Origin of the sequence: Nocardia sp. BMG51109 (assembly GCF_000526215.1) — a bacterium.
GTDB lineage: Bacteria > Actinomycetota > Actinomycetes > Mycobacteriales > Mycobacteriaceae > Nocardia.
The window spans coordinates 4,534,378-4,591,866 of the sequence record NZ_JAFQ01000004.1 but is presented as its reverse complement, the minus strand read 5'-3'; the positions used below and the strand labels follow the sequence as shown (position 1 = coordinate 4,591,866).

Here is a 57,489-nt window from a genome sequence, read left to right as displayed (position 1 = left end):
GTGTCACCCCACCCGTGTCACCTCGGGCTCGCCATCCCGTACCCCGGGCACAACGGCGACCGACAGGCCAGGTAACGGAGGCCGACGGCCGACGACTCCCGGCCGGGCCGGGACGCCGACGTGCACGAGTCGGGTTTCAGAGGCGGCGGATGCGGGCCAGCCAGGCGGCGGTGTCGACGGCGCCGTCGGCAGTGGTGGTGAGGCCGTGCTTCGCCACCTCCTCGGCGGTCAGCTCGGTGACCCGGCCGTGGTAGCGGTCGGGCCGCAGCTCCTCCAATTCCCATCCCGCGCCGAAGGATTCGCGGATCAGGGTGTCGCTGATGCGCGGGCCGAAGCCGGGTTCGACGGTCGACAGCGCGAGCACGTGGACGAATCCGCCCGGTGTGCACAGGGCGTGCAGGGCCCGCACGTAATCGGCGCGCGTCGCGGGGTCGTCGCCGAAGATGTGGAACAGCGCGCTGTCGACGATCGTGTCGAAGACACCCAGTTCCGCGGCGACCTCCGGCTCCCGGCCCGCGCGCACGGCGTCGAAGACCCGGAACCGCGCCGCGGGCACGCCCTTGCCGGCGGCGTTGCGCTGGGCGTAGGCGACCGCGCTGGGCGACAGGTCGACGCCGAGCACGTCGTAGCCGAGGCGGGTGAGCAGGATCGTGTGCTCGCCCGCGCCGGTGCCCGGATCGAGCACCCGGCCGGTGATGCGTCCCTCCTGCTCGAGCGCCACGATCGCCGGTTGCGGCTCGCCGATCACCCAGGGGGCGGTGTCGTCGTCGTACACCGAATTCCAGAACTCTGCTGTCTGCGTCATGCCCGCAGCCTCTACCCTCAACCACACTCGAGGTCAAGCCCCGCCGCCGGACAATTCCGGGACCTGGTCACGAACCATGTTCGGCCAGCCAGCGTTTCGCCCGGGCCGCCGAGGCGCGCGACAGCCACGCATCCTGCACCACCTCGGTCAGCTCGTCCAGCCCGAGTTCCCCGATCCTGCTGCCGCGCAACAGGACCGACAGATGGCCGTCGAAATGCGGCGTGCTGAAGAACGGCGAATCCGGATCCTGCACCAGGGCAAGCTTGTCCGACTCCGACGGCACCCAGAACACGATCACATCGGCGTAGCGCTCCCCGGTTCCCGGATCGAACGCGTCCGGGCGCGGTGTCCGGAAGAACACGAACGACTTGCGCCCCACCTGGTAGATCGCATTACCCTGCGGGCCGTACTCGACGGTGACGTGCGGCATGGCCCCGGCCAGCTCGTGCACGTCGTCCACCCGCGCGCGCCGTACCATCGCCGGACCTCAATCGGCCAGTCCGGCAAGCAGTTTGCGGGTGCGCACCGCGTCCTCGCCGTCGGCGAACACGGCGCCGTAGAACTCCGTGGCCCCGGCTGCGAAGACCTCCCGGACGCGGGCGGCCACGTACTCCTCGGAGCCGATGACGGCCAGATCCGCCGGCCCGTCGGCGCCCTCGCGATCCATCATCGCGCGGTAGGACGGCAGCTGGCCGTAGGCGCCGAAGATCGAGGCGGCCGTCTCCCGCGCACCGTCGACGTCGTTGGTGACCAGCACCGGCAGCGCACACACCACCCGCGGCGCCGGCCGCCCCGCCTCGGTCGCGGCGGCGGTGATGGTCGGCGCGATGTGGTCGCGAATCGTCGCCGGGCCGGTCATCCACAGCACCGTGCCGTCGGTCCGGCGACCGGCCAGCTTCAGCATCTGCGTCCCCATCGCCGCCACCAGCACCGGGATCCGGCCCTCGTTCGGCACGCTCAGGGCCAGATTGGCGCTGAGCGTCTCGCCCTGATACGAGACCGGCTCGCCCTCGAGCAGCGGCATCAGCACCGACAGGTACTCCTTCATGTGCCGGGCGGGCCGCCCGAAGTCGTATCCGAAGAGGTTCTCGATGACGACCTGGTGCGACAGGCCGATGCCCAGGTTCAGCCGCCCGGGACCGATCGCCAGCGCGGCGGTGCGGGCCTGCTGGGCCATCGTGCCCGGATGGCGCGGATAGGTGGGTACGACGGCGGTGCCCAGCTCGATGCCCGGCACCCGGCTGCCGAGGACGGCCAGCGCCGTCAGCGCGTCGACCCCGAAGATGTGCGACAGCCAGGCCGAGTCGAAACCCTCGTCGGCGGCCTGCCGCAGGTCGTCGGTCAACCGGGCGAACGCGTCCGGTCCGGTCGGTTCGTTCAGCAGGATGCCGATCCGCACGGTGAGCCTCCTCGGTGGATGAGCGTCGGGTTCGGTCATCCACACTATGCCCCGCTCGGCCGCGTTCCACGATGCCGCGGCCGAGGCCGGTCGACGGCGATCTTCGCAACGCTGCCGCGAATCGTCACCGCCGCGGGCGGGTGGCATGTCAAAATCCGGATGGTGCACGAGATATGGCGGCTCGATCAGGGACGTACCCGCTCGATCAGTCCGGAGAACCCGACGGGGGAACCGGGATCGGGCGGCCGCGCGACGACCGGTACCGGCGCGCACGCCGCCGGCGACCTGGGCATCGGCTGGAAGGTGTCACCGTCGATCCACCTACCGGCCGGCGACACGGCCACGCTGGCCGACGTGCCCGGGCCCGGCATCGTCCGCCACTTCTGGCTGACCACCGACCGCACCGTGCTGCCGCAGCTGACGCTGCGCATGTATTGGGACGCCGAGCCCGAGCCGGCGATCGACGTGCCGCTGGGCGCGTTCTTCTGCAACGGGTGGGACGAGCTGGCGCTGGTGAATTCCGAGATGGTGGTGGTGGCGCCCGCCGGCGGGCTGAACAGCTTCTGGCCCATGCCTTTTCGCTCCCGGGCCCGGATCACGCTGCACAACGGCAGCGACCGCGAGGTGCCGGTGTACTACCAGATGACCTACCTGGAGCAGGAGGTGCCGCGCTCGGCGGGCTATCTGCACGCCCGCTGGCGGCAGCGGAGTCCGCTGGGCAGCCCCGCGGTGCACACGCTCCTCGACGACGTTCCGGGGCCGGGCCGCTACGTCGGCACCTATCTGGCGATCGTGCCGAATGCTCCCGGCTGGTGGGGCGAGGGTGCGCTGAAGTTCTACCTGGACGGCGACACCGAATTCCCCACCATCTGCGGCACCGGCACCGAGGACTATTTCGGCGGCGCCTGGAATTTCGATCTCGCCGACAATTACCACACCTATTCCACCCCGTATCTCGGTTTCGTGCAGGCACTGCCCGCCGAGCACATCTACCGGCCCGAGCAGCGATTCGGGATGTACCGCTGGCACGTGCGCGATCCGATCTGTTTCGACCGCAGCCTGCGCGTCACCGTTCAGGCGCTGGGCTGGCGCGACAACGGCCGCTATCTCCCGCTCGAGGACGCCGAAATAGCCACCACCGCGCTCTGGTACCAGCATCGCTCGGTCACCGGCCGCCGCCATACGGCAACATCGGGGTGAAATCGGCCCATTTCGGGCACTGCGGAGTGCACAGTAGAGCTATGCGTGCGCTGGTGATCGATGAACCCGGGCGATTTTCGGTGGCGACCGTGCCCGATCCGGCGCCGGGCCCGGACGAGGTGATCGTGCGGGTGGACGCGGTCGGCATCTGCGGCACCGACCTGCACATCGTCGCCGGGGAATTCCCGCCCACGCCCTATCCGATCGTTCCCGGGCACGAATTCGCCGGGGAGGTGGTCGAATCGGGCCGGGCGTCCGACGGTGTGCGAGTGGGCGGCAGCGTGCGAGTGGGCGACGGTGTGCGAGTGGGTGACACCGTGGCCGTCGATCCGTCGCTGTTCTGCGGGCACTGTCACTACTGCGCGATCGGCCGCGGCAACCTGTGCGAGAACTGGGGCGCGATCGGCGATACGGTCGACGGCGCGATGGCCGAATACGTGAAGGTGCCGGTCGCCAACTGCCACCGGCTGCCCGGGCATGTGACGGCCGTGCACGGGGCGCTGGTGGAGCCGCTGTCATGCGCGGTGCACGGCTTCGACGTGCTGCCCCGGCGGCTGGGCTCGAACTACCTGATCTACGGCGCCGGCACGATGGGATTGCTGATGGTGCAGCTGGCCACCGCGGCGGGGGCGGCGTCGGTATCGGTGGTCGACCTCGACACCACCCGGCTGGAGGCGGCACGCACGCTGGGCGCCGACGCGGCCGTCGCCGATGCCGACGACCTCGACCGCCCGGAGGGCTGGGAGATCGTGATCGACTGCACCGGCGCGGTGGCGGCCATCGAGGACGGGCTCGCGCGGGTCCGGCGGGGCGGCACCTTCCAGCAGTTCGGGGTCGCGCCCGCCGAGGCACGCGCGTCGATCTCGCCGTTCCGCGTCTACAACGACGAGATCACCATCGTGGGATCGATGGCGGTGCTGCACAGCTTCGGGCGGGCCGTCGACCTGCTGGGCGAGGGTGTGATCGACGCCGACACCATGATCACGCACGATTTTCCGCTGACGGAGTTCGACGAGGCGCTGCGGACCTTCCGATCCGGGGCGGGGCGCAAGATCCAGATCCGGCCGCAGTCGAAGGAGCGTCGCTGATGTTGGTAGCCGGGGTCGACAGTTCGACCCAGTCCTGCAAGGTCGTGGTGTGCACGGCCGATACCGGAAAGATTCTGCGGCACAGCCGGATTCCGCATCCCGACGGCACCGAGGTGGCGGCCGGCGAGTGGTGGCGCGCGCTGCGGTCGGCCGCCGACGGGCTGCTCGACGGGGTGTCGGCGATCGCGGTGGCGGGGCAGCAGCACGGGCTGGTGGGATTGGACGAGGCCGGCGTTCCGGTGCGTCCGGCCCTGCTGTGGAACGACACCCGTTCGGCGGGGGCCGCCGCCGATCTGGTGGACGAGCTGGGCGGGCCGCGGAAGTGGGCCGACGCGGTGGGGCTCGTGCCGCTGGCCGCGCATACGGTCGCCAAGCTGCGCTGGCTGGCCGATCACGAGCCGGAGCACGCGGATCGGGTTGCGCGCGTGCTGCTTCCGCACGACTATCTGACCTGGCGGCTGCGCGGCGGCACATCCGACGTCGAACCGGTCACCGATCGCGGCGACGCCTCCGGCACCGGCTACTGGTCACCGAGTACCGGGGAGTACCGCACAGACCTTGTCGCCCTGGCCTTCCGGGACCGCTCGCCGGAGTTGCCCCGCGTGCTCGGGCCGGCCGAGGCGGCCGGGGTGACCGCCGACGGGATGCTGGTGGCAGCCGGGACCGGTGACAATGCCGCCGCCGCACTGGGTTCGGGCATCGGCGACGGCGATGTCGTGGTGTCGCTGGGCACGAGCGGCACGGTGTTCACCCGTGCCTCGCACCCGGCATCCGACGCCACCGGGGCGATCAACGGATACGCCGACGCCACCGGGGCCTTCCTTCCCCTGGTGTGCACCCTGAACGCCGCCCAGGTGCTCGATCGCACGGCCGCCCTGCTGGGCAGCACGATCGGTGATCTGGAAACCCTTGCACGGCAATCCGATCCGGGGGCGGCCGGCCTGACGCTGCTGCCGTATCTGGCCGGCGAGCGCACCCCGAACCTCCCCGGCGCCACCGGCTCCCTGCACGGCCTCACCCTGGACAACATGGCCCCGCGGCACGTGGCGCGCGCCGGTATCGAGGGCATGCTGTGCAACCTCGCCGACGCACTCGACCGCCTGCGCGCCGACGACATCCGGCCGCGGCGCATCCTGCTCATCGGCGGTGCGGCGGCGAACCGCCTGGTCGCCGAGGTCGCCGCGCAGATTTTCGAGGTCACCGTCGCCGTCCCCGAACCACAGGAGTACGTCGCCCTGGGTGCCGCGCGACAGGCCGCCTGGGCCCTGTCGGGTGCGGCCGAGCCTCCGGCATGGACCACCCCGCCGGCACCGGAATTCCCTGCGCCACCGGACAATCCGGGCCCCGAGATCCGGGCCCGCTACGCACGGTACCGGCGACATACCCACGAAATCTGAGCGAGACCCCGGCTCCCGATCCGAATTCCGTTGTGCCGTCATACCGTTCGACCGGCAGGGCCCGGCATGACCCACTCCTCACGGCGCAACGCCGTCGTACGAATCCACGATGTGTCTCAGCGACAAATCGAACGGCAGCCCCATCGATCGCGCACCGTCGTCCGACCACGCGACAGGCCAGCTACCGATAATTCTTTCGACCGACGGGTCGACCGATATCAATGCTTCCCGTGCCACCGAACCATACCGGCGTGTAGCTTCGGCAAGCAGTTCATTGACGCTCACTGTGATACCGCGCAGGTTCACCGTACATCTGGGTCCGATGCTGTCACGGTCCACGTCGTGCAGCATGACCATCGATTCAACGGCAGCAATGACTCCAATTACCAGCAACTCGTGCGCCACTCCCACCGGTACGACCGGCACACGTCCGCCACGACAGTCACGAAATATGTTGCTGGCAAATCCGGAAGCCGCACGGTTAGCGCTTCCGGGTCGGACCACCACGGTCGGCAGTCGTGCCACACGAGCGTCGATGATATTCATACGCGACGCGTCCTCTATCAGCAGTTCGCACATCGCCTTCGTGGTGCCGTAGGTCGTCAGTGGATCACGAACGGCCTCGGCACCGACGGAGCGCCGCAGGGCCGCGACACTACTCGAAAATACGAATCGCCTACCGGCTGGCCGCTCTCGAAATATATTCAAGACTCCTCGTAGAGCCGATACATTGCAATCGTAAGCCGCATCCCACCTGTGCTCCGACTCCGCGCTCATCATCGATGCAAGATAGAATACCGAAGTGACGTCATCGGTCAGCAATGACGAGATCGCAACCGCGTCACGAACGTCGCCGAGCACAACTCGAACCCCATCCGGTACCGGATCGCTCGGTCGAACCAGATCGAATATCAACACCTCGTCGATCGCGCGCCTCCTGCCGCCTTCGAAGAGATATCCGCGTCGAACCAGACTGGTGGCCAGATTAAGGCCGAGGAATCCTGAACCTCCGATGATCAGAACCTTCATTTCTGCACTCCCTGATCATCGGATCGTACAGATCTCGCTCTCTCGACCCACGACTCTACGCTGGCTACCAGGTCTCGGCACTGCTCGTCGGTGACGGCCAGAGAAAGAGTCACCATACCTTGCGGAGAAATATAATACCCCGCACGCAGCAGCTCGAAGAACAACCAACGTATCCATCGGTCATCACGCGAGTGAAAACAGAACATCGAACCTGTTCCGGTCACATCGATCGGCAGCTCCGAACGCCGCAATATTCCGGATATTTCTTCCCGCATGAGATCGCCACGACTGTTGTTTGCCGTCAGGTCGTCAGGGTCGAGACAATCCCTGAGTACGGCAACGACGGCCGACATTGTCAACACGTTGTTATTGAACGTACCCGAATGCTGCAGAGAGTCCGATCCATTGCCGTAGTGCGCCATCAAATCCCCGCGCCCCCCGAATGCACCGAACGGTAACCCGCCGGCAATATACTTGCCCAGAGTTGTCAGATCCGGTGTCACTCCGTACCGTTGCTGCAACCCGCCCGGATACAGACGCGATGTCATAACCTCGTCGAATATCAGCACCGTGTCGTATCGGTCGCACTCCGCACGCAACTGCCGCAAGAACTCTGTTTCGGCCGGCCGACATCCTCCAGCTCCTTGCATCGGCTCGACGAGCACGCATCCGACGCACCCGTCACTCAGAATCTCCCGGACGCTGTCGATATCGTTGTATTCGCCGACCCTGAATCTGTATCGTGCGTTGACGCCCACGTGTTGTCGCCCGTCGCCCATGCCGTTGGAGAAATTGAGCAGCGAACCATGAAAGCCCCTTCGAAAAACCACCACAGCATCGCGCCGCGTATGGTGAAGCGACACGCCTATGGCGTGAAGATTCGCCTCGGTTCCCGACGTCGTGAACCGAACGGATGCCATTGTCGGGAACCAACGACAAACCAACTGCGCCGCCTCGATCTCCACGGCGTGGGCAGCCCCGATGGTCCAACCGCCGTCGAGGGAACTTCTGACAGCTTCTTTGACGGCCCGCGGATCGTGACCCAGCAGTCCCGCGGTGTAATCGCCACAGAAATCGATCAGATAGTTGCCGTCGACATCCTCTAGTCTGCTGCCGCTGGCCTTTGCCACGCGGAACGGAAACGGCTCCACGGCGATTACCGAGCGAGTCGTTCCACCTGGTATAACCTGTTCGGCTTCGCTCTGGAGATGCGCACTTCGCGGCCTGGATTCGACATAGTCGGCGATTACCGAGTCCAGTACGTCGTCCAGCATATGGTAAGAATTCACAGCGGTTCCTCGAAGGTACGATCGATAGTTTCGATCAGCGTGTTCAAATGCAATACTGTTCGAGCGAAGGGTGAGCTGCAATCAATAACATGGTCTATACATGATATTGTAGAGTATATCGACTCGACCTCTTCCTGAACGGTCGGCCAACGGCTCGCACGATGGGGGTCTGCTGCAATTCTGGACTTGAGCACATGTCTGTCGCAATATAGGAACAGGGTGGCGACGCGACCCGGAAAAATATTTCGGAGCGATTCCACGCTGGAACAGTCACCGACCGTCAGCACATGGCATCTTCCACGGCGGAGGGAATCTTCGATCGCGGTGAGTCGTATTCCGAACACTGCACCGTAACTTGTGAACCTCAGCACACCGCTGTCCGGAATTTCATCCGCAGTGCAGAATATGAAGTCTCGGGTGTCCTCCACTGTTCCGCGGTGTTCGCGAGTCGTGTATTTCTGGGCTGTATCGTAACCAGCCTTCGTAACAAGGTGATCTTTGACCGTAGTTTTTCCGGCGCCCGACGGACCGAGAAGTAGAAGCAAATATGGACTGGCCACGTTGTTACCGTTCCGACGAACTACCGATGTGTAATGCTACGGATCTGGCCGCTTGCGCAAGCGCGCTCCGAGGATTCGACATCGCGAGACCACTGTTCAGTTCGTAAACTGAACATCCACCCACGGCGCCTCGGCGAAGGTCGTCCAGTCCTGTTGCGCTGTGTCCACCGACAACAGCGATACACCTACCCGCGCATTGCGATGTAACATAGTAAGGTACTTTCCCCCACCGTGTCTGGTCGTCGAGATACCCTTCTCCGGTAATTACGTAATCGCATGCGGCAAGGCGCTCGCTGAGTCCGAGCTGGGAATCGAAGTATTCGGGAGTGTGACTGAGATCCGCATCATGGAACGCATGCAACGCGGCGGCCAGACCTCCGCTGCCGGTGCCCATCGGAAGCCTGGCGACTTGAATCCCCAGGCGCTCTTCGATCAACCGGGAAAAACGCGCCAGACCAGCCTCCGCCGCTGCCACTTCGTATTCCACGAGCCCCTTTTGAGCGCCATACGTACTCGCTTGTCCACGAGGCCCGCACAAGTAGTCCTTGGTGTCGACCAGACAGGTTATCTTGACGTTACGCACTCGGTCGAATGTGAAGTCGGTAAGATGTGCAAGGTCACGCAGGCCCGGTTCGATAATTCTCTTGCCATCGGAGTAGAAGTTTGCGCCGAGAGCATCCAACATGCCGATTCCCATATCCATGATCGCCGAGTCACCCATCGTTACGATAATTTCCTGGGCACCATCGGCGATGAGGGTTCGAATCAGGTACCCCACGCCTGCACTGGAGGTCTGCCACGGATTTCTTCGTGACGAGGGTATCAACGAATATCCTACGATTTTCGCCGACTCGACAATCACGCTTTGCGCGTTGACCCAACAGACCTCGGCATGAACAGGCTCCCTCAACGGGCCGATCGTTCGGTAGGTCTTGATCGAGCCGCCGAAGTTGTGCGCAAAGGCATCGATCGTCCCTTCACCGCCGTCGGTCATCACTATCGGTTCGATTTGATCGTCAGGAAGATTATCTTGGAGAACCTCCGACAGAATATCGGTAGCATCCAGTGAAGTAATGGTGGACTTGTAGCTGCCGGGTGCGACCGCTATTCTCACGGCGACCCCCTCCCTGAATCTGGATACGGATCTGGTGCGCCATGTTATTACGGTGGGGTCGGGTGGACGTGTCCATGATTCTTGATATTGGATCTTATTATGTCGATGACATCTTGTTCGGTTCTCGCTTTTTCGTGGCGCACGAAGAAATTGCTGCAAATGCCTCCGCTTCGCGGACCACCGTAGACGAACGTCTTGCCACGCATTCGAATCGGTCTACGCAAAAAATGACGCCCGCTGAGCTCGAAGAACATCGTTGTGCGTGAGTAGTATTCTGCCGAAGAATCGATGGAATCGCTTCGTACGTTGACGAACTCATAGGCATTGCCGTTGTCCAGCATATCGGTCACTGAACGCACGTGGGAACGGACCCGGTAGTCGTCCGTCAATCCGAAGCCGACGACAGATGTGCCGAAAAGATTCTGTTCGAATCGCCAAACCCCGAAGTAGACCGTGTCATCTTCGGAATCCTCCAATGTATAACTGTAAGACCACAGGCCCGCAACGTGCAATCGTCCCCAGTACAACCGTAGCAAAAATTCTGAACTGCCCACAACGGAGCAGATCACGTTAACTACGAGCTTATATAAGCCAGCGCTCGTAATAAATATGAGGACGAAGTCGAAAACAGGTGACAATATGGTCGTCTTCGAAGCGAACTTCAAAGCCGCAAGCGCATAGGCCAACGTCAATCCGAGGGAGACGGAAGCCAGGCGCTGATGTCGCATAATCGCAAGCTTCACAGATGCGTATCCTGCCTGTACGCTTGTATTTTTCTATGCCCGCTTGCTGGCGAAGAGCTCTCGAGCTTGAGCAAGTTGTTCGGGATCGGCCGATAGCCTGAGCAGACGAAGGGCGACCTCGAGATCGCCGAACTCTTCGCTGGCTGCCAATTTCAGGAGTTCATCGAAGGTCAACTCGACCAGTTCGATCTTTTCACCCGCGTCCAGAGCCTGCTGCGTAGCAGAACATCCTCGCGCGATATAGGTGTAGATTGCCCAGTCGATCTTTGGGAGAAACTGGTAGGAATCCCATAGATGGAGCTCCCCGGGGATGAGTCCGGCCTCTTCCTGTAGTTCGCGCTGCGCCGCCGCGGCTGGACTTTCACCCGCCTCTACCCGCCCTCCGATCAGGCCGTATACGGTCTGCGCACCGGGTTGCTGCTGGCGGACTATCATGAGGCGACCACCTTCCGCCACCGGAAGGACATAGGCCGTATCGGGGCGGCGAAGCTTCTCGAACGTTGCCACAGATCCGTCGAAAAGAACTTGTTTCCACTGATATACGTCGAACAGCTTTCCCGTAAACACTTTTTTGGCATCGTCCGGAATAGGCTGACGCGATGAGGGGCGCGAGTCCACTTCGTAGTGAGTCATAGGTCTGCTAGGCTCCCCATTTCGATTTCAGAAGCTCCTGCAATGCCTGCCGCTGATCTTCGGACACAGAGACGGACACGGACAAATCGGGCGGCTTTGGCCATGCCGCATCTTCGAATGACGATCCCGCGAAATCCCGATAACTCGCATATCGGGGTATGACATGAAAGTGCACATGATTGTCGACCATCATCAAAAGAATGTAGTTGATCTTATCATGCTGGAAGGCAGATCTCAGTGCGCCCTCGAGATCACGAGTTGCCTGAGCAAGTTCGGCAAATGCCGATGCGCTTATTTGAGACATCGCACCGGCTTCGGATTTGTTTGCTAGAACCATACTTCCGAGGGTGACCTGTTCAGGACGCAGCAGCACAACCCAATTCTCGTACTCTCGCAAGAGCGTTTCGGGATAACCAAACTTCTGGATTGTCGCGTTCAAGCTAAACCCTTCCCCTAAAGTTGGCCAATATATTTGAATGATAGCATATACAATTCATTCGTGACCTCTATCGATATCGAGACACAGCGCACGGCGCTGGTCGCGGAGACTTCCCTGCTGGCCGACCTCTACCGAACCGAAGACCCGACGACCCCGATTCCGACCTGCCCCGACTGGACGCTGGCGAACCTCGTCGCCCATGTCGGGGGCGGGCACCGCTGGGCCGCGGCCATGATCACCGATCGGGCCACCGAGTTCCTCGAGTTCGCGAAGGTGCCGAACGTGCGCCGTCCGCGCGATGCCGAGGAGGCCGACCGGTGGCTGCGCGGCAGCGCCGACATTGTGGTGGAATCGGTCGACGCCACCGGCCCCGACGTTCCGGTCTGGACCCCGTTCGGGGACTTGCGGCCGGCCGAATGGTGGGTCCGGCGGCGGCTGCACGAGTCCACCGCGCACCGCGCCGACGCCCTGCTCGCCCTCGGCCGACCGGTGGCCCTGGCTCCCGAACTGGCCGCCGACGGCCTGTCGGAACTGCTCGGCCTCATCCGGATGGGGTCGCCCAGGTTCCAGACCCCGCTGGACGAGGGCACGACCGTGTCCCTGCACGCCACCGACACCGGCGACGACTGGTCGATCCGCCGGTCGGACGACGGAATCGACTGGGAGCCAACGGCTTCCACCGGATCGGTCACCGTCGAGGCACCGGCGGTCGAGCTGTTCCTCCTGCTGTTGCGGCGCATCCCGGCCGACCACCCCGGCCTCACCGTCTCCGGTGCCGACAAGGTCCTCGCCACCTGGCTGGAACGGACGGCGTTCTGATCCGTCGGCCCCATTGAGTCCGTCGGCCCATTGAGCCGCACCGCGTTTCAGCCGATGCCCACCTGGCGCCGCGGCTACGTCGCTACGCGCTCGGCCGGGTGCCGGTAGCGAGCTGTCAGCGCACCTTCAGGCCCGGCCAGCCGTAGCTGGTCGGGGCGTCGGCGAGGCCGGCGCTGGGCACGGGCTCGGCCGCACCCTTGACGCCGCCGACGGCCGCGTTCTCGGGCTGGGTGGCGGCCAGCTGGCGGCGCACCTCGTCCATATCCATCCACTGGATCTGCTGGACGATTTCCTCCAGCTCCCCGGCGGGCTGGAAGCCGGGATTCGAGTAGACCAGCAGCCCCTCCCGGAAACCGAGCAGCGTGGGCAGGCTGGTGATCTGCGCGGCGGCGGTGAGCGCCTGCTCGGCCTCGGTATCGACGGTGCCGTACACGATGTCCGGGTGGTGCGTCGACGACTCCTCGTAGATCGGCGCGAACCGGGTGCACCAGCCGCACCACGAGGCCCAGAAGTCCACCAGCACAATGGCACTGCGGGATATGGTCTGTTCGAAGTTCTGTTGCGTCAACACCTGCGTTGGCATGCGGTCCTCCCGGTGACGCGCGGATTCGCCGACATGGATCCGGATTCTTCCACGAACATCACCTCCGAGCCACCTTCCGGCCACCGAGTGCGCGATGCTCGTCGGCTATCGCCGATCCGGCTCCTGCTCCCGAGTATCGCGCGTTACTCCGGAAAACGCAGCCGCGCGATGTGCACCCCGCCCTGCCCCCAGCCGGCGTGCGTGATCCACAGGGCGCCGCCGTCGGCCACGATCTCGGCCGCATGCGCCCGGATGTGACCGACCTTGTCCTGCGGCCGGAAGTGCAGCGGATCGTCGCTGCGGAACACGTCGGTGCCGACGTAGCGCGGCCGCGGACCGATGAACAGGTACCAGGATCCGTTGTGCCGCACCACGAACGGCGATTCCGTGGGACCGGCGCCGGTGCCGGTGCTGGGATCGGTGTAGGCGATCGCCCGCTCGCTCCAGTGCACCAGGTCGTCGCTGGTCCGATAGGCGACCACGTGATTCCCGCCGTTCGGCTCGCTGGTCGCGCAGTAGTACATGATCCAGCGGCCGGACTCGCGCAGCACCATCGGATCGCGGGCGTCGTAGCCGTCGCGGAACAGCGGTCCGTCCGGGTGGCGGCGCCAGTGCGTCAGATCGGTGGAGACGGCGAGGTTCATGGCGGTGGCGGTGCGGTCCGGGCCGCCGCCGTCGTAGAACATGGCGTAGTGGTCGTCGGCGCGGACGACGTACGGCGCCCACAGGTGCGTCTCGCCGTAGCCGGGATCGGCGGTCAGCGCGGGCGGGCGCTTGGTCCACGGCCCGGCCGGCCGGTCGGCGGTGGCATGCGCGAACTCCCGCTCCTGCCACGGATCCGCCGGTTCGGGATGGGTGATCCCGAACAGATGCCAGCGGCCGGATTCGTCACGAATCACGGTGTGGTCGTTGATGTACCACGGGCACGCCTCCCCCGCGCTCGGGTCGTAGATGCGACGAAACCGGCCCGCGCTCACCTGCATGCCCGACACCGTGCCGCCTCCGGGCCACCGGCACACGACGACACGCCGTCTCACGGTGTCGCAGGCTCCCGGCTACTCGGGAAAATAGCTGGGGTCGGGCTCGCAGGTGAGGTCGGCGGCGGGCAGCGTGCCGTCGTCGAAGTAGGTGTTGACGATGTCGCTGACGCACGGGCTGAGGCCGACCCGGAAGGCGCCGTGGATGCGGGTGTTCGCCAGGGTGACCAGGCGCGAAGCGGTCAGGTCGCGATGCAGCGCAAGGCTTTGCGTGTAGGCGGTCCTGGTGTCGTGGATCGTGCCCAGGATCAGCGCCTGGTTCGCGTTGTTCATCTCGGTCGGCGGTTCGACCGGATCCGGCCAGTAGGCGCAGGCCGTGATGTTGTTGGCGAACGCGCCGAAGACCGGCTGGGCGGCCCGGATCGCCTCGATATTGCGGTAGTACCACGCCGGATCGCGGGGAGCCGCCTTGTCGCCGCACATGATCGCCGCCATGCCGGACGCCTCGGTGGGCACGGCCGCGGTGATCTTCGCCTTCAGCGTCTTCATATCGAACGGACGCCCGGACACCGCGTCATCGACGATCCGCAGGACGTCGGCGAGGTCGGCATCGAGCTTCGGGTTCGCCAGCAGCGACAGCATCATCATCGGCACCGTGTGCTCGTCGATGAGATAACCGTCGCTGAAGACCGGATGCCCGGCCGCCCGCCGCACCAGGTTCTCGACATACCCGCGCACCTGCGGGGGCGTAGCGCCGAAGTGGTGGTCGCCGTCGTGCCGGGCCGCCCAGATCGACCAGTCGTCCAGGGCGGCCTCGTTGGTCCCGCCCATGTCCTGGAACATGCCGAGCCAGTAGCGCTCGTCGTCGACGCCGCTGTCCAGCACGAACCGGTCGGCGTGCCGGCCGAACATCTGCAGGTAGACCCCGCCGAGGTAGGAACCGTAGGAGCCGCCGTAGTAATTGACCCGTTCGTCGCCGAACGCGCCGCGGATGACGTCCATGTCGCGGGCGATATTGCGGGTCGTCGTATGGCGGGCCTTGTCCGGATCGGGCGCAATGCAGGAGGCGGCCAGGGCGCCCGCCAGTGCCGTGTCGCGCGCATAGCCGAATACGTCGAAACCGGCCGAGAACAGCATGGTCGGCAACGGGATGGCGCAGTGCACCCGATCGGAGCGGCCGATACCGCGCGGGTCCATGCCGATCAGATCGTATTGGGCGCGCACGTCCGGGGTCAGCCGGTCGCGCACCGTCACCATCATGCTCAGCCCCGGACCGCCGGGGCCGCCGGGATTGGAGAGCATGATCCCGCGGCGGCGGGCCGGATCCGTGGCCGGGATGCGCGAGATCGCCACCGTGGTCGTGCGGCCGTCGGGGCGGCCGTAGTCGAGCGGGACGCGCACGCCCGCGCACTGCGCCCCCGCGCCGTCGAGTGCCGGATCGCCGCAGGGCTTCCAGTCCAGGGCCTGGTCGTAGAAGCGGGCCAGGGCGGCCGGCGGATCGCCCTCGGCGCTCGCCGGCGATACGGGGATCACCACCGCGGCCGCCAGCACCCCGACCGCGGCCATCCGCCGAAACCACCGCGCCCGCATGAGAAACCACCGTGCCCGCATGAGATCTCCCCTCGCCGTGCCCGAATCGCACCGAACGCCACACCGTCGCGAAGCCTTCCGCGGCAACCACATCGATCCCACGCCCGGCAACCGGTAGGCGACGTCAGCGTTTCCGATGAGGCGGTGCGTATCAGGCCCGAAATCACAGGTACCAGACGGAACCCCACTTTGACCAGGGACGGGCCGCGGCACACTCGGCAATTCCGCCGCGCATCACGAATTACGGCCGGCATCGATCCGGACACCCACCGCTTCGACCGGCACCCGAGTTCGACGGCCCGGCACGGCTCTGCCCGGCACATATTCGGGTGCGTCGCGAATGTCCGTTCCCTACCGTGGAACTCGATATCCGAGGAAAGGATCGAACGATGTTTCCCGTCGAGCTGCGCGGCACCCGGGCGCAGACGCTGATGTGGGCCCATGAGCACGAGGTCGAGCAGGCCGCGCTGCGCCAGCTGCGCACTATCGCGCAACTGGAATGGGTGCACGGCGTCCGCGTGATGCCCGATGTGCATCTCGGCAAGGGCGCCACCGTCGGCTCGGTCATCGCGATGCGCGACGCGGTCGCCCCGGCCGCGGTCGGGGTGGACATCGGCTGCGGCATGGAGGCGGTGCGCACCTCGCTGACCGCCGCCGAACTGCCCGACAGCCTCCGGTCGCTGCGGTCGCGGATCGAAGCGGCGGTGCCGGTGGGATTCTCCGCCCACGACGACGCGGTGAACGTCACCCGGCTGGAGGCGGAGGCGGCCGGGCCGCGCGGCTCGTCGCGCGGCGGCTGGGACCGGTTCTGGGGCGCGTTCGGCGATCTGGATTCGGGAGTACGGCCGCGAGAGTCCAAGGCGCACAAGCAGATGGGCACGCTGGGCGGCGGCAATCACTTCATCGAGGTGTGCCTGGACACCGAACAGCACGTGTGGATCCTGCTGCACTCCGGCAGCCGCAATATCGGCAAGGAGCTGGCCGAGCGGCACATGGCGGTGGCGCGGACACTGCCGCACAACCACGATCTGCCCGACCGCGATCTGGCCGTATTCCTCTCCGGCACACCGGAAATGGATGCCTACCGGCGCGACCTGACGTGGGCGCAGGAGTACGCGTCCCGCAACCGAGCGGTCATGCTCGCGCTGGTGTGCCGGGCGGTGCGCGACGAATTCGCCACGCTGCCGGTGCGATTCGAGCAGCCGATCTCCTGCCATCACAACTACGTGGCGGAGGAGACGATCGACGGCGTGCCGATGCTGGTGACCCGCAAGGGCGCGGTGCGGGCCGGCGACGGCGACCTGGCGCTGATCCCGGGCTCCATGGGCTCGCGGTCGTATGTGGTGCGCGGCAAGGGAAATCCCGCCTCGTTCCGGTCCGCTTCGCACGGTGCCGGCCGGCGGATGAGCCGCAACGCCGCCAAGAAGCAGTTCACGGTGGCGGATCTGGCGGCGCAGACCGAGGGCGTCGAATCCCGCAAGGACGCCGGGGTGATCGATGAGATCCCGGCCGCCTACAAGGACATCGACGAGGTCATCGCGGCCCAGCGGGACCTGGTGGACGTGGTCGCGACACTGCGCCAGGTGCTGTGCGTGAAGGGGTGAGGCCCTCCCGGTGTTCAGCGGTGTCGTGTTCAGCGGTGCCGCAGCGTCCCCACGATTCCCGCGCCCAGCAACATGAATCCGGAGATCAGCGCGAATCCGTAGGTCACCCAGGCGTGCAGCGCCACCTGCATCTCCTGGTCCACGAACGCCAGGTTGCTCATCAGCGCGAACGTCTCGTCCGGGAACAGCAGGTGCAGGATCCCCGGCAGGATGCCCCACACCAGGCCCGCCACGGTGGTGCCCAGCGGTGAGAACGCCGCCGCGCACACCACGAGCAACAACAGCACCGACCCGCCGACGATCTCGAGCGCCGCCGTCCACCGGTCGACGACCCTGCCGACGATCACCCAGTACCGGATGTCGGCGCCGCCCTTGGCCGCGAGGGCGATCCCGACCGGCGTCACGACCAGCCCGAACAGCACGCCACCCACGGTCCGGCCCGGCATCGCGCGATTCTGGAACTGCGACCCGGGCGGGGACCAATCCGCCGGTGACTCGAACTTGTTCGGCATCGTCAGTCCTCCCTGTTCCCGCGGCGCCCACGAGACCTCGATGTCCCTGCCGCACCTCATTGTCGTGCCTGCGCCGGAATTGTCGTGCCTGCGCCGGAAAAATGTCCGACCGCGCGGCAATCGTTCTCGGCCTGGTCGGCTGCCCGTCACCGGCGGTTAGCATCGGGTATGCGCTCGACCGATGCCACAGACGCGCCGCCGCTGCCCGGCGTCCGGCGCTCCTTCGTCACCGCCCGGGGCGTGCGGTTCCACGTCACCGAGGCGGGGCCGGCGACCGGGCGTCCGGTGCTGCTGCTGCACGGGTGGCCGCAGCATCACTACGCCTATCGTCACCTGCTGGCCGATCCGCCCGCGGGCCTGCGGCTCATCGCCCCGGACCTGCCCGGCTACGGCTGGTCCGGGCCGCCGCCGCACCGCTGGGCGAAGGAGGACATCGTCCAGGACCTGCTGGCGCTGCTCGACGAACTCGGGGTGGAGCGGGCACTGCTGGTCGGGCACGATTGGGGCGCCTTCGTCGGCTATCTGATGGTGCTGGCCGATCCCGGACGGTTCGACGGTTATCTGCCGCTGAACATGGCGCACGCATGGCAGACGCCGCGCGCGATAGCCCCGCACCTATGGCGGTTCCTGCTGTACCAGCCGCTGGTGGCCGCGCTCGGTATGCCGTTGCACCGCCGTACCCGTTTCGTCGACCAGATGTTCCGGCTGGGAGCCACCCACCGCGGTAAGTTCCCGCCCGAGGTGGTCCGCATCTACTCCGACCGTTTCCGCGATCCGGTCACCGCCCGCGCCGCCACCGATACCTATCGCACATTCCTGCTGCACGAGGTGGCGGCCCGGCGCCGTCCCGAACGCCGCCGCGCCACGGTCCCGATCCGCGCCCTCTTCGGCGTCGACGACGGGGCCGTCCACCCGTCGCTGGCCTCCGCGCAGACCGCGAACGCCGACGACTACACGGTCGAATACGTCTCCGGCTGCGGGCATTTCATCGCCGAGGAGCGCCCGGACCTGGTCCGCACCCGCCTGACCGAACTGGCCGCCGAAACGGCCGACTCCGGGCCCGAGCGGGAATAGACACATTCGATCGGGACCGCACCACCTGCTCCCGAGGGCACGTGCGGGGATGAGGCGGCGCCTCTCGCCGGCACCGCGCCCTTCGACGAGATCGACGCTGCGTGATGCCTCGCCGTGTGCCGAGACACGGCAGTACATCTCACCGGCACGGCACCTTTCGACGCGGCCGGTGCTGTGGTTCCCCCGGCCGTGCGCCGAGTCGCGGGCGCGCATCTCGCCGGTCCGGCGCCCGTTCGAGCGGTGGACACCGGAACCATCGCCGATCGGCTGCATACGTCCCGCTACGTCGCCGCCCGACCCGGGTTCGCGTGCCGGTCGCCGCCGGCCGTCGGCTCCTCGGGCCGCACCCCGCGCATGCCCGCCACGCCGGTGGGCAGGGTGCGGGAACGGGGACGGGGTGCGGGAATGCGCGGATCCTCGCCGGTGTCGGTGGCGTCGGGCACGATGGAGCGCGTGACTACGACCGATCTGCGGGAATCCGCCGAGGAACTGCTGCGGGAGCTGGCCGGGCCGCACGCGCGGCTGCGGGAGGACCAGTGGACGGCGATCGAGGCGCTGGTGGTGCAGCGCCGCCGCGCGCTGGTGGTGCAGCGCACCGGATGGGGCAAGTCGGCGGTGTACTTCATCGCCGCCAAGCTGCTGCGCCGCGCCGGGCACGGCCCGACGGTGATCGTGTCGCCGCTGCTGGCGCTGATGCGCAACCAGGTGGCGTCCGCGCAGCGCGCGGGAGTCGTTGCGGCGACCATCAATTCGGGCAACGTGACGGAATGGGACGAGATCCACGCGCGGGTCGCCGCGGGCGAGGTCGACGTGCTGCTGGTCAGCCCGGAGCGGCTGAACAATCCGGACTTCCGCGATTCGGTACTGCCGAAGCTGGCCGCCGACGCGGGCCTGGTGGTGATCGACGAGGCGCACTGCGTGTCCGACTGGGGCCACGACTTCCGGCCCGACTATCGCCGCATCCGCACGCTGATCGCCGACCTCGGCAGCGACGTGCCCGTCCTGGCCACCACCGCCACCGCCAACGACCGCGTGGTGACGGACGTCGCCACCCAGATCGGCACCGACACCCTCGTCCTGCGCGGCACCCTGGACCGCGAATCGCTGCACATGTCGGTGGTCCGCATCGACGACGCCGTGCGGCGCACCGCCTGGCTGGGCAGGCGTCTGCACGAGCTGCCCGGCGCCGGGATCATCTACACGCTCACGGTCGCCGCCGCACACGACGTGGCCGACCTGCTGGTGACGCAGGGCCACCGGGTCGCCGCCTACACCGGCCGCACCGATCCGGCCGAGCGCGAATCGCTCGAACGGGCCCTGCTGGACAACGAGGTCAAGGCACTGGTCGCCACGTCCGCGCTCGGAATGGGTTTCGACAAACCGGATCTGGGTTTCGTCGTGCATCTCGGCGCGCCCTCCTCGCCCATCGCCTACTACCAGCAGGTGGGTCGCGCGGGCCGCGCCACCGAGCGCGCCGAGGTGCTGCTGCTGCCCGGGCCGGAGGACCGCAGAATCTGGAGTTACTTTGCCTCCGTTGCCTTTCCGCGTGAACACGTGGTCCGCGCCGTGCTCGACGTGCTCGATCGGGAGCGGCCGCAGTCGACGGCGGCGCTGGAGCCGCTGGTGGAGCTGAACCGCTCGCGGCTGGAGATGGTGCTGAAGGTGCTCGACGTGGACGGCGCGGTCCAGCGGGTGCGCGGCGGCTGGATCGCGACCGGGGAGCCTTGGGTCTACGACACCGAGCGCTACGAGCGCCTGTCGGCCGCGCGGGAGTCCGAGCAGCAGGCGATGATCGACTACCAGTCGACCACCGGCTGCCGGATGAACTTCCTCCGCGGCCAGCTCGACGATCCCGAGCCGGCCGAAACCGGTTGCGGCCGTTGCGACAACTGCACGGGGGCGCACCCCGACACCACGGTCGATGCCGACGACATCACCGCCACCCGCCTGCGCCTGGACCGTCCCGGTATCGATCTGGCACCCCGCAAACAATGGCCGACGGGGATGGACAGACTCGGAATTCCGTTGTCCGGCAAGATCACCGACGGTCCGGGGACCGGCCGGGTGCTCGGCCGGCTCAGCGATCTGGCCTGGGGCAAGCGCCTGCGCGCCCTGCTCGACGGGCCGGACGAGCCGGTGCCCGACGAGATCGTCGAAGCCTGCATCACCGTACTGCGCGAATGGAACTGGGAGCAGCGGCCCACCGCGGTGCTGGCCCTGGAGTCGCCCACCCATCCCCGCCTGACGTCCGACCTGGCGGCCCGGCTCGCGCACATCGGCCGCCTGAACCATCTCGGCACCCTGCGCACCCGCCCCGACCGCTCGCCGGTCTCCGCCGCCAATTCCGCCCACCGCGTCGCCGCCCTGTTCGACTCCTGGGAGCCACCCGACCTCACCCCCGACGGCCCGATCCTGCTGGTGGACGCCCTCACCGACACCGGCTGGACCTTCACCCTCGCCGCCCGCACCCTCCGCCTGGCGGGAGCCCCCGCGGTTCTCCCCTTCGCCCTGGCGACGCCAGCCTGATCATCGCGCAGCTGCCGGTGACGCAGCGGTGCCCGGCCCAGGCGTTGAACCCAGCGTCTCGAGGTAACGGTCACGGTCGACCACGGACCGACAACCGATAGCTCAGTCGCGAACCGATAGCTCAAGTCGCGCTCGGCGCCGTCAGGCCACCGGATCGTGCCCTGTCACCGACGAAACATGTTGAGCGGGTGGTCGATCCGCCGGATGTTGCAGCGCCCGGTACTCGCCGGGCGTCATCCCCGTCGCCTGCTTGAAGGCACGATAGAAGTGCCGATCCGACGCGAAACCACACGCCGCGGCAATCGACTCGAGCGACCGGACACCGTCCACGCGGAGCAACGCCTGGGCGGTACCGATGCGCCGCCGCCGGACCATCGCACCGACACCACCCTCGACATCCTCGAACAGCCGATACAGGGTGCGCCGCGACACCGCGCATGCCTGCGCGATCTGCTCCGTGGTGAGATCCGGGTCGGTGTAATGACGCCGGACGAACGCCAGTGCCTGCTGCCGGGCCAGCGCCTGCGCCGATTGCTCGGTGGGCTGGGCCCCGCACGCCAGCAGGACCGCCGAGGCCATCAAGTCGACGGCGTGCTCGCCCAGCCTCGCCGCGGCCTCCGGATCGGTCTGCTGCACCTCCAGCAGATCCCGGAAGAACCGCTCGATCACACCGACCGCGCCGCTGCTGGGTATCCGAACATTGATCGGCAGCCGACCGATGGATATCCCGGTCCGCTCCACGATGCTGGGCAGCTGCACCTGCATGGACAGCAGCCCCCACGTGCTGCCGAAGTGTGCAGCGCACGGCTGGACGTTGTCGTAGAGGAGCAGCCCGCCCGGCTCGATCACGCTGTCTCGGCCGGCCCCCTCCAGGGTGCCACGGCCGGCGGTCGCAAAGAGCGCCATCAGGATCGGCTCGTCCGGCCGATCCACATGCCGCCGCGACCGGTACACGCGCTGGGGCGTGCCTTCGATCAACGAGCCGCCCACGGCACCGTAAGTGACGGCCCTGACCCGGCTGTGGAACCTCTCCATCTGCGGATTACTGACCGCCAGGGGAAAATAGGATTCGGAAAGCACACTTTCCCACTGCTCGAGCGCCTGCCCGGGCGCGAGTTCGGGTGTCGACCGTATGTCGATCACAGTGTTCGCCGGGATGCCACTCACGCGATAATTCTTGCACCGGGATCGCCGGACCGGATCCGAAATCCAGTCTCCTATCACAATTTCGGCACCACCACACTGACAAATCGTGTCTCGGCACCGACGGATCCGGCCGGATCGCACGTGCCCGGTACTCCCGCGTCACCGCCCTTCCGCTTCTCCGCGTACGCCCGCGGCCCCTCCCGCGCACCAACACAGCTCGCAACCGGCCTCACACCGCACCGCTCGAGGCCGACTGGCGGCACCGAGCGGCATGACCCACCACCGGCACCCCGGATAGAGCACTACCGTAACGGCGCGACCGAACGTCCGGAAATCGGCTACACCCGAACCGCCTGGTCCGCCAGAGGTGTTCTCAGCGACTTGCCACCTTCTCGATGTCGGTGGCGCCGTTCTTGCGGTAGGCCAGCACGTGATGCACCGCGCACGGACTGGCCGGGGGTCACAGCCGGGCCGGGAGCACCCGTGCGGGGCGGCGATCAACGCCGGCCGCTGCGCCGATTCGAGGGCCTCACTCCGACGAGACATGTCACGCGAGCGGTCGATCCGCCGAGTGTTGCAGCGCCCGGTACTCGCCGGGCGTCATTCCCGTCTGCTGCTTGAAGACACGATAGAAGTGCCGATCCGACGCGAAACCGGACACCGCGGCGATCGACTCGAGCGACAGAACACGGTCCGCGCGCAGCCAAGCCTGGGCGGCATCGATGCGGCACCGCCGGAGCGTCGCACCGACACCACCCTCGACATCCTCGAACAACCGATACAGGGTGCGCCGCGACACCGCACACGCGTGCGCGATCCGGTCCGTGGTGAGATCCGTTTCGGTGTAATGATTCCGGATGAACTCCAACACCTGCTGCCGGGCCAGCGCCTGCGCCGGTTGCCCGGCGAGTCGGGTACCGGACGTCAGCAGGATCGCGGAGGCCACCAGGTCGATAGCGTGCGCACCCAGCACCTCCGCGGCCGCCGGGTCGGTCTGCTGCACCGCCAGCAGCCCCCGGAAGAACCGCTCGATCACACCGACCGCACCGTTGACAGTGGGCAGCCGAGCATTGATGGGCAGCCGACCGATCGGCAACCCGGTCCGCTCCACAATGCTGGACAGCGGCGCCCCCGCCAAGGTCACTCCCCACGCGCTCCCGTGGTACGACGCCATCGGTTGTGAGCTGTCGTAGATGAACAGCGCACCCGGCTCGACCGCGCTGAGGCGACCCGACATGTCCAATTGGCAGGGACCGGCCGTCGGGAGGAACGCCACTATAGCCGGCTCGTCCGGCTGGTCGAGGTGCCGCCGCGAACGGTAGACACGGTGCGGAGTAGCTCTGACCGCCCCGACGTCCACGGAGTCATAGGTGGCGAACCGGGCCCGGCCGTGGAACCGCTCGGGCTGTGGATTACTGATCCCCATCGGAAGAAAGGATTCGGAGAGCGCACCCTCCCACTGCTCGAACGCCTGCCTGGGCTCGAGCTCGGGTGTAGACCGTATGTCGACGATCGTGTTCACTGGGTGCCACCCACGCGACGATTCTCGCACCGGGATCGCCGGACCGGAGCCGAAATCCAGCCTCCTATCACAACTTCCGCAGCACCACACTGACAAATCATGCCTCGGCACCGACGAATCGGGCCGCCGCACCACGCGCCCGGGATGCGCGCGTCACCGCCCGGTCCGCCAGAGGTGTTCTCAGCGACTTGCCACCTTCTCGATGCTCGTCGCTCCGCCCTCGACCCAGTCGGTGACGTGATGCAGCGCCGGTCAGAACGGTTGTGTCGCGCTGGTGCGGGCCACGACCGACTCGGACCGGTCTGCGGCGATGTGATGGCCCGCCGAGTCGGCGACGACCAGCAGGGCATCCAGCTTTTCGGCCGGCACCGTTGCCCCTGCTGCCATTGCTGATCGAGCCGCTCGAGTGTGAGCGGTGCGTATTCGGCGGCATCATGGGGTGTCGGACGTATCCATCGTCCGGGCGCGCTCGCCGGTACCGCAACGTTTCACCAATATGCTGCTGCTCCAACGCATCCAGGGACGAGATACCTTCGACGACCTTTGTGATGATGGCGGTCGCCGGTTCCATGGCAGGCAGAGTAGCGGCGACATTCATCGCGGCCGCAGGAACAGATGCGGCCGATGCCGGGCAGGAAGCGGGCGACGGTGGTGTAGTCGCGGCAGGCGTCGCCGTGCGTGGCAGCAAGGTAGGGCTCCTCGACGACGCGGACCTGCAACTCGATCGTGGCGACCAGCAGCACCGGCGAGACGACGGCGACCGGGTTCGGAGCGACCGGAGTGATTCCGGTGGCGACGGCGATCATCGCGGCGAAGACCGGGGTGCGCACCACCGCGAACACCCCGTGACGGACCACAGTGGTCGTTTCGCCGGCATCGACACCAATGCGCCAGGAATCGCCCATGGCTATTGTCGGACGGATGGCCGGGAAGTCCGGCTCGCCGGCGGTGGAGCTGACCGTCGGGGAGCACACGGTGCGTATCTCGAATCCGGATCGGGTGTATTTTCCCGAGACCGGGGCGACCAAGCTCGACCTGGTGCGGTACTACCTGAGCGTGGGCGACGGGATCGTCAACGCGTTGCGGGACAGGCCGTGCATGCTGCATCGGTTTCCGAAGGGGCTGCCGGGCGAGAAGGTTCATCAGAAGCGGCTGCCCGCGGGCGCGCCGGACTGGGTGCCGTCGGTGCGGGTGTACTTTCCGCGGTTCGGCCGCACCGCCGACGAGTTGTGCGTGGACAAGCTCGCCGACGTGATCTGGGCGGTGCAGATGTCGACGGTGGAGTTCCATCCGTGGAACTCGCGGCGGCTGGACACCGAGAAGCCCGACGAATGGCGCATCGACCTGGATCCCATGCCCGGCTGCCCGTGGTCGCGGGTGCAGCGGGTGGCCGCCGTGGTGCACGAGGTGCTCGACGAACTCGGCGCGGTCGGCTGGCCGAAGACGTCCGGCGGCAAGGGTTTACACGTCTACGTCCGGATCGCGCCGCGGTGGGGGTTCCAGGACGTGCGCCGTGCCGCGCTGGCCTTCGCCCGCGAGATCGAGCGGCGCGCCCCGGACGACGTGACCACCACGTGGTGGCGCCGCGACCGCGACCCGGCCATGCTTTTCGTCGACTACAACCAGAACGCCCGGGACCATACGATCGCCGCCGCCTACTCGGTGCGCGGCGTCCCGGCGGCCACCGTCTCCACCCCGGTGCGCTGGGACGAGATCCCGGAGATCGATCCGCGCGACTTCACCATGACCACCGTGCCGGACCGCTACGCGACGCTCGGCGACCTGCACGCCGGTATCGACGACGCCGTCTTCGAACTCGATCGGCTGCTGGAATGGGCCGACCGCGAGAACGTGGTGGTCGACCTGGACGAGGACACCCCCGCTGGTTAGCCCGGACGACTCGTCGGCCACCACATTCACCCGCGAAGGTCCGTCGACCACCCGCACGCGGGATTCGGTAACGGCGCCGAACACCAGCCGCGGCCGATCCGGGTGCATCGGGGTGCGATGCCGACCGTGCTCACTCGGGCATCGGGCCGACCGTGCCCCCTCGGGCCTCGGGCGGGGTACCGGGATCCGGACCGCACCGGCACGCCGGTACGGTCGCCACAGGAAGCCGACGTCCGCGCCGACCAGTGCGGGAACGTCACCGGAATGCGTTAAGGAGAGTCACCCATGCCCTCGGCCGCCGTCCCGATCGCCCTCGGCCCGAAGCCCACTCCCCTGCTGGAGCAGGCGATCACCGCGGGCGGGGGCGAGGTCGCGGAACTCGGCGACGCCCGGGCCCTGATCTGGGACGGCGGCACCGCGGGATTCCCGGAGCGGATCCCGGAGAACGTCGAATGGGTGCAGCTGTTCTCGGCCGGAGTCGAGGACTGGTTCGCCTCCGAGGTGTTCGCGCGGAATCCGGATGTCGTGTTCACCTCCGCCGCGGGCGCCTTCTCCCGCAGCGTCGCCGAACACGCGCTCATGCTGCTGCTGGCCGGTGTGCGCTACCTGCCCGAGCACCTGCGGGCCCGTGACTGGCGGCAGACCGAATTCTTCCCGCACGTCGGCACGCTGCGCGGCGCCACGGTGACGATCGCGGGAGCGGGCGGCATCGGACGAGAACTCATCACCCTGCTGCACCCGCTCGGGCCCCGGATCATCGCCGTCAACCGTTCCGGCACACCGGTTTCCGCCCCCGGTGTGGTGAAAACCGTTCCGGCGCACCGGATATCCGAGATCTGGCCGGAGACCGACCACGTGGTGGTCGCCGCACCGGCCACGCCCGACACCCGCCACCTGATCGGCAAATCCGAACTCGCCCAGTTGAAACCGACGTCCTGGGTGATCAACATCGCCCGCGGCTCCCTGATCGACACCGACGCCCTTGTCCAAGCCCTGCGGGACGGCACCCTCGGCGGCGCGGGCCTCGACGTCACCGACCCCGAACCCCTCCCCGACGGCCACCCGCTCTGGAACCTGCCGAACGCGATCATCACCCCGCACGACTCCAACCCACCCCACCTGCGCACCACCGCCTTCGCCGACCACGTCCGGGAGAATGTCGCCCGCTTCGTCTCCGGCCACGACCTCGTCGCCCGCGTCGACACCGCCGCCGGGTACTGAGCGGCCACCCGCCTCCGCCGGATCACCGGTCCAGGCTGGGGATCAGGAAACGTTGCAGCAGTTGGGATTCCGTTTCGGCGTCGGTGGGCCACAGCAGCAATGACAGCACCGTCCGGATGAACCAGGTGCCGGTGAGCGGGTCGTCGGGGCGGGTGCCGGTCACCTCGGAGACGATGCGGAGCAGAGCCGGCGACTCGGCGAAAGCCACCACCGAGCGGGAAGCGTGCTGCGCGGAGAGAAACGCGGTGAAGATGGGATCCGAGCGAACCTCGCGCAGCATGAGCGTGACCGCGACGTAGAGGCGGTCGGGATCGGTGAGATCGCCGATGGCGTGCCGGACGGTGTCGACGATGCGGTCGGCCGCGCGGGCGAGAACCGTTTCGCGCAGGTGAGTCACGCCGCCGGTGTGGCGGTAGACGGTGGCGCGGGAGCAGTGCGCGTGACGAGCGACGGTATCGACGTCGAGGCTGTCGAATCCGTGGTGCGCGATGAGGTCCGTGACCGCGGCGTAGATGTGGTCCGCCGCGGTGTCGTGGCGATCCGCGCGCAGCAGCCAATCCCTACCCATCGGCTCAGTATGAGACAGGTCGAGCATACGGGTACAGGTAATCGCCCAGCTCGTGGCGGGGGATTGAGACATCGGGCGCCGATATCACGGCCCGATGCGTTTCGACTTCGGTCGCACGCCTTGTCCGGCAGGTGCGCGTCGACGACCGTGGAACCGGGCACGGCGGCGGATCGTGAACGGAGGGCGCAGATGTCGACCACCGAGGTGATGGACCCACCGGCACGGGGATGGTCGTGGACGCAGCGGCGGACACTGATCGTGTCGTGCCTGGCCGTCACGCTGGTAGTCGCCTCGATGGCCGCCCTCTACACCGCGCTGGCGCAGATCTCGATCGCCACCGGCGCGACCCAGAGCCAGGCGACCTGGATCGTCGACGGCTACACCCTCGCGCTCGCCTGCCTGGTCCTGCCCGCCGGCGCCCTGGGCGATCGCTACGGCCGGCGGCTGCTCCTGATCGTCGGACTGCTCGTCTTCGCGGCCGCCTCGATGATTCCCCTGGCGACCACGGCGGTCACCTGGCTGATCGCCGCCCGCGTGCTCGCGGGAATCGGTGCCGCACTGGTGATGCCGTCCACCTTGTCGATGCTCACCGCCGCATTTCCGCCGGGCGCCTCGGGGCGGGCCGTCGGCCTCTGGGCCGGATCCGCCGGCTCCGGCGGCCTGCTCGGCCTCATCGGCTCCGGACTGCTGCTGCAGTGGTGGTCGTGGCAGTCGATCTTCGTCGGCATGGCGGCCGCCGCGATCGTGCTGGCCGCCACGGGATTCGCCCTCACCGAATCCCGCGGCGCCACCGCGAGCGGATCGGACCCGCTCGGTGCGCTCGCCGGGGTCTCCGCGATCGCGCTCCTGGTCTGGGCATTGATCGCGGTCTCCGACCGGGGGTGGGGTGATCCCTACGTCGTGGCCGGTCTGGCCGCCGCCGCGCTGGCCGCGGAGCTGTTCATCGTGGTCGAACTCCGTGTCCGGTACCCGCTACTGGATCTTCGACTGTTCGCGCGACGAGGCTTCGGCTGCGGCGCGGTGTCGATCACCGTCCAATTCCTGATCACCTTCGGGCTGTTCCTGATCGTCGTGCAGTATCTACAGCTGGTCCTCGGCTACAGCCCGCTGCACACGGCCGTCGCCATCCTGCCCATGGGCGGGGCCGTCGTCGGGCTCTCGCTGCTGTCGCCCCTGCTCACCACCCGTTACGGACTTCGGCTGCCCACCGCTGCCGGTCTGGCCGTCCTCGCGGCGGGCCTGCTGCTCACGAGTCGCCTGACGCTCGACGCCGGCTACCTCGATTGCCTGATGCCGCTGCTGGTCGTCGGCATCGGGCTCGGCCTCGCCTCGGCACCGGCCACCACCGCGATCATGAACGACACCGGCGCCGACATGCACAGCGTCGCCGCGGCGGTCAACGACGCCGCCCGGGAGATCGGCGCGGCCGTCGGCATCGCGGTGAGCGGCACGGTTCTGGCCACCGGCTACCGCGCGAGCATCACCCCCGCCCTCCCGCACCTGCCCGAACCCGTCCGCGCGCCGGTCTCCCATTCCCTCGCCGCCACAACGCAACTCACCGCCCAGGCCGGCCCGCAAGCGCAGCCGCTGCTCGACGTCGCCCGCACCGCATTCCTGCACGGCCTGCACGACACCGCCCTCACTCTCGCGGCCGTCAGCCTCATCGCCGCTGTCGCACTGGGTATCTGGGCCCCCGGGCGCCCCGCGGCCTCGCGGTAGGGCGCGGGCCGGTCATACTGCCGCGGGCCGCCGGAAGTGCGGGGCGGCTACCAGCTGTTCCAGTGGGTCAGCCGGTCGGCCGGGAGGCGTGTGGCGGGGCGGAAGTCGGTGCCCTGGGTGTAGGCGATCGGGAACAGGCCGCCCTGGCTGTACTTGTCGAACGGGATGCCGAGGAGTTCGGCGGCCTGCTTTTCGCCGTCGCCGACGAGATGCAGGGTCGTCCAGGCCGAGCCGAGTCCGCGGGAACGCAGCGCCAGCATGAAACTCCACACCGCCGGCAACAGCGAACCCCAGAAACCCGCGCTCGAACCCGGCGCGTTGTCCACGCGGCCCTCGAGGCACGGGATCAACAGGACCGGAACCTCGTGGAGGTGGTCGTTGAGGTACCTGGCCGAGTCGCGGACGCGGGGCTGCCGGAGGTCGCGCTCGTCCCCGAACGCGGATTTCGGCGCGTCGAGATACGGGGTGGCGTAGGTCCGGTAGATGTCGGCCAGCGCCTGCTTCCGCTCGGCGTCCTCGACGAAAACCCACTGCCACCCCTGGGCGTTCGAACCCGTCGGCGCTTGCAGCGCCAGCTCGAGGCACTCCATCAGCACCTCCCGCGGCACCGGCCGCTCGAGATCCAGCCGTTTACGCACCGAACGCGTGGTGGTCAGGACCTCATCGGCGGACAGGTTCAGCGCGTTCCCGACTGTCATTCCTTCTCCCCTCTCGACCCGCTGCCGCCGGGGCAGGGATCCGATTCTCCGGCTCGGTGTTTCGTGCTCGTCGACAGGCCGACGCTCCGGCCCGCCCTGGTGCGTGCCCGGACCGAACGGATGCACAACCGCCCCGAACGGCCCCTCGTCGATACTCCAACAACCCGTCGCGCACCTGTCGTCCGGGTCCGAAGCGGTCCCGGACGTGCACGAACGGCGGACGCTTCCACCCGCGTACACGTTCGGCGGCGTCAGCCTCGCGGGAGCGTCTGCATGATTCTGGTGAGGCGGGCTCCGGCGTCGCAGACCCGCTCGATCTTCGCGGTGAGGGCGTCGCCCTCGAACTCCTCGGCGCGGCCGCCCACGCTGATGGAGGCCACGACCGATCCGTCGCGGCCCAGGATCGGCGCGGCCAGCGCGGCGACCCCGGGGAGGTAGTCGGAGTTGCTCAGCGAGTAGCCGGCCTCCCGGATCTCGCCGAGGTGTTCGAGCAGGCTGTCCACGTCGGTGATGGTCCGGTCGGTGATCGCGGGCAGGCTGTCGGTAATCCACTTGCCCCGCAACGTTTCCGAGTGAGCGAGCATGACGGTCGGCCCCGCCGCGGCGTGGTAGGGCATCACGGAGCCGACGTTGATCCCGGCCACGACAAGGGAATTGCGGCCCTCGAGCAGATCGATGCAGACCGCGCCCTCCTCGGCGGGCACCATCAGATAAGCGGTGTTGCCGAAGGCGGTCGCTAGCTCGGACATGAAAGGCCGTGCCGCGGAACGGATATCGAGTTCCGCGAGAGCGGCGGAACCGACCTCGAACACGGGCATCGCGACGCGGTAGGCGCCCTCCTGGGTGCGGTCCACCCAGCCCGCCTGGATCAGCGTGGCCATCAGCCGGTAGACCGTCGTCTTGTTCATCCCGCTCGCCGAGGTGAGCTCGTTCAGCGTCCAGACGGGCCGATCCGCACCGAAGTTGCCGAGCAGCGCGCAGGCCTTGAGGACGGCGCCCACGACGTCACGGCTTGCCGGCGCTTCGGGCTCGAGAGGCACAGCCACTGGTACTCACTCGCTTTCGTTGATCGTGCGATCGGTGTCGCCACCATACGAACAGAATCCACCGACCGGGGGTTGACTTTGTGACCCGGGCCACCCTACCGTCATGTTCGAGATGTGAAACTCATTCCGCATAGCGAAACGGAGTGGACTGTGGAACGGAGTGGACTGTGAACAGCCCAACCTTGAAAGACCTCACGTCACGCGGTCTCGTCTACGCGCCCGGCGTGTGGGACGGACTGACCGCCCGCCTCGCCGAACAGGCCGGATTCAGCGCGCTGTGCGCCTCGGGATTCGCCGTGTCGGCGGCGCTCGGCCTGCCCGACGCCGAGCTGTACACGATGACCGAGAACCTGCAGGCGGTCCGCACGATCCGGGAGTCCTCCGGCCTGCCGCTGGTCGCGGATATCGACACCGGCTACGGCAATGCGGTCAACGCCGCGCGCACCGCCACGAAGTTCGTCGACGCGGGTGTCCAGGGGATGTTCATGGAGGACCAGGTCTCCCCCAAGTCCTGCCCCCTCTGCGTGGGCGATCCCGTCGACCTGATCAGCGTCGACGAAGCGACCGGCAAGATCCGGGCGGTGCGCGACTCGATCCCCGACCACGTCCTGCTGATCGCGCGCACCGACGCCCGGGGCGACGACGCGATCCGCCGCGCGCAGGCCTACGTCCGGGCCGGCGCGGACATGATCATGCCGGTCACCAAGACCTTCGAGACCGTCGAGCAATGGCGGCGCTGCCACGAGGAGGCCGGGGTTCCGCTGATGGCCACCCTCACCGCCTCGACGTGGACCGAACGCGATTTCACCCCCGAGATCCTCGAGCAGATCGGGGTGCGGCTCGCCCTGCTGCCGACCCAGGTGCTGATGGCGGTGGCCGGCGCCGCGCAGACCGCGCTGCGGCGGCTGGCCGCGGGCGAGGCCCCGGCGACGGTCAGCGCCGACGCGCTCGCGCACCACGAATTCGTCGACTTGATCGGCTTCCCCGATGTCGAGGCCATGCAGCGCAAATACCTACCCGCGGAACGGGATCGGTGACCGCGATGGGTTACACGATGGGTCACACGATGGTGGAGAAGATCCTGGGCCGCGCCTCGGATCGACCGGCAGTCCGCGCCGGAGAGAACCACGCGGTACGACCGGCGCGCATGATCGCCTACGACTTCCCCGGGTACACGGACGTGATGTTCCGGCAGATGCGGGAGGACTTCGGGATCACCCGATTGCAGGACCCGAGCCGGTATGTCGTATTCATCGATCACATGCTGACGAAGCGCAACGACAAGGAGACCGAGGTCCACCAGGTGACCCGGGACTGGTGCGAGTTCTACGGCATCGAGTTGCACGAGGGCCGCGGCATCGGCCATCAGCTGACAGCCGAACTGGGACTGGCGATTCCCGGCGAGTTCCTCGTCCACTTCGACGGCCACATCAGCGGCGTGGGGGCATTCGGCGCCCTGGGCTGGGGAATTCGCCGCGATCTCATCGAGGCCTGGGTCACCGGACAGCTTTTCGTCGACATCCCCGCGACCACACGCTTCGACCTCGTCGGCGAATTCCCGCCCGGCGTCGACAGCCGGGACCTCGTGCACACCATCATCGATATGGTCGGCGCCGACGGATGTGCGCATCAGGTCATGGAATTCGGCGGACCCGGCGCGCGGGCGATGGCGATCGATCATCGCCAGGGCCTGTGCGGGATGGCGATGTTCACCGGCGCCGTCTCGGCGCTGTTCGAACCCGACGAGATGTCCTTGGCCTACGCGCACCAGGTCGCTCGGCGCGACTTCGATCCGGTGCGCCCCGATGCCGACGCCACCTACGCGGCCCGCTACACGATCGATCTCGCGACCCTGACCCCGCGGGTGGTCCTGCCGGGCTCGGCCCGGGTCGCCAACACCAAGACCGCCCAGGAACTCGCGGGAACGCCGATCACGAAGGCGTTCATCGGCTCGTGCGCCAGCGGCCGCATCGAGGATCTGCGCGCCGCGGCACTGGTCCTCGACGGCCGCACCGTCGCCTCCGGTGTGGAACTGAACGTCGTACCGACCTCGCAGCAGGTGTACGAGCAGGCCGAGCAGGAGGGCATTCTCGACGTGCTCCGGGCCGCCGGCGCGACGATCAACGTCTCGAGCTGCGACTTCTGCTTCGGATACCAGAAGCCCCTGCAGGCAGGCGAGAACTGCATCTCCACCGGCGTCCTGAACATCTCGGGACGAATGGGCAGCCCGGACGCCAATATCTACATGGGATCGCCCTACACCGTCGCCGCGAGCGCCCTCGCCGGCACCATCCAGGAGTCGGTGCAATGAGCGCTTATCCACCACCGCCCGATGTCATCGAGGGCAAGGTCGCCTGGATCTTCGGCGACGATTTCGACATCGACCTCGTCGTCGGTGTCTCCAACATCAAGTCCTACGACGCCGATCACCTGCGGTCGGTGTGTATGACGGCCTACGACCCGTCCTTCGCCGACCGCGTCCGCCCCGGCGACATCATCGTCGGCGGACGGAACTTCGGCTACGGACATCCGCACTATCCCCCGATGGTCGCCCTGCGCAATGCGGGCATCTCGGCGATCGTCGCGGAATCGTTCTCGCCCGGTTTCTGGCGGGGCGAGACGTTCAACGGCATGCCGTTGATCACGATCCCCGGCGTCGCGGCCGCCGTGACGGTCGACGACGCCGTGGCACTCGACTGGCGCGCCGCCGCCCTGCGCCTGCCCGACGGGACCGAATTGGCCGGTACGCCACCGAATCCGCGGACGGTCCAGGTCATCGAGGCCGGTGGCTCGTATGAACTCCTGCTCGCCGAGCACGCACGCCAAGGACAAGCGATATGACCAACGTAGAGCATCGCGTCGGGGAGCCGCAGCGGACGTCCGGGCCCTCGGCGACGACGGCATCGGAGAAGACGGCGGCATCGGAGAAGCGGAATGCCATGGCGCGCCGGGCCGCCCTCGCCGGCGGGGTGGGCACCCTCATCGAGTATTACGACTTCGCCGTCTACGGGTTCCTCGCCGTCACCATCGCGCCGCTGTTCTTCCCGTCGGACAGTTCCGGCGCGTCGATCCTCGCGACGCTGGCCGTCTTCGGGGTCGCCTATGTCGCCCGGCCGCTCGGCGGGATCTTCTTCGGCCGCCTCGGCGACCGGCGCGGGCGCCGCTCCGCGCTCGTTCTCACGGTGGTCAGCATGGGGATCGCCTGCGGCCTCGTGGGTCTGCTGCCGACCCACTCGTCCGTCGGCGTGCTCGCTCCGGTTCTGCTGGTGATCATCCGTCTCGCCCAAGGCTTTTCGGCCGGCGGCGAAGTGGGTGGCGCGGCGACCTATATCGCCGAGTCGGCGCCGCACCGGCGGCGCGGGTTCTTCGGTTCCTTCACCCCGATCGGGTCGACCCTGGGCTTCGCCGTGGCCGCCGCGGTCGTCGGTCTGGTGGCACTGGCCACCACGGACGACCAGATGGAGTCGTGGGGGTGGCGGATCCCGTTCCTGCTCTCGCTCCCCCTCGCCGTGCTGTGCCTGCGCGTCCGGATGAAGCTGGAGGACACCCCCGAGTTCGCGGAGATGGCCGAGAAGGAGGAGGTCGCCAAGAGTCCGCTGCTGGACGTCGTCGCGCGGAATCCGCTGGCCGTGCTCCGGGTCGTCGGCGTGGCGATCGCGATGAACGGATCCGGCTATGTCGGGCTGACGTACTTCAGCGTCTACCTGATCAACGACCTGGGATTCTCGAAGGACGCCGTGTACTGGACGTCGGCGATCAGTATCGCGCTGGCCTGCGCGACCTTCCCGATCAGCGGCATGCTCACCGACAGGTGGGGCCGGAAACCGGTGCTCGTCGGCGGATACCTCGGCTATGTGGTCCTCGCCCTCCCGGCCTTCATGATCATGGGGGCGACGTCGAGCATTCTCGTCATCGGGATCGTCTACTTCGTCTACATGGTCCTCAACGGCGTGGTGCAGGTCCCCGCGTTCCCGCTGTTCACCGAGCTGTTCCCGCGCACGATCCGGTACACCGGGGTGTCCCTGGGATTCAATATCGGCACCATCGCCGCCGGCGGGACGGCGCCGTACGTCGCCGCGCAGCTGGTCGAATCCACCGGCAGCGCAATGTCTCCCGCGTATTGGGTGATGGGAGTCTGCGCCATCGGCCTGCTCACCGTCGCGACCATCCGCGAGACCGGACGGAAGGAACTCCCGGCGTGAGCACCGCAGCGATCCGCCCGCGCTTCGGCACGCTGGTGGAGGCCTGGGACGACCGGGTCCGGCACGATGCCGACGCACCGGCCCTCGTGTATTTCGATACGACGCTGTCCGTCCGCCGGACCGACGAGCTGGCGGACGCCCTCGCGGCCGCGCTGGCCGATCGCGGTGTGGCACAGGGCGACCGGGTGGGAATCCACCTGCAGAACATTCCGCAGTACGCGCTCGTCCTGCTCGCGCTGTGGAAACTCGGCGCCGTCGCGTTGCTGCTCAATCCCATGTATCGCGGGCGGGAACTCCGGACGCTGGTCGAGGACGCCGAGCCGGTCGGCATCGTCACCACCGACCGCGACGTGCGGCCGGTCCGGGAGAGCGTCGACGGCACGGCGGTCCGGTGGGTGCTCGGCACGGCGGAGTCGGATCTCCAGTCCCGCAACGATCCTCGGATCTTCGAGGGTACGGCGACCGCCCCCGCCGACACCGATCTCCTTGCCTTGGCCGGCACGTACGCCGGCAGGCGACCACCGCGGGTGCGGGTGCGCGGCGACGATCTGGCGTTTCTCGCCTATACGTCCGGCACCACCGGCCCGCCGAAGGGCGCGATGAATTCGCACGCCAATGTGCTGGCGGTGACGAGCGGTTTCGCCGGGATGGCGGGCATCGCGCCCGGAGACGTCGTCTTCGCGCTCGCCCCGCTGTTCCATATCACCGGCGCCGTCGTCATCGGCTCGCTCGCGCTGACCGAACGCACGTCGCTGGTGTTCACCGGACGGTTCCACGCCGACGTCGTCGTCGACGCGCTGCGTGAGCACGCCGTCACGTACACGATCGGTTCCATCACCGCCTTCAACGCCATGATGAACTCCGACCGCGCGTCCGCCGACCATTTCGCCACCATCAAGACGCTGTTCAGCGGGGGCGCGCCGGTCCCGCCGAGTACGGTCGCCCGGTTCCGGGAGCGGTTCGGGCACTACATCCACAACGCCTACGGCATGACCGAGACCTCGTCGGGCGTCATCGCGGTGCCGCCCGGAACGAGCGCGCCGATCGATCCGGACAGCGGCACCTTGTCCATCGGGATGCCGCTACCGGGTGTGGGCGTCGAGGTGGTCGACACCGAGGGGCGCCGGCTCCCGCCCGGGCAGCAGGGCGAACTCGTGGTCACCGGGCCGCACGTGGTCGGCGGATATTGGCGCAACCCGCAGGCTTCCGAGGAAACCATGCCCGCCGGCCGGCTGCACACCGGCGACAGCGCGCTCGTGGACGAACGGGGCTGGGTCTATCTCGTCGACCGGATCAAGGACCAGATCAACGTCTCCGGGTACAAGGTGTGGCCGCGCGAGGTCGAGGACGTCCTCTACGAGCATCCGGCCGTGTTCGAGGCCGCGGTGGTGGGCGTTCCCGACGAATATCGGGGTGAGTCCGTGGCCGCCTACGTCTCCCTCGAGGACGGCCACACCGCGCGTGCCGACGACCTGATCTCCTTCGCCCGGGACCGGCTCGCGCCCTACAAGCGGCCCAGGACCGTGGACATCATCGCCGAACTCCCGAAGACCCAGACCGGCAAGATCCGCCGGCGGGCGCTACGCGATCGGCACGGGGACGTCCGGGACTCGGGATGAGCCCGCCGCGGACCTTTCACCGGCGCTCGAAAAGCAGTGCGGCACAGAGGAAACCGACTGCGCTCAGGCCCAGGCACCAGAGCACGGCCGACAGGGCGCCGGAGCCGGTCGGGGTGGCGGTGAGCAGGCCGCGGATCGTGCCGACGATGGGGGTGGCGGGCTGGTGGTCGGCGAAGCCGCGCAGCCAGCCCGGCATGGTGGCGGTGGGGACGAAGGCGCTGCTGACGTACGGGATGAACATGATGGCGTAGGTGAAACCGCCCGCGGCCTCCGGATTCCGGGCCAGCAGGCCGAGCGCGATCGAGATCCAGGCGATGGCGTGCACGAAGAGGAGAACCAGCCCGGCGACGGCGGCCCACGCGAGAAATCCCGCGCGCGGGCGGAACCCGAGCGCGATCGCGACCGCGACGACGAGGACGATCACCCCCAGGTTCCGCAGCATGCCCTCGCCGACGTGCCCGGCCAGCAGCGCCTGCCGGAACGACGGCAGCGTCCGGAACCGCTCGACGGCGCCGCCCCGCACGTCCCAGGCCACCGCGGTCGCGGTGATCGAGGCGCCGAATCCGGTGCACAGCAGGATGATTCCCGGCACAACGTAGGCCACATAGGGCACGTCGACCTGAATCGCGCCGCCGAACACGTAGACGAACAGCAGCATGATCAGCACCGGCAGCAGGATGGAGATGAGCAGCGTATCCCGGCTGCGCACCGTCCGCCGCAGGCACCGCCGCACCATCACCCACGAATCCCCGCACCCCCGCGCCAGCACGGACGTCATCGGCGACCACCGGCAACCGGCGCCTCGGTCGGCTGCCGTCCGCCGCACTCGGCCGAGACGCCCGGCCGCCGAGCACCGTTCGTACACCTCACCGCCGCCCGGTTCCCGACCCGGGTGGGCAGGCGCACGCCGCGCCGCGCCGGCCTCGGCACGACCGATGCCTCGCCGAATCGGCACCCGCACCACACGGCCACCACATCGGATCCGACCCGGACCGTGCTCACCGCGCCGCGGCCTCGATGATATCCGCCGCGCGGGCCGTCGCGTCCGAGTTCGACTGCAATTGCGCCGCAAGGCCTTTCGCCTGGGCGACGACCTCGGGAAGCAGGATCCGGCGCAGTCCCTCGGTGAGCCGCTCGCGGTCGAGGCGCTGGAAGCTCACGTGCGCACCGACGCCCAGGCGTTCCACCTGCGCGCCCCACAGGGGCTGGTCGAACGACACCGAACACACCATGGTGGGCAGCCCGGCGCGCAACGTCTCGAAGGTGGTGCCGATGCCGCCGTGGTGCACCGCGGCCGCGCACAACGGGAACACCAGGTCGTGGGCGAGCGGGCCCACCACCCGGATGCGCGGGCCCGTCTCGGCGTCGGCGGCGTCGAGATCGCTCCACCCCGCGCTGACCAGCCCGCGCAGACCCAGCCGATCACACACCTCGCGCACCATCGCCAGCACGGCGTGGGTATCGCGAATCGGCATGCTGCCGAAGCCGAAGTACACCGGCGGGTCGCCCTGCCGCAGCCAGTCCATCAGCTCGGTGTCGTCGGCGCTCGACTCGCCGATCGCCTCCCGTGCCGATCGCTCCAGCGGCAGGAATCCGACGAACGGGCGCCGGGCACCCCACTGCTCGGGCAGCCCGGGAACCAGCGCGGGATCGTAGATCTGCAGCTCGGGCACGCCGTCGCGCGCCAATTCGGCGGCGGTGCTCGCGAACGAGCGCGGCAGGCCCAGATCCCGCCGCAGCCGATTCAGGTAGCGCATGAACACGACGCGGCGCAGGTTCTCCCCCACCGCCCACGTCGCCCGGTTCACCGCGGCCGGCGCACGCCACTGCGGGGGCAGCGACCCGGGAAACGCATAGGCCGCATTGGACCGGCTCGGAAATCCGTGCATCGACACCATCGGCACCCGCATGGCCTCGGACACCGCGTGCGCCCGGTCCTCGGTCAGCATGGTCGCCACGATCACGTCGGCGTCGGCGCAGACCTCGACCACCTCGTGGTTCATCCGGTCGGCGTAGTCGGCCATCTGCTTGCCGACCAGCTGCATGAGCCGGAAACTGCTGCCCGCGGCCAGCGCGCGCTGCCCCTCCTCCGAGGAGTACAGCTGCTGCACGTCCGGCCCGCAGGCCTGTGCCGTGAGCCCGGCCCGGGTGGCGAACCCGACGAGATTCGGCGGGGCACCCAGCCGCACCTGATGACCGCGCCGCCGCAGCTCGAGGCCCAGGGCCACCGCGGGCTGCACATCGCCCCGCGTCCCGGTCAACGGAATCGCCACTCTCATGCCACATCCTTTCCGGCCACGGCCGAATCCGCCGTGCGCTCGCTCACCGAGTTCCCTCCGCATCGCCCGCACCGCCCGTAGGGTGAGGGCGTGCACGTCGCGATGTTCACCGATTTTCACCCCGCCACGGTCGGCGGGATCCAGACTTCGGTGAATTCGCAGTGTCGCGCCCTGCGGCGGCTCGGCCACCGCGTCACCCTGTTCACCGTGCCCGGGCCGCCCGCCGTGCACCCGGACGTCGTGCCCCCGGACGCCGTGGAACTGGCCGGGCTGCGGTCGGTGCGCGTGAACGGCTATCCGATGGTCATACCGTCCAAGACCAACGAACGGTTCATCGATGCCGTCTTCGCGGCGCGCGGCCCGGTCGACGTGGTGCACGGGCACACCACCTACGGCGTCGGCATCCTGGGCGTGCAGGCCGCCCGCCGCCACGGGCTGCCGCTGGTGCAGACCGTACACAGCCGCGACGACGCCTTCATCGAGAACACCTCGCCCGCGCCGTACCCGACCGCGCTCGCCCTGCGCGGGCTGCACGGGCTGTTCCTGCGCAATCCGATACCGATGCCGCGCGCCGAGGAGTCCCGCGCCGCCCGCCATGCCTGGAGCACCGTCATCGCGCACGCCGCCGCGGCCGACACGGTGATGGTCCCGTCCCGGCACTTCGCCCGCCGCCTGCGCGCCCACGGGCTGGGCAATCCGATCCACGTGGTGTCCAACGGCATCGACGACGAACTGCTCGAAAACATCGGCCCGCCAACGGTTCCGGTGCCCAGCGCGGAAGGCGACGAACCGCTGCGGACGCTCTGGTGCGGCCGGTTGTCGGCGGAGAAACGACCGCTGGCGGCCGTCGACGCGGTCGTCCGCACCACGGGCTGCACGCTCGACATCTACGGCGGCGGTGACGAGTTCGACCGGGCGCGAGCCGCCGCGGCCTGGGCCGGCGACCGGATCCGCCTGCGCGGCGAGGTGAGCCAGGCCGAATGTCTCGCGGCCATGCGCGATCACGATGTGCTGCTGTTCCCGTCGCGCGGATTCGACACCCAGGGGATGGCGCTGCTGGAGGCGATCGCGGTCGGGCTGCCGGTGGTGTACTGCGATCCCGATCTGGCCGAGACGATTCCGGACGGCGGCGGCATCCGCACCGACGACCCGTCGCCCGGCGCGATCGCCGAGACGCTGCGGAAACTGGCCACCGACCGGTCCCGGCTGGCCGATATGCGGGAAAGGCTCGTCGCGCGGGCCGATTCCGTCCGGCAGTCGCGGCAGACCGAACGCATCCTCGCCGTCTACCGCGAGTCGGTCGAACGGGCCGCCGGACGCTCGCCGCGGGCGCCGGCATACCCCCGGCCGAAACTCCCTGCGCCGAAGGCACTTCGGAGTATGCTCGCCGAACCGGATCCGCTCGCCGGCATACCGACCGCCCCGGGCGCGCTCCCGCTGCTCGGCCACAGCCCGCACGTACTGCGCGACTGCCTCGGCTTCGTCACCTCGCTGTCGCGGCTCGGCCCGGTGGTGCGTATCCGGCTGGGCCCGCGCCCGGCCTACGTGCTGACCACTCCGGAGCTGATCCGCCGGGTCGCCTTCGGGGAGGCCGGCGAATTCCATCGCGAGGACCTGCACGACGCGGTGCGCGACATCATTCACGGCGCCTCGAACGTGCTCAGCGGTAAACCGCACGAATTGCGCCGCCGCCTCGTCGCACCGGCCCTGCGGCAGCGCCGCCTGCTCGAATACGCCGCCGTGGCAACCGATATCGCCGAACGCTGGGCGAGCGCGCTGCCGGCCGGGCCGGTGGACCTGATGGACGAGGCGCATCGGCTGGTACTGGACACGATCTCGGCCACGCTGTTCACCGCCGACTTCGGCGCCGACGCGAAAGACGAGATCCGCGAACATATTCCGTGGCTGCTCGGCCAGGTGATCCAGCGCGCCGCGCTGCCGCCGCCGGTGCGCCGGCTGCGGCTGCTCGCCGACCGGCGCTTCCGCAGGCGGGCGCGGCGGGTGCGGGCCGAGATCGGCGCGGTCGTCACCGAGTACCGCCGCCGCGACCACGATTACCACGACGTGCTGTCGTCGCTGATCCACCACGTCGACCCCGAGACGGGCGCCCGGCTCGACGACGAGCAGATCATCGACGAACTGCTGCTGATGCTCGCCGCCGGGGTCGGTTCCACCGCCTCGATGCTGGCCTGGCTGTGGCACGAGCTGATGGGCCATCCCGGCATCGCCGCCCGCGTCCGGGCCGAACTGGATGCGGTCGCCGGCGCCGGGCCGATCCACCCGGAATACGCCACCGAGCTGCCCTCTCTCCGTCTGGCGCTACAGGAGACCCTGCGCATGTGGGCGCCCTGGGTGAGCACGAATACCGCCGCCGGCCCGGTCGATCTCGGCGAGACCACCTTGCCGGCCGGTTCGGTGGTCGTGTTCAGCCCGTACATGATTCACCACGACGCACGCTGGTTTCCCGACCCGGAGGTCTTCGATCCGGAGCGTTGGGCTCCCGACCGCGTCGAAACCATCGACCGCACAGCGATTCTGCCGTTCTCCGTCGGCCCCCGGCACTGTCCCGGAAGCAATTTCGCGGTGCTCACCATCACGCTGCAGACCGCCGCGCTGCTGTCGCGCTGGGAACCGATCCCCGACCCCGGCTACCGGGTCCGGCCGACCAACCGGGATTTCGTCGCCGCCCCCCGGCGGCTACCGGTGACCCTGCGCCCCCGGCACCGCGACCCGCACCCGGCACCGACCCAGCACGCCCGGTGACCCAGCGCAACACAGCCCGCCGCGCGAGCGGGACGAACCGGGCGCTCCGGCCGGGCCGGACGCCGGATCGACGAATACGACACCGGTGCTGAGGCTCCTTCGATACGGATGATGTGATCGCGCCGCCCGGCGGCCGAGCCGCTCAGGCCGGGCCGGGCTCCGGGTCGACGAATTCGACGCCCGTGATGATGTCGGGCTCGATGCGGATGATGTGGTCGCGCGGCCCCGGTAGCCACGGCTGTAGCAGCGTGCGGTATCGCTCGACCGCGTCCGGATCGGTGACGACATCGGCGGTACCGGTGACGATGACGCACCAGCCGCGGTGCGTGCGCTCGTCGATGGTGTCGGCCTCGTAGGCGACGACCTGACGTTCCGGGCTCATGGCCGTGCCGCGGTTGGCGTGGATGACGATCGCCTCGTCGTCGACGATGTGGTTGACGGGGCGAATGGTCGGCAGGGCGTAGCGAGCGAACACGATGCGTCCGAACCGGACACGTGCGAGTAGCCGCAGTGATTCGGCGGTCGTCAGGTCACGCGCCACTTGCTGCGCGGGGGCGCTCATATCGTCGATTATCCGTCGGTATTCGTTCTCGCGCAGGTGCGCGGTGGGAACGCTCGACGGCCGTGGGTGCCGTGGGTGCTCCCCGGCTCGGCTGGTCATGACGCTGTGTATCCCGCTCGTGCTGGTTTCGATGTGCATCAGGGTGTTAACGACGTTCCCGGAAGCACACGTGGTCAAACCGGGAAGTGCTAGAAAGGGGGGTGGGTTCCCTCGACGAGGACGGGACCTGCACCGGGCGGTGAGCCCGTTGACGAGAGTCGGCAAGTTGATGGCAACGGATCCGTACCACCTCGACGAATTCGCCACCGGGCTGGCGGAACTGACCACCCTGGTGCTGTCGACGCCCGATGTCGAGGCGTCGCTGCGCGACATCGCCGACATCACCTCGAGGATGCTGCCGAATCACCCGATGGTCGCGATCACCTTGCGTCGCAACGGCGACGAGGTCACGGTCGCCTCCACCGGACCGCACGCCACCCTGATCGACGAACTGCAGCGCAGCCAGAGCCTGGGCCCGTGCCTGGAGGCGCTGCGCACCGCGACGCCGGTCGAGGTGCCCGATATGGCCGCCGAAAGTCGTTGGGGCGCATATCCGGCCCGGATGCTGGAGCACGGGATCCGCTCGGTGCATTCACATCCGCTGCTGATCGACGACACGGCGGTGGGCACGCTGAACCTCTACTCGACACAGCTGGAAGCATTCGATTCGGCCGCGCTGCAAGCGATTTCACTGACCACCCAGCACACGGCCGTGCTGCTCGGCACCGCGATCAGCAGCGCCCGGCAGACCGAGCTCACCGCACAGTTGCGCGCGGCACTGGCCTCCCGGTCGATCATCGACCAGGCGCTGGGCATCACGATGGCGCAGCGGCACTGCGACCGGGATGCCGCTTTCGAGGTACTGCGCGACACCTCGCAACGCAACAACGTCAAACTCGTCTCCGTGGCCGCCGACCTCATCCGTGCCGTGACCGGGGGCGACCCCGTCCCGCCGCACTTCAACCTGCCGGCCCGGCGGCGGCCGGCGCGCCGCGACTCCTGACGGTCACGGCCGTCGACGACATCGTCACGTTGTCGATCTCACGTTGTCGATCGTCACGTTCGCCGGCGCTTCGGAGACCCCGGCGATACCCGTGACGGCTACACTGCTGGAGAGAACTCCTGTTCTTCCCGAGTCCAGTAGCGCGGCTGGGAGCCTCCTTTTCGTACGCAGAAGGTTTGACATGCCCAGTGTCGCGCAGTCCACCGCCCGCTCCGGCCGCAAGGTGGCCACCCCCGACGCGTCCGCTCCGGCCGCACGCACCGTCGCCGATCACGGCGCCCCGACCCGCGTCCCGTTCGATGCCGAGCACGCGCCGCCGGCCGCCCCCGTGACCATCCCGGAGTCCCACGACCGCCTGGTGCGGCACCTGTTCGACATCGGGCTCCGATTACACACGGTCCGAGCGGTTTTCGACCAGGAGTTCAGCTCGCCCGACGACGTTCGCGCCGCCCGCGAGGCGGTCTCGGACGTACTCGGTGATCTCGACACCATCATCCGCGACGCCGGGGTCGCCATGCTCGAGGTGGCCCGGCAGCAGAGCCCGGCGCCGGCCCCCGACCGGCCCCGGCGCCGGCGCCGCCGCTAGCGGGCGGCCGCAGAGCACCGACAGCGGCGTATCGGTGCTCCGCAGCCGGGGGCGCTATCGGTGCTCCGCAGCCGGGTTCCGATCGGGCAGCGGCTGTGCGGCGGTCACCTGCCGCACCAGATCGGTCCACCCGTCGGCCAGCGATGCCAGCATGAACCACGCCCCGTGCACCCGTTCGTCGCTGACATCATCGACGCTGCGCAACAGGTGCGCGGCGCGAACCTGGGCCGCGGCCATGGCGTCGACGACGGCCCCGAACGATTCGGCGGCGGGGCGGGCGGCGGTGTGCGCGGTGACCCAGCCGTCGATCCGCGCGATGAGTTCGCTTCGGGTGCCGTCGAGTTCGGCCACGCGCAGCGGATCGCCGCGCCGCCCCAGATGCAGTTCGGCGAGGGCGCGGGCCCAGCGGGTCACCGGATGGTCGCCGGGCTGGTCCCCGACGTGACCCAGGAACGCGGCCAGCAGTTCGTGCCAGTCCGGTAGGACGGGGGCCGGCCATTCGGCCGGCCGCCGCCCGGTACCGTCACGCCGGGTGCGACGCGCAACCACCGAAGCGGCGGACACTCTGTCCCTGCCGTCCAACTGCGCCCTACCATCCAGCGCCCCGCCGTCCGATTGCGGTACGTACATCTCCCTGCCTCCAAGCCGCGAACGGGCGCACCCGGCGCCGCACGCGGGCGCCGGACCGCGAGCCCGACGCGGCAAGGGCGGACCGCGCCGGATCCAACGCGCCGCAATCTGCGAAGGGGACATCTCCTGCGACGCCGGGTGCACTGTCCAGGATGCGCGATCCGCCCGGCCCTCCCACTGCCCTTTCGATGGCCTTCCGGTGACCATCGAGCAAGCTCAGGGCAGTAGCAGCGCTTGGGCGACGAGGACGGTATACAACGTCAGGACGAACAGGACCGCGCCGACGAGCGGATAGGGCGCCCGGGCCGCGCCCGGATCGGCGTCGGGCCGGGCGATAAGCGTTCCGGCGGGGCCGAGAAAACGTCCAGCACCCCACAGCGGAAACACCAACAATACCAACGGGATCCAGGCGACGATCGCGCCGGGGGCGTCGAATATCCAGGGCCGCACCAGAATCAGGTCGCAGACCACCGCGACCACCGCGAATCCCACGCCGGCCGCCGTACTCCCCTTCGCGCCCAGCGCATTCGAGTAGAACCATTCCCCCGGCCGCGGTTCGTGTGCCGTCTTGCGCGCGAACTCGAACTGCAGGAAGGCGCCGGCGAAGATCACCGCGACCGCCGCCGTCGCCCAGCGGGATTCGACCTGTCCGGTATCGATCGCCGACAGCACGACATATGCGATGACGAACAGCTGCACCGGATAGGTGACCACCAGGTTCACCAGGATCGCGTCGCGCACCGTGGCCGACAGCCGCTCCAGGCCCCACAGCGCCAGGCCGTAACCCAGTGTGGCGGCGATCATCACCGCCGAGGGCACCGACAGCGCCAGCGAGGCGGCGACGGCGCCGACCGCGATCACCGCCATCGCCGACCGCAGCTCTCCCGCGCTCACCGCACCCGTGACCAGCGGCCGGTCCGGATGGTGTTCGCGGTCGTAGTCCAGGTCCTTCTGCTCGTCCACCATCCGCAGATAGAGCAGCACGAACGCCACCACCGCGATCCGCACGACCGTGGCGCCGCCCGGGCGCCACGACGTGTCCGGATGCGATACCAGCGCGGCCGTACCCTCCAGCGCGAGCGTGAACAACACCGCGTAGAGCAGATAGTGCGGCTCGTACCGTACGCGGGTGAACCGCGCCAGCCGCGCCACGGCGGTCCCCGGACGCGACGACACCGCGGTCATGCCCCGCCCCACCGGTCCCACATGGTCACCTCCGACGCGGGCCGCCGACGCGGCAAGGACTCCGGCCCCGGCCGCAACCAGGCGACCGGCAGCATCGCCACCTGCGTGACCTCGTCGAACGGCAGACCGAGCAGGTCCGCCACCTCCTGCTCGTAGGCCAGGTGCGCGGTGGTCGGGCAGGAGCCGAGGCCGCGATCGTGCAGGGCCAGCAGGAGATTCCACACCGCCGGATAGACCGATCCGTAGAAGCTCGTCAGCAACCGGTCGTTCCCGCTCGGCGGCCGCCCGACCGCGCACACGATCACCAGCGCGGGCATCTCGTGCAGATGGTCGGCCAGATACTGCGCCGACGCCAGATCGGCCAGCTGATCCGGGCGCGGGGTGCGCCCGGACATGTTCTGCTCGAAGCCCTTCCGGTAATACCGCGAGATCTCCAGGCGCGTCGGCGGGTCCTGCACCACCACGAACCGCCACGGCTGCCGGTTCGAGCCGCTCGGGGCGCACACCGCCACCTCCAGGCACTCCAGCAGATCCTCCCGCCGCACCGGACGGGCCGGATCCAGCCGCCGCCGGAACGATCGGGTCGTGGTCAGTAGCCGGGCCGTCATCGCAGCTCCTCCTCCGCATCGGCGAACTCCGCAGCGTCGGCGAACTCCAGCTCGATCCTGGCGGCCGCCGCACCGCACTGCAGAATGTCGCACCGGATCGTGGTCGGCGCCAATTCGGTGATCTCCGCGCTGCATTCGGCCGATCGGTCCAGTTCCACGAACCGGTCGAAGCTGCTCGCGACCCCCAGCAGCCGGGGCGCCCGCGGCATCAGCAGCGCCACCGCGGTCTGCCGTGCCGCCTCGATGAGCAGGCTGCCCGGGACGTGGTCGAGCGGATGGTCGAACAGGACGGGATGCGCTGTGTCCGCGACGAGTTCGGTCGTGGCGCCCGAGCGCGTCCGCCGGACCGGGCCGACCACCACATTGCGATGGCTCTCCCGCCCGACCGCCGCCGGTACGGCGCGCTCACCGTGCACGAGGGCGTCTCGGAAAGGTCCCAGCCCCAGGCTTTCCCGGAACTGCGAGCGCATCCGGTCGGACTGCTTCGGGGTGATCCAGGTGAACGAGCCGTCGACGGTCATCATCGCCACACCGTCGCGCTCGATGTCGAGCACCACGTCCAGCCCGCACAGCACGTCGCCGCGCACGTGCCGGCGGGCGATTCGCACCGCCATCACCAGATCGGCGGGCGCCCCGCCGATCTCCCACGCCTCGGTGTCGGCGGCGATTCCGTTGTAGCGCCGCACCACGAAGGCCATATCCTGTGGGACACCGAAGTATTCGTGCGTCAGCGCGATGGCGGCCTGCCGGCCGGCCTCCATCACCAGCAGCGGATCGTAGTGCCCGGCTCCGGATCCGGTGTGATCGCCGTAGTAGGCGTGCATCCGCGGCAGCTGGGCGCCGACGACGTAGTCGTCCGGCGACTGCGCGTGCAGCGAGGTGACGAAGACCTCCGAAATCGCGCAGCGGTGCGCCAGCAGCCGGGAGATGGTGCGGGTATGGCTCGCCACCTGCACCGTCACAGTTTCGGTCATGATCGTCCCTCCAACCAGTCGTGTGCGCCGACCGGCCGCAGCGTCTGCGGAGCGGAACCGGTGCGCATCGGTAGTACGTGCGATCCGAGGACGATGGCCGACCACGGATCGATGGTCCGGTCCGCGGCCCAGGCCCCGCGCAGCAGTCGCGCGCAGTCCTCGTCGGCGTCCGGATCGAGCCCGCCGGGGGTTTCGCCGAGATCGGCCAGGATGCGGTCGAGCGCGGTGCCGCGGTCGAAATCCCGTGCGGGCGTGCGGGAATACAGGGCATCGGCCAGTTCGGCGGCCTCCGCCGAACGGTCGGTGCCGGCGCACACCTGCGCCAGCGCCCGGGCGCGGGCACGCTCGTCGAAATAGATCGCGAACTCGCGCAGCACATCCGCCGGATCGTCCGGCGAATGCACCAGGTTGAGCAGATAGTTGTCCCTGCCGAGCAGATGGCGCAGCTCGCCGGGCCGGCGCTTGCGCGGATCGGTGGCGCCCTTGGCCGAGGTCAGGCGGACCGGAGTCGGCAGTTCGTCCTCGGGGCCGCAGACCACCAGCACCAGCGCCTCGGAGATGCCGATCAGCAGGTCAGCCAGGCGGCGGCGTTCGGGCGAGGCGATATTCCAGGCGAAATACCACAGCGCGCGCACGAAATGCCGGTCGGCGACCACGGTTCGGGCACTCACCACCCGGAAGTTGCTGTCCCGCAACCATTCCAGGGTCGGTTCCACCGCGCGGGCGACGATGGCGTCCGGCTTCATCAACAGCATCGAATGTCCCCGCGCGAATCGCGCGGCGTCCATCCCGATCTCGTCCAGCTGGCCGACGGTTTCCTGGACGTAGGTGTCGGCGGCATAGGCGTCGGCCTTGTCCGGCAACGGAGTCAGGGCGGCCAGCAGGTCGCGCAGGTCGCTCGTCATCGGCGCCCCCCGGTCACCTCGTCGGCCAGGATCTCCTCGATCGACGGCAGCGGACTACCGAGGTAGCCGGACTCCAGGCAGTAGTCCAGCAGTGTGCGCAGGTACTCCTTGCCGCTGTCGGGGGACGGACGGCCCAGCAGCGCATCGGTATTCGCGGTGTCGAATCGGATCCGGCGGGCGAAATAGCTGGTGTAGAGCGCGCCGATGCGCAGGTAGTACTCGCGCTCGACCGGCTCCAGGTCGTCGACCGCGAACGAGGTCTCGGGCACGAACGTCGCGACGTGGAAGGACGGATATTCGGCGAGTACGTCGGAAATCTCCCGCAGCGACAACGTATCGCGGCCGACGGCGTGAAAGGTCTTCCCGCAGGCCGATTCGATATCGCCGGCGACCGCGGCGGCGACATCGGCAACGACATCGGCGACGTGATCGACCGGCGCCAGCGACACGGTCGCGTCGTAGCGCCCCGGCAGCGAGCGCAGCTTGCCCTCGACCATCAGCTTCACCACGGTGTAGAGGTTCTTGTAGTCGCGGATCGTCCCGGTGCCGGTGGCGCCGGTGACGATGCCGGGCCGCACGATCGCCCACCGCAGGCCCGCCGTCTCGCGCACCATCCGTTCGGCGCGGAACTTGCTCTCCTCGTAGCCGTTTCCGAAGGACTGGCCCGCGGCGAGATCCGATTCGGTGACGGTCCCGTCGCGCAGGCCGCACACGTAGGCGGTGCTCACGTGCACCAGCGGCACGTTCCAGCGCAGCGCCAGGTCGATGGCGTGCGCCGTGCCGCGCACATTGAGGTCCTCGTATTCCCCGGCGGTGGCGTCGAAGGCGGTGGTGGCGGCCGTGTGCACCACCACCCCGACCCGGCCCGCCAGCTCGGCCTCGGTCTGCTCGTCCAGCCCGAAGCCCGGCCGGCGGATGTCGCCGGTCACCGGCACGACCTGGGTGACGGGCGTGCCGTCGTTGCGCATCAGCCGCGAAGTGCGGTGCAGCACAGCGGTCACCGGCCGGCCGGCCGTCACCAGCCGGGCCGCCACCTCGGAGCCGACCAGGCCGCTGGCGCCGCTGACCAGTGCCTCGTAGCGCTCACTCATGGCTCCACCTCGCTCACCGACGCCCGGCTCCCCGACAGCGTCCCCTCGATCAGGTCGACCACGTCGCCGACCCGGTGCACGCCCGCCACCTGTTCGGGCCGGTAGCGCGGCAGGGCGAAGGTCCGCTCCAGGACCACGGTCAGCTCCATCAGGCGCAGCGAATCGAACCCGAGGTCCTCCACCAGCCGCAGATCGTCGGCGGGTGGGCGCGGGTCGGGCGCCATGGCCTCGATCAGTCGCCGGACGCGATGCGCCACCTCGTCTTCCACGGCGGTCATCAGTGCTCTCCTTCACGCAGATGTGGTTGCCTGCCACCCGAGGTCAGCAGATCGCGGGCCTCGTCCAGGGGCAGGTCGGTATCGAGATATCCGGCGACGCGCAGCCAGTCGTAGCTGATGTCCAGGGTGCGCCGCCACTGTTCCCGGGAGTCGAACGACGCCGGGAAGTCGTTCCCGCCGACGTGCTCTCGCACCCGGGACACCAGGTCGTCGAGTTGCGCCAGGCCGTCCAGGTGGCCGGCCTCGGCCACGAGTGTCCTCGCGAACTCCACCCGGCCGGCCGCCGCCACCGCCCGCAGCAGGTCACCGGCCGAATCGGGCAGCATTCTGGTCAGCGTCCGCACCGGTGCGACATCGGCGGGCAACGGATGTATTCCGTAGGCCGCCAGCGTCATTCGGACGCACATGGCGATCAGCCGGTGCGCCGCGATATCGGCGACCGCGCCCTGGCCGCTCTTCACCGCGCCGACCAGGTCCTCGCGGGCGTTCTCCAGCACCACGTTCGACCAGACCAGGTCGAGGGCGCACGCGGTGAACCGCTCGGCGGGCAGCGGTGACAGTGTCGCGACCGCCGCATCGGACGGCTCGCGCGCCGCGCCCGACAGGCCGAGCACCGGCACCGCCCGCCCCGGCGTCGGCGAGTACGGGCGCAGCGGCTTGCACATGGCCAGCGCCGGGGTGATCGGCCCGCCGCCGCGCCACTGCAATCCGACCAGCCCGAGCCGCACGAATTCGGCCAGTTCGGCCCCGATCTCGGCGCGGTCGAGTACCTCCCGCACCGAACGCCGCAGCACCACCGACCGCCAGGCGCGGCCGCCCCGCTCGGACAGCACGAACACCTCGCGCTCGCCCCGGATGACGTGCACACGGCCGCCGATTCCCCAGGTCGTTACTCCGGGAACGCGGGACAAGATCACCGTACCGGCGTCGGCGGACACTCCGGTAATACCGAACTCCTCTGCCACAGAGAGTATTTCGGTCACAGAGGCCGCCCCGGCCAGGGACCGGTAGCGGTCGATCAGGTGTTCCGGGGTGGCCGTAACGCCCGACCCCGCGGCTTCACGCTCACCCGGCGCGGGCCCGCGTCCGACCGAAGCACCCGATCCGTCCTCGGCCACGCCGGCCGTCCCCTGCCCGGACCCGTCCGGCGCGCCGACGTCCGGAACACCCGAGACGTGGGTTCCCGTGACGATCCTGTCCAATTGTTCGGGCAGCCACTTGGTTTCGACATAGGTCTCGCCCCGGCGGGCCGCCCACGCCTTGACTCCCTGCAGCAGTCCGTCCCGGCCCCATTCGGCCGCTTCCTCCTGCTCCCCCATCGCATCCAGGGCGACCGCATACCGCAGGGCCTGCCGGGCGCGTTCGGACCACCACTCGCCGAGGACGGCCGAAAACTCGGAATATGGGAGCAGCGCCCGCAATGCGCCGATGTCGGGGGCGCCCGGCTCGGCGCGCAGCACGGTGGCGCGCAGGAACCGCTGGCAGCGGTTGAGCACGTCCTCGTCCAGCTCCGCCGGGCTCTCCGCCCGCGCGACCCGTTCGAGCTGGGCGCGCAGCTGCGCCACCGACCTGGTCCGCACCTCCACCCGGCGCCCGTCCAGGAACAGCACGGTGGGCAGCGTCGGCATGTCCTCGTCGCCCGGCGCCACGGCCAGGAAATCGACGTCGGATCCCTCGTTGCCGAATCCTTCCGCGAGCGATCCCTCGAACAGCAGCGCCGAATCATCGGGCACCGCAACCTGGTTCAGGGCACGGTCGAGCAGCAGCCGTGCCGACCGGAAGGAGAGCACCGTTCCCGTGCCGCCGGCCGTCTCGCCCGACACCGGCACACCGTCGGCGCTCCCGCCCGACACCGGCACACCGTCGGCGCTCCCGCCCGGCACCGGCACGCCGTCGGCGCTCGCACCCGGCACCGGCACGCCGTCGGCGCTCGCACCCGACACCGGCACGCCGTCGGCCGCCTCGTGCACCACGGCGCCGTCCAGGCCGCCGTCACGGAACAGCTGCCACATGTGCCGCCGCCGCGGCTTACCGCTCGACGTGCGCCGGATGAAACCGCGCGGCCCGGTGACCACCGTGGCGGTCTGCGCGGGCCCGAGCGCGGCGCGAACGATGCTGCGCGCCTGTTCGATCCAGTCACCGGGCGCGGTCTCGGCGAACAGCGCGACCCCCTGGACACCGGCGCCGGTCAGCGCGACCGCGGCCAGCTTGCCCTTGGTGACGCCGGTTTCGCGGGACACCCGCGATTCGATGTCCTCCATGAACACCGACCGCCCGCGCACCTTCAGGCTGGAGCCCATCCGGCCCAGCACGAAAATCTCACCGCGATAACGGAATCCGGCATCACCGGAATACAGCCGGCCGTCCTCGATCCGGGTGCCCCCGGACGCCGCCTCGATGTAACCGAGCGCGACGGAATCCCCGCCGACCACGATCTCCCCGAGCGTGCCGTCCGGCAGCTCCCGGCCGTCCTCGCCGACCACACACACCCTCGACTCCGCGGTCGGGTGGCCGAGCCCGGTGATCCAGCCCGGTCCCGTCACCCAGGCGCCGTCGTCGAGCTGCGCCTGGGCCACCACCCGGATCGGCTGTCCGAAGCGGAGGTTCGCGTTGTCCAAGCGCAGGGCGGTCAGCGGGCGGTCGCGCGTCGAGGAACTCACCATCAGCGTCGCCTCGGCGAGCCCGTAGGCCAGGGCGAAGGCCCGTGCCGAGAAACCCCGCGGTGCTGTCAATTCCGTGAACGCGTGCAGATCCGCGACCTCGACGGGCTCGGATCCCACCGCCAGCGTGCGCCAGCCCGACAGATCCAGCTCGGCCACCTGCTCCGGCGAAACCCGGTGTGCCACATAGCCGAGCGCGAACGACGGTGACGGCGAATGCTGCGCATGCGTCATCGCCTGCAGCCAGCGCAGCGGATCGCGGATGAACTGGTCCGGCCGCATCAGATACAGGTCGCCCTGATTGGTCACGGTGGTGAAGAACGCCCCGACCAGGCCCATGTCGTGGTACAGCGGCAGCCAGGACGCCATCGCCTCACCGGGCCGCCACTCCATCAGCCGGGTGATCATCGCGATGTTGTCGGTCAAGTTCCGCCAGGACACCCGGACACCGCGCGGCGTCCCCGTGGAGCCCGAGGTGAACTGCAACAGCGCGCAGTCGCCGGGCGTGCCGAACTCTCGCTCGGCGACCGGCTCGGACGCCCCGATCAGCAGCGGATCGTCGGAGCGCCCGGCCTCGGTCATCGACCGCCGCACCAGCGCCTCGAGATCGGCGGTGGTCACCACTACCCGGGGGCGCGCCTGCCGCAGGATGGCCGCCACATGCGACACATACTGGTCCAGATCACCGAACGTCGGCGGTGTGACCGGGGTGAACACCCCGCCGCAGGCCCACACCGCGTAAAAGGCCGCGACACAGGGGAATCCGGTGGGCATGATCACGCAGGCGCCGTCGCCGCCGCCCAGCCCGGCGGCCCGCAACCGCGGCGTCATCGCCCAGGCCGCGTCCGCCAGTTCCCGATACGACCGGTACTCCCAGCCGTCGGCCTCGTCGGCCAGATATATCCCGGTGTCGTCCGACGGGTGCGCAAGCCACCCGCGCACCGCCTCGATATCGTCGTCAACCTGCATCGGGAGCGTCTCCTTCGGCCAGTACGGTAACGGTTCCGGTGGTGCCGTCGACCCGAATCGGCATACCGGTACGGAGCTTGGTGGTGGCGTCGCGGACCTGCACCACCGTCGGCACGCCGAGCTCGCGCGCCACGATCGCGACGTGCGTGAGCGGGCTGCCGCGCTCGATCACCAGGGCGGCGGCCGAGGGCAGCGCCGCCACCCAGCCCGGGTCGGTGCGGTAGGTGACCAGCACGCCGCCCGCGACATCGCGCGGCTCGTCGACCACGACCGCCGGGCCGGTGCCGACACCGGACCCGGACGGTGTGCCGGACAGGACGGCGCCGGCCGTCGCGGCCGGCATGTCGGCGACCGGCACCCAGCCCTGCTCCGCCAGCTCCGCACGACCGAATCCGGCACCGTGGGTGACGAACCGCGAGGGCGCGACCAGCCGGGAGTCGGTGGCCCGCTGTCGTTTACGCGCCTCGACCAGGCCCCGCAGCGGCGCGGTGTCGGCGCCCTCGTAGCAGCCCCGCAGTTCCGTCACGGTCAGGAAGAACACGTCGGCGAAATCGTCGATGACGCCGCGGGCGGCCAGATCCCGGCCCATCACCCGGATCATCCGCTTCACCATGCCGAATGCGCGGGTGCGGCAGAATCGCAGCCGCTCGCGATGCGCGGCGCAGCGGCCTACCTTGCGGCGCAGCCGATCGTACAGCCGCCGGCGCACGCCGTGCAGATGCTCGTCGAGATAGGCCTCCGCCTCGCCGCCCCGCCGCGTCTGCTCCTGCGGCAGCGCGCCGCGCAGCAGCACGAACAGGCTCGCCGGATCCTCCCGCAGATCCGGTGTCTCCAACTTCAGCTCGTCGATGCTGCGGTAGCCGTAACGCACGATGTAGTCGTCCACCAGGGACAGGAACTCGGTTCGGCCGGCGGCCTCGAGGTCTGCCCGTGCCCGTTCGGGGGCACTCGATTCGACAATCCTACGCAGGCCGGGATCGGCGCGGACGGCCTCGGCCATGGCGGCCATGGCGCGCGCCGGTTCGGCCGATTCCACGTCCTCGCCCGGACCGGCCATCGCGTACAGGAACCATTCCGGCGCCTTCGGCAACAGCAGCTTGGTCAGCACGTACAGCAGACCGGTCAGCGTCAGCAGGATCGCGTCCAGCACCATCATCGGGCCCCAGCGGCGCACCAGTTCCCGGTCCAGTTCGCGGTAGCGGGCATAGGCCCGTTCGCCGGTCAGCGCGGCGTCGTCGACGGCGTCGAATTCGTCGTAGACGCGGTAGAACTCGGTGAGGAAGCGCTCCATCATCGCGTCGATCCCGGCGATCCGCCGCAGATAGGTCACCGTGGTCACCGCGCGCGACCACAGTCGCGCCGCGGGGTTGGCGAAGGTGAAGGGGCGCAACGTTTTCGCCAGATCGTCCGGCAGTGGCTCCTCGACGCCGAGCGCCGCCTCCAGGACCCGGCGGTTGAGCGGATAACCCGGCGCGATGCCCACCATCCGGTACCAGTGCAGCAGGTTGTAGTACACCCGGCCGTGGAAACTGCCCAGCAGCACGCCGGTCCAGGCGTCGGTCTGGCGCAGCTGGGGCCCCGGCACCCGCAGTGACCGCGCGTATCCGCGGTAGACCCGGCCGTAGATATCGGCGGCCGTGGTGAAGGTCAAGGGCGAGGTGAGGCCGTTGAAGCTCTCGAGGATGTTCGAGTTGTCCCAGATCCGCGACTCGTCGGGGGCCAGGTGCTCGCCCGCGCCGCGCAGCGGGGCGCTGATCGGCGTGGTGATAGGCCGCGCCTGCAGCACCCACAGGCCGTCGGCGTCGGCGGCCCATTCGATGTCCTGCGGCGCGCCGAGCGCCTCCTCGACCCGGCGGCCCAGCCCGGCCAGTTCCGCCACCGCCTCGTCCGACAGCACGGCCGCGGCGCTGCGCTGCGCGTCCACGGGCACCGGGGCGCATCCGCCGGCGCCGTCGGGCAGGTACGCGGTCGCCTTCTCGCCGAGCACCGATTCCACGACCGTTCCCGAAACCTTGTCCACCACCAGCGAATCCGCGTCCACGGCACCGGACACCAGGCCCTCACCCAGGCCGTACACCGCGCCGATCACCAGCTCGCCCGGGGCTCCGGTGGTGGGATTCGCCGTGAACAGCACCCCGCTCGAGCGCGCCTCGACCAGCCGTTGCACCACCACCGCCGGCACTCCCGGCAGCGGCAGATCGTGCGCGAAGGCGTACCGGATCACCCGCTCGGCGAACGCCGACGCCCAGCACTCCCGCACGGCCGCGCCCACCGCCTCGACACCCCGGCGGTTCAGGAACGAATCGAATTGTCCCGCAAAGGAATATCCGGCGCCGTCCTCGGCCTCCGCCGACGAGCGCACCGCGATCGGCACATCGCCGAGCAGTTCGCACGCCGCGCGGATCCGCTCGGCGGCCTCCGGCGGCAGCTGCGCCGCGACCAGGCGCTCACGCAGTCGCGCGCCGCGCCGCAGGGCCTCGTCGAGATCGCTCGTCGTAGCAAATTCCGCTGCCGCCGAGACCAATTCGCCGTCCACATGCTCGAACAAATCGGATTCCAGCACCACCCAATCCGGCACCCGGAACCCGGCCGCCCGCAGCCGCCGCAGCCCTCGCGCCTTTCCGCCGCCCGTGTCGGCGTCTCCTACCTCCGGTTGTACTACGTGCACGCACCCTCCAGTTCTCCTACACGCCAGTTCTCCTACACGACCCAACCTCCGCGACGAGTGGCCGCGTTCACCCACCCTCGTCTCGGACCACCCGAATGTCTTCCTGCGCAGGCGGTCACCACGGTGTTGCAGGGTTATCCCGATCGCGTCCAGAGGTGTTAACGACCGCAGCACACGAATCGAGGATTCGGATCGGCTGGTCGCGCGACCGGCACCCGGCTAGGCTACGAGGCGCTCGTGACGAACGGTGAAGGGTGTTAATCGGCGTGAGTTGGTCTTTCACTCCGGACGAGTTCGCCCACATCTGGCGCGAGACCGACCTGGATCGCCACCCGTTCCCGCTCCGCATCCTGGAGACGCCGCGGACCGAGGACGAGGCCACGGCGCTGCGCCGGATCCTGGAGTCCCGCCTGCCGCTGCACGCCGACCCCGATCTGTCCGCCTGCCTGCGCATCCTCGCCGAGCCGCACACCCGGGTGGTCGCGATCGGCGGCCGGCACGCGCCCGGCACCGAGATCCGCGCGCTGGGGGCGGCGGTCTACGACCACGCCGTGCTGGCCGTGCAGGACCCGGGCGGCTGCGCGGACTTCGGCGGCCGGGTACACCTCTCGATCGGCCACAGCGCCAAACTCGGCACCCGCATCGCGGGACTGCTCCCGGACACCCCGGCCGGAAGAGAACCGTCCCGCTCGGCGCCGACCGCGGCGGTCCGCGACGAGGAAACCGTCGTGGCCACCCAGCCGCTGGCGCCGCGCATCCGGCGGCTGCTGCTCCGGCCGCACACCGCGGAGGGGCATATCCGCATCGAGGCCCGGCTGGACCGGGAGAATCCCCCGACACCGGTCTACTACACCTGGATCGACGTGGCCGACGACGGCCGCTACCTGATCCGCGCCGGCGACGAGGTGCACGTCGCACCCGCCTCCACACAGCAACTCGCCGCCCATCTCCAGAAGCGGATTCCGAAGTGAGCGACGGTAACGGCTGACCGGCCGTACTCACTGACCGGCCGTACCGACTGACCGGCTGTACCGACTGACCGATAATGGGCACACCGATTAGGCTGTGCCACAGGGCACGACCGACCGATCCGGAGGGGGTGCGCATGACGATCGAGGCGAGCCAGGCCGACATCGGCAGATTTCTGCAGGCGGCGCAGGGCGGCACCGTCCGATTCGATCCGGCGGCGGCGCGCCGCTGCGCGGAGTCCTACGACCAGCAGATCGACCGGCTCCGGCACCTGCAGCGGCGCCTGGAATCGGTATCGGACCTGCACG

Annotated in this window: 54 protein-coding genes (1 of these 54 only partly in view); 20 read left to right on the top strand and 34 right to left on the bottom strand. The window is 68.8% G+C overall.

The window, feature by feature from the left end:
- Positions 1-136: 136 nt before the first annotated feature.
- The 3 genes from D892_RS0121995 to D892_RS0121985 all read right to left on the bottom strand — a co-directional run bounded on the left by D892_RS0121995 (position 137) and on the right by D892_RS0121985 (position 2,204).
- Positions 137-805 (bottom strand): class I SAM-dependent methyltransferase, encoded by a 669-nt coding sequence (locus D892_RS0121995; RefSeq protein WP_024803311.1) that lies wholly within the window; start codon positions 803-805, stop codon positions 137-139.
- Between the two features lie 67 nt (positions 806-872).
- The gene (locus D892_RS0121990; protein ID WP_024803310.1) at positions 873-1,283 is read right to left on the bottom strand and encodes an MmcQ/YjbR family DNA-binding protein; all 411 of its coding nucleotides are present in this window, start codon (positions 1,281-1,283) and stop codon (positions 873-875) included.
- Between the two features lie 9 nt (positions 1,284-1,292).
- Positions 1,293-2,204, bottom strand: a complete 912-nt coding sequence (locus tag D892_RS0121985) for an LLM class F420-dependent oxidoreductase (protein ID WP_024803309.1) — start codon at positions 2,202-2,204, stop codon at positions 1,293-1,295.
- Between the two features lie 159 nt (positions 2,205-2,363).
- On the opposite strand from D892_RS0121985, the gene D892_RS0121980 reads away from it, so the two are divergent.
- From D892_RS0121980 to xylB, 3 genes are read left to right on the top strand one after another with little or no spacing between them, the layout of a single operon-like run.
- Complete coding sequence (locus D892_RS0121980) at positions 2,364-3,404, top strand: glycoside hydrolase family 172 protein (protein ID WP_051499840.1); 1,041 nt, start codon at positions 2,364-2,366, stop codon at positions 3,402-3,404.
- A gap of 41 nt (positions 3,405-3,445) precedes the next feature.
- Positions 3,446-4,492 carry a zinc-dependent alcohol dehydrogenase family protein gene (locus tag D892_RS0121975; RefSeq protein ID WP_024803307.1) on the top strand — a complete coding sequence of 349 codons (1,047 nt, stop codon included), beginning with the start codon at positions 3,446-3,448 and terminating at the stop codon, positions 4,490-4,492.
- Complete coding sequence (xylB, locus tag D892_RS41835) at positions 4,489-5,889, top strand: xylulokinase (RefSeq protein WP_198037163.1); 1,401 nt, start codon at positions 4,489-4,491, stop codon at positions 5,887-5,889. Before D892_RS0121975 ends, xylB begins: the two co-directional genes overlap by 4 nt.
- A gap of 78 nt (positions 5,890-5,967) precedes the next feature.
- Here the strand turns inward: xylB and D892_RS44590 are convergent, their stop codons facing one another.
- From D892_RS44590 to D892_RS45510, 7 genes are read right to left on the bottom strand one after another with little or no spacing between them, the layout of a single operon-like run.
- Positions 5,968-6,918, bottom strand: a complete 951-nt coding sequence (locus tag D892_RS44590) for an NAD-dependent epimerase/dehydratase family protein (RefSeq protein WP_036567344.1) — start codon at positions 6,916-6,918, stop codon at positions 5,968-5,970.
- Positions 6,915-8,192 (bottom strand): aspartate aminotransferase family protein, encoded by a 1,278-nt coding sequence (locus tag D892_RS0121960; RefSeq protein ID WP_024803305.1) that lies wholly within the window; start codon positions 8,190-8,192, stop codon positions 6,915-6,917. The genes D892_RS44590 and D892_RS0121960 overlap by 4 nt, the downstream gene beginning before the upstream one ends.
- A gap of 11 nt (positions 8,193-8,203) precedes the next feature.
- Entirely contained in the window at positions 8,204-8,767 is a 564-nt protein-coding gene (locus D892_RS49670) for a hypothetical protein (protein ID WP_156959620.1), read from the bottom strand.
- 4 nt (positions 8,768-8,771) lie between these two features.
- Positions 8,772-9,881: a glycerate kinase gene (locus D892_RS45515; RefSeq protein ID WP_198036965.1), complete on the bottom strand. Its 1,110-nt coding sequence runs from the start codon at positions 9,879-9,881 to the stop codon at positions 8,772-8,774.
- A gap of 47 nt (positions 9,882-9,928) precedes the next feature.
- The gene (locus D892_RS46905) at positions 9,929-10,624 is read right to left on the bottom strand and encodes a hypothetical protein (protein ID WP_156959619.1); all 696 of its coding nucleotides are present in this window, start codon (positions 10,622-10,624) and stop codon (positions 9,929-9,931) included.
- Positions 10,625-10,657: 33 nt separating this feature from the next.
- Positions 10,658-11,257: an NUDIX hydrolase gene (locus tag D892_RS0121950; RefSeq protein WP_024803304.1), complete on the bottom strand. Its 600-nt coding sequence runs from the start codon at positions 11,255-11,257 to the stop codon at positions 10,658-10,660.
- Positions 11,258-11,264: 7 nt separating this feature from the next.
- A complete protein-coding gene (locus D892_RS45510) occupies positions 11,265-11,696 on the bottom strand; it encodes an HIT family protein (protein WP_084161171.1) in 432 nt (143 codons plus the stop codon).
- A gap of 60 nt (positions 11,697-11,756) precedes the next feature.
- Here D892_RS45510 and D892_RS0121945 point away from each other — a divergent pair, with 60 nt between their 5' ends.
- Entirely contained in the window at positions 11,757-12,515 is a 759-nt protein-coding gene (locus D892_RS0121945) for a maleylpyruvate isomerase family mycothiol-dependent enzyme (RefSeq protein WP_024803303.1), read from the top strand.
- Positions 12,516-12,630: 115 nt separating this feature from the next.
- On the opposite strand, the gene D892_RS0121940 is transcribed toward D892_RS0121945, so the two are convergent.
- From D892_RS0121940 to D892_RS0121930, 3 genes are all read right to left on the bottom strand, one after another.
- Positions 12,631-13,098 carry a thioredoxin domain-containing protein gene (locus tag D892_RS0121940; protein ID WP_024803302.1) on the bottom strand — a complete coding sequence of 156 codons (468 nt, stop codon included), beginning with the start codon at positions 13,096-13,098 and terminating at the stop codon, positions 12,631-12,633.
- A 143-nt stretch (positions 13,099-13,241) separates the two neighbouring features.
- Positions 13,242-14,081, bottom strand: coding sequence for a family 43 glycosylhydrolase (locus tag D892_RS0121935; RefSeq protein WP_024803301.1), 840 nt, complete (start codon positions 14,079-14,081; stop codon positions 13,242-13,244).
- 72 nt (positions 14,082-14,153) lie between these two features.
- Entirely contained in the window at positions 14,154-15,686 is a 1,533-nt protein-coding gene (locus tag D892_RS0121930; protein WP_024803300.1) for an alpha/beta fold hydrolase, read from the bottom strand.
- 368 nt (positions 15,687-16,054) lie between these two features.
- On the opposite strand from D892_RS0121930, the gene D892_RS0121925 reads away from it, so the two are divergent.
- Positions 16,055-17,269 carry an RtcB family protein gene (locus tag D892_RS0121925; RefSeq protein WP_024803299.1) on the top strand — a complete coding sequence of 405 codons (1,215 nt, stop codon included), beginning with the start codon at positions 16,055-16,057 and terminating at the stop codon, positions 17,267-17,269.
- Positions 17,270-17,298: 29 nt separating this feature from the next.
- Here the strand turns inward: D892_RS0121925 and D892_RS0121920 are convergent, their stop codons facing one another.
- Positions 17,299-17,781, bottom strand: a complete 483-nt coding sequence (locus D892_RS0121920) for a hypothetical protein (protein WP_024803298.1) — start codon at positions 17,779-17,781, stop codon at positions 17,299-17,301.
- Positions 17,782-17,949: 168 nt separating this feature from the next.
- Between D892_RS0121920 and D892_RS0121915 the strand changes: the two genes are divergently transcribed.
- A complete protein-coding gene (locus D892_RS0121915) occupies positions 17,950-18,855 on the top strand; it encodes an alpha/beta fold hydrolase (protein ID WP_024803297.1) in 906 nt (301 codons plus the stop codon).
- 281 nt (positions 18,856-19,136) lie between these two features.
- Here the strand turns inward: D892_RS0121915 and D892_RS47850 are convergent, their stop codons facing one another.
- On the bottom strand, positions 19,137-19,298 hold the full coding sequence (locus D892_RS47850; RefSeq protein ID WP_198037217.1) for a hypothetical protein: 162 nt from the start codon (positions 19,296-19,298) through the stop codon (positions 19,137-19,139).
- A 1-nt stretch (position 19,299) separates the two neighbouring features.
- Between D892_RS47850 and D892_RS0121910 the strand changes: the two genes are divergently transcribed.
- The gene (locus tag D892_RS0121910) at positions 19,300-21,381 is read left to right on the top strand and encodes an ATP-dependent DNA helicase RecQ (protein ID WP_024803296.1); all 2,082 of its coding nucleotides are present in this window, start codon (positions 19,300-19,302) and stop codon (positions 21,379-21,381) included.
- Positions 21,382-21,522: 141 nt separating this feature from the next.
- Here the strand turns inward: D892_RS0121910 and D892_RS0121905 are convergent, their stop codons facing one another.
- The 4 genes from D892_RS0121905 to D892_RS41825 all read right to left on the bottom strand — a co-directional run bounded on the left by D892_RS0121905 (position 21,523) and on the right by D892_RS41825 (position 24,954).
- Positions 21,523-22,548 carry a helix-turn-helix domain-containing protein gene (locus tag D892_RS0121905; RefSeq protein WP_024803295.1) on the bottom strand — a complete coding sequence of 342 codons (1,026 nt, stop codon included), beginning with the start codon at positions 22,546-22,548 and terminating at the stop codon, positions 21,523-21,525.
- Positions 22,549-23,074: 526 nt separating this feature from the next.
- Positions 23,075-24,049 (bottom strand): helix-turn-helix domain-containing protein, encoded by a 975-nt coding sequence (locus D892_RS0121900; protein ID WP_024803294.1) that lies wholly within the window; start codon positions 24,047-24,049, stop codon positions 23,075-23,077.
- Positions 24,050-24,301: 252 nt separating this feature from the next.
- Positions 24,302-24,436, bottom strand: a complete 135-nt coding sequence (locus D892_RS49215; RefSeq protein ID WP_255360241.1) for a hypothetical protein — start codon at positions 24,434-24,436, stop codon at positions 24,302-24,304.
- A gap of 101 nt (positions 24,437-24,537) precedes the next feature.
- A complete protein-coding gene (locus D892_RS41825) occupies positions 24,538-24,954 on the bottom strand; it encodes an isoprenylcysteine carboxylmethyltransferase family protein (protein WP_024803293.1) in 417 nt (138 codons plus the stop codon).
- A 16-nt stretch (positions 24,955-24,970) separates the two neighbouring features.
- Here D892_RS41825 and ligD point away from each other — a divergent pair, with 16 nt between their 5' ends.
- The gene (gene ligD, locus D892_RS0121885; RefSeq protein ID WP_024803292.1) at positions 24,971-25,939 is read left to right on the top strand and encodes a non-homologous end-joining DNA ligase; all 969 of its coding nucleotides are present in this window, start codon (positions 24,971-24,973) and stop codon (positions 25,937-25,939) included.
- Between the two features lie 285 nt (positions 25,940-26,224).
- Positions 26,225-27,160, top strand: coding sequence for a D-isomer specific 2-hydroxyacid dehydrogenase family protein (locus tag D892_RS0121880; protein WP_024803291.1), 936 nt, complete (start codon positions 26,225-26,227; stop codon positions 27,158-27,160).
- Between the two features lie 22 nt (positions 27,161-27,182).
- Here the strand turns inward: D892_RS0121880 and D892_RS0121875 are convergent, their stop codons facing one another.
- Positions 27,183-27,728: a TetR/AcrR family transcriptional regulator gene (locus D892_RS0121875; RefSeq protein WP_024803290.1), complete on the bottom strand. Its 546-nt coding sequence runs from the start codon at positions 27,726-27,728 to the stop codon at positions 27,183-27,185.
- A gap of 189 nt (positions 27,729-27,917) precedes the next feature.
- On the opposite strand from D892_RS0121875, the gene D892_RS41820 reads away from it, so the two are divergent.
- Complete coding sequence (locus tag D892_RS41820) at positions 27,918-29,447, top strand: MFS transporter (protein WP_084161637.1); 1,530 nt, start codon at positions 27,918-27,920, stop codon at positions 29,445-29,447.
- A gap of 47 nt (positions 29,448-29,494) precedes the next feature.
- Here D892_RS41820 and D892_RS0121865 read toward each other — a convergent pair whose 3' ends face one another.
- Positions 29,495-30,145 (bottom strand): nitroreductase family protein, encoded by a 651-nt coding sequence (locus tag D892_RS0121865; protein ID WP_036567340.1) that lies wholly within the window; start codon positions 30,143-30,145, stop codon positions 29,495-29,497.
- A 251-nt stretch (positions 30,146-30,396) separates the two neighbouring features.
- Positions 30,397-31,191, bottom strand: a complete 795-nt coding sequence (locus tag D892_RS0121860) for an IclR family transcriptional regulator (RefSeq protein WP_024803288.1) — start codon at positions 31,189-31,191, stop codon at positions 30,397-30,399.
- Between the two features lie 167 nt (positions 31,192-31,358).
- Here D892_RS0121860 and D892_RS0121855 point away from each other — a divergent pair, with 167 nt between their 5' ends.
- Genes D892_RS0121855 through D892_RS0121835 form a run of 5 tightly spaced genes read left to right on the top strand, consistent with a single transcriptional unit; the run spans position 31,359 to position 37,012 of the window.
- Entirely contained in the window at positions 31,359-32,228 is an 870-nt protein-coding gene (locus D892_RS0121855) for an oxaloacetate decarboxylase (protein WP_024803287.1), read from the top strand.
- Positions 32,229-32,245: 17 nt separating this feature from the next.
- Positions 32,246-33,502 (top strand): aconitase family protein, encoded by a 1,257-nt coding sequence (locus D892_RS0121850; protein ID WP_024803286.1) that lies wholly within the window; start codon positions 32,246-32,248, stop codon positions 33,500-33,502.
- On the top strand, positions 33,499-34,032 hold the full coding sequence (locus tag D892_RS0121845) for a 3-isopropylmalate dehydratase (protein WP_024803285.1): 534 nt from the start codon (positions 33,499-33,501) through the stop codon (positions 34,030-34,032). The genes D892_RS0121850 and D892_RS0121845 overlap by 4 nt, the downstream gene beginning before the upstream one ends.
- Positions 34,029-35,393, top strand: a complete 1,365-nt coding sequence (locus D892_RS0121840) for an MFS transporter (RefSeq protein ID WP_024803284.1) — start codon at positions 34,029-34,031, stop codon at positions 35,391-35,393. Before D892_RS0121845 ends, D892_RS0121840 begins: the two co-directional genes overlap by 4 nt.
- Positions 35,390-37,012 (top strand): class I adenylate-forming enzyme family protein, encoded by a 1,623-nt coding sequence (locus tag D892_RS0121835; protein ID WP_024803283.1) that lies wholly within the window; start codon positions 35,390-35,392, stop codon positions 37,010-37,012. Before D892_RS0121840 ends, D892_RS0121835 begins: the two co-directional genes overlap by 4 nt.
- 16 nt (positions 37,013-37,028) lie before the next feature.
- Here the strand turns inward: D892_RS0121835 and D892_RS0121830 are convergent, their stop codons facing one another.
- Positions 37,029-37,790, bottom strand: a complete 762-nt coding sequence (locus D892_RS0121830) for an ABC transporter permease (protein ID WP_024803282.1) — start codon at positions 37,788-37,790, stop codon at positions 37,029-37,031.
- 220 nt (positions 37,791-38,010) lie between these two features.
- The gene (locus tag D892_RS0121820) at positions 38,011-39,291 is read right to left on the bottom strand and encodes a glycosyltransferase (protein ID WP_024803281.1); all 1,281 of its coding nucleotides are present in this window, start codon (positions 39,289-39,291) and stop codon (positions 38,011-38,013) included.
- Positions 39,292-39,381: 90 nt separating this feature from the next.
- Here D892_RS0121820 and D892_RS43910 point away from each other — a divergent pair, with 90 nt between their 5' ends.
- Entirely contained in the window at positions 39,382-42,054 is a 2,673-nt protein-coding gene (locus D892_RS43910; RefSeq protein ID WP_024803280.1) for a cytochrome P450, read from the top strand.
- A gap of 142 nt (positions 42,055-42,196) precedes the next feature.
- Here the strand turns inward: D892_RS43910 and D892_RS0121810 are convergent, their stop codons facing one another.
- Positions 42,197-42,616 (bottom strand): pyridoxamine 5'-phosphate oxidase family protein, encoded by a 420-nt coding sequence (locus D892_RS0121810; protein ID WP_036569484.1) that lies wholly within the window; start codon positions 42,614-42,616, stop codon positions 42,197-42,199.
- A gap of 268 nt (positions 42,617-42,884) precedes the next feature.
- On the opposite strand from D892_RS0121810, the gene D892_RS0121805 reads away from it, so the two are divergent.
- Together D892_RS0121805 and D892_RS0121800 are read left to right on the top strand one after the other, a co-directional pair.
- Positions 42,885-43,658 carry a GAF and ANTAR domain-containing protein gene (locus tag D892_RS0121805; RefSeq protein ID WP_024803278.1) on the top strand — a complete coding sequence of 258 codons (774 nt, stop codon included), beginning with the start codon at positions 42,885-42,887 and terminating at the stop codon, positions 43,656-43,658.
- A gap of 181 nt (positions 43,659-43,839) precedes the next feature.
- Positions 43,840-44,244, top strand: a complete 405-nt coding sequence (locus D892_RS0121800) for a hypothetical protein (RefSeq protein WP_024803277.1) — start codon at positions 43,840-43,842, stop codon at positions 44,242-44,244.
- 54 nt (positions 44,245-44,298) lie between these two features.
- Here the strand turns inward: D892_RS0121800 and D892_RS47845 are convergent, their stop codons facing one another.
- From D892_RS47845 to D892_RS0121755, 9 genes are all read right to left on the bottom strand, one after another.
- Complete coding sequence (locus D892_RS47845) at positions 44,299-44,874, bottom strand: DUF4254 domain-containing protein (RefSeq protein ID WP_198036964.1); 576 nt, start codon at positions 44,872-44,874, stop codon at positions 44,299-44,301.
- A 216-nt stretch (positions 44,875-45,090) separates the two neighbouring features.
- Positions 45,091-46,080: a hypothetical protein gene (locus D892_RS0121790; protein WP_232236137.1), complete on the bottom strand. Its 990-nt coding sequence runs from the start codon at positions 46,078-46,080 to the stop codon at positions 45,091-45,093.
- Positions 46,056-46,667 (bottom strand): nitroreductase family protein, encoded by a 612-nt coding sequence (locus tag D892_RS0121785; RefSeq protein WP_024803274.1) that lies wholly within the window; start codon positions 46,665-46,667, stop codon positions 46,056-46,058. Before D892_RS0121785 ends, D892_RS0121790 begins: the two co-directional genes overlap by 25 nt.
- Positions 46,664-47,641, bottom strand: coding sequence for a ScbA/BarX family gamma-butyrolactone biosynthesis protein (locus D892_RS0121780; protein ID WP_024803273.1), 978 nt, complete (start codon positions 47,639-47,641; stop codon positions 46,664-46,666). The genes D892_RS0121785 and D892_RS0121780 overlap by 4 nt, the downstream gene beginning before the upstream one ends.
- Positions 47,638-48,546, bottom strand: coding sequence for a nucleoside-diphosphate kinase (locus tag D892_RS0121775; RefSeq protein WP_024803272.1), 909 nt, complete (start codon positions 48,544-48,546; stop codon positions 47,638-47,640). Before D892_RS0121775 ends, D892_RS0121780 begins: the two co-directional genes overlap by 4 nt.
- Complete coding sequence (locus D892_RS0121770; RefSeq protein ID WP_024803271.1) at positions 48,543-49,637, bottom strand: SDR family oxidoreductase; 1,095 nt, start codon at positions 49,635-49,637, stop codon at positions 48,543-48,545. Before D892_RS0121770 ends, D892_RS0121775 begins: the two co-directional genes overlap by 4 nt.
- Positions 49,634-49,915: an acyl carrier protein gene (locus D892_RS0121765; RefSeq protein ID WP_024803270.1), complete on the bottom strand. Its 282-nt coding sequence runs from the start codon at positions 49,913-49,915 to the stop codon at positions 49,634-49,636. Before D892_RS0121765 ends, D892_RS0121770 begins: the two co-directional genes overlap by 4 nt.
- The gene (locus D892_RS0121760; RefSeq protein WP_024803269.1) at positions 49,915-53,544 is read right to left on the bottom strand and encodes an AMP-binding protein; all 3,630 of its coding nucleotides are present in this window, start codon (positions 53,542-53,544) and stop codon (positions 49,915-49,917) included. The genes D892_RS0121765 and D892_RS0121760 overlap by 1 nt, the downstream gene beginning before the upstream one ends.
- Complete coding sequence (locus tag D892_RS0121755; RefSeq protein WP_051499138.1) at positions 53,534-56,212, bottom strand: phosphoenolpyruvate synthase; 2,679 nt, start codon at positions 56,210-56,212, stop codon at positions 53,534-53,536. The genes D892_RS0121760 and D892_RS0121755 overlap by 11 nt, the downstream gene beginning before the upstream one ends.
- 266 nt (positions 56,213-56,478) lie before the next feature.
- Here D892_RS0121755 and D892_RS0121750 point away from each other — a divergent pair, with 266 nt between their 5' ends.
- Both D892_RS0121750 and D892_RS0121745 read left to right on the top strand, forming a co-directional pair.
- Positions 56,479-57,183 (top strand): ESX secretion-associated protein EspG, encoded by a 705-nt coding sequence (locus tag D892_RS0121750; RefSeq protein ID WP_024803267.1) that lies wholly within the window; start codon positions 56,479-56,481, stop codon positions 57,181-57,183.
- Between the two features lie 134 nt (positions 57,184-57,317).
- Positions 57,318-57,489: the start of a hypothetical protein gene (locus D892_RS0121745; RefSeq protein WP_024803266.1), read on the top strand. It continues 203 nt past the right edge of the window; 172 of the gene's 375 nt are visible here — the first part of the coding sequence; it begins with the start codon at positions 57,318-57,320; its stop codon lies off the right edge, out of view.

Bases quoted from the DNA above. Each gene is read 5' to 3' on its own strand.
- D892_RS0121995 (WP_024803311.1), bottom strand. From the start codon at position 805: ATGACGCAGACAGCAGAGTTCTGGAATTCGGTGTACGACGACGACACC.
- D892_RS0121990 (WP_024803310.1), bottom strand. From the start codon at position 1,283: ATGGTACGGCGCGCGCGGGTGGACGACGTGCACGAGCTGGCCGGGGCC.
- D892_RS0121980 (WP_051499840.1), top strand. From the start codon at position 2,364: ATGGTGCACGAGATATGGCGGCTCGATCAGGGACGTACCCGCTCGATC.
- D892_RS0121975 (WP_024803307.1), top strand. From the start codon at position 3,446: ATGCGTGCGCTGGTGATCGATGAACCCGGGCGATTTTCGGTGGCGACC.
- D892_RS44590 (WP_036567344.1), bottom strand. From the start codon at position 6,918: ATGAAGGTTCTGATCATCGGAGGTTCAGGATTCCTCGGCCTTAATCTG.
- D892_RS0121960 (WP_024803305.1), bottom strand. From the start codon at position 8,192: ATGCTGGACGACGTACTGGACTCGGTAATCGCCGACTATGTCGAATCC.
- D892_RS0121950 (WP_024803304.1), bottom strand. From the start codon at position 11,257: ATGACTCACTACGAAGTGGACTCGCGCCCCTCATCGCGTCAGCCTATT.
- D892_RS0121940 (WP_024803302.1), bottom strand. From the start codon at position 13,098: ATGCCAACGCAGGTGTTGACGCAACAGAACTTCGAACAGACCATATCC.
- D892_RS0121935 (WP_024803301.1), bottom strand. From the start codon at position 14,081: ATGCAGGTGAGCGCGGGCCGGTTTCGTCGCATCTACGACCCGAGCGCG.
- D892_RS0121930 (WP_024803300.1), bottom strand. From the start codon at position 15,686: ATGCGGGCACGGTGGTTTCTCATGCGGGCGCGGTGGTTTCGGCGGATG.
- D892_RS0121925 (WP_024803299.1), top strand. From the start codon at position 16,055: ATGTTTCCCGTCGAGCTGCGCGGCACCCGGGCGCAGACGCTGATGTGG.
- D892_RS0121920 (WP_024803298.1), bottom strand. From the start codon at position 17,781: ATGCCGAACAAGTTCGAGTCACCGGCGGATTGGTCCCCGCCCGGGTCG.
- D892_RS0121915 (WP_024803297.1), top strand. From the start codon at position 17,950: ATGCGCTCGACCGATGCCACAGACGCGCCGCCGCTGCCCGGCGTCCGG.
- D892_RS0121910 (WP_024803296.1), top strand. From the start codon at position 19,300: ATGGAGCGCGTGACTACGACCGATCTGCGGGAATCCGCCGAGGAACTG.
- D892_RS49215 (WP_255360241.1), bottom strand. From the start codon at position 24,436: ATGGCAGCAGGGGCAACGGTGCCGGCCGAAAAGCTGGATGCCCTGCTG.
- D892_RS41825 (WP_024803293.1), bottom strand. From the start codon at position 24,954: ATGGGCGATTCCTGGCGCATTGGTGTCGATGCCGGCGAAACGACCACT.
- ligD (WP_024803292.1), top strand. From the start codon at position 24,971: ATGGCCGGGAAGTCCGGCTCGCCGGCGGTGGAGCTGACCGTCGGGGAG.
- D892_RS0121880 (WP_024803291.1), top strand. From the start codon at position 26,225: ATGCCCTCGGCCGCCGTCCCGATCGCCCTCGGCCCGAAGCCCACTCCC.
- D892_RS0121875 (WP_024803290.1), bottom strand. From the start codon at position 27,728: ATGGGTAGGGATTGGCTGCTGCGCGCGGATCGCCACGACACCGCGGCG.
- D892_RS41820 (WP_084161637.1), top strand. From the start codon at position 27,918: ATGTCGACCACCGAGGTGATGGACCCACCGGCACGGGGATGGTCGTGG.
- D892_RS0121865 (WP_036567340.1), bottom strand. From the start codon at position 30,145: ATGACAGTCGGGAACGCGCTGAACCTGTCCGCCGATGAGGTCCTGACC.
- D892_RS0121850 (WP_024803286.1), top strand. From the start codon at position 32,246: ATGGGTCACACGATGGTGGAGAAGATCCTGGGCCGCGCCTCGGATCGA.
- D892_RS0121845 (WP_024803285.1), top strand. From the start codon at position 33,499: ATGAGCGCTTATCCACCACCGCCCGATGTCATCGAGGGCAAGGTCGCC.
- D892_RS0121840 (WP_024803284.1), top strand. From the start codon at position 34,029: ATGACCAACGTAGAGCATCGCGTCGGGGAGCCGCAGCGGACGTCCGGG.
- D892_RS0121830 (WP_024803282.1), bottom strand. From the start codon at position 37,790: ATGACGTCCGTGCTGGCGCGGGGGTGCGGGGATTCGTGGGTGATGGTG.
- D892_RS0121820 (WP_024803281.1), bottom strand. From the start codon at position 39,291: ATGAGAGTGGCGATTCCGTTGACCGGGACGCGGGGCGATGTGCAGCCC.
- D892_RS0121810 (WP_036569484.1), bottom strand. From the start codon at position 42,616: ATGAGCGCCCCCGCGCAGCAAGTGGCGCGTGACCTGACGACCGCCGAA.
- D892_RS0121805 (WP_024803278.1), top strand. From the start codon at position 42,885: ATGGCAACGGATCCGTACCACCTCGACGAATTCGCCACCGGGCTGGCG.
- D892_RS0121800 (WP_024803277.1), top strand. From the start codon at position 43,840: ATGCCCAGTGTCGCGCAGTCCACCGCCCGCTCCGGCCGCAAGGTGGCC.
- D892_RS47845 (WP_198036964.1), bottom strand. From the start codon at position 44,874: ATGTACGTACCGCAATCGGACGGCGGGGCGCTGGATGGTAGGGCGCAG.
- D892_RS0121785 (WP_024803274.1), bottom strand. From the start codon at position 46,667: ATGACGGCCCGGCTACTGACCACGACCCGATCGTTCCGGCGGCGGCTG.
- D892_RS0121780 (WP_024803273.1), bottom strand. From the start codon at position 47,641: ATGACCGAAACTGTGACGGTGCAGGTGGCGAGCCATACCCGCACCATC.
- D892_RS0121775 (WP_024803272.1), bottom strand. From the start codon at position 48,546: ATGACGAGCGACCTGCGCGACCTGCTGGCCGCCCTGACTCCGTTGCCG.
- D892_RS0121770 (WP_024803271.1), bottom strand. From the start codon at position 49,637: ATGAGTGAGCGCTACGAGGCACTGGTCAGCGGCGCCAGCGGCCTGGTC.
- D892_RS0121765 (WP_024803270.1), bottom strand. From the start codon at position 49,915: ATGACCGCCGTGGAAGACGAGGTGGCGCATCGCGTCCGGCGACTGATC.
- D892_RS0121760 (WP_024803269.1), bottom strand. From the start codon at position 53,544: ATGCAGGTTGACGACGATATCGAGGCGGTGCGCGGGTGGCTTGCGCAC.